This is a genomic window from Arthrobacter phoenicis (assembly GCF_047238215.1).
Classification (GTDB): Bacteria; Actinomycetota; Actinomycetes; order Actinomycetales; family Micrococcaceae; genus Arthrobacter.
Genome location: NZ_JBDFMK010000003.1, coordinates 1 through 57076, shown reverse-complemented (window position 1 = coordinate 57076; position 57076 = coordinate 1). Strand labels below are relative to the sequence as shown.

The 57076-nt window shown below is 65.2% G+C and carries 49 protein-coding genes, 6 pseudogenes and 1 riboswitch (1 of these 56 cut by a window edge); of the genes and pseudogenes, 28 read left to right on the top strand and 27 right to left on the bottom strand.

Annotated elements, in window-relative coordinates:
* Positions 1–719: the 3' portion of an AlbA family DNA-binding domain-containing protein gene (locus ABC337_RS17970; RefSeq protein ID WP_412885032.1), read on the top strand. The gene continues 520 nt to the left of window position 1, outside the view; 719 of the gene's 1239 nt are visible here — the last part of the coding sequence; the start codon falls outside the window, past its left edge; the stop codon is at positions 717–719.
* Between the two features lie 28 nt (positions 720–747).
* A pseudogene (locus ABC337_RS17965) lies at positions 748–1113 on the top strand (DUF4913 domain-containing protein); the annotation flags it as partial.
* 131 nt (positions 1114–1244) lie between these two features.
* Here the strand turns inward: ABC337_RS17965 and ABC337_RS17960 are convergent.
* Positions 1245–1604 carry an ArsR/SmtB family transcription factor gene (locus ABC337_RS17960; protein ID WP_412885033.1) on the bottom strand — a complete coding sequence of 120 codons (360 nt, stop codon included), beginning with the start codon at positions 1602–1604 and terminating at the stop codon, positions 1245–1247.
* A gap of 4 nt (positions 1605–1608) precedes the next feature.
* Positions 1609–2838: an MFS transporter gene (locus ABC337_RS17955; protein ID WP_412885034.1), complete on the bottom strand. Its 1230-nt coding sequence runs from the start codon at positions 2836–2838 to the stop codon at positions 1609–1611.
* Between the two features lie 291 nt (positions 2839–3129).
* Here ABC337_RS17955 and lgt point away from each other — a divergent pair, with 291 nt between their 5' ends.
* Entirely contained in the window at positions 3130–4089 is a 960-nt protein-coding gene (gene lgt, locus ABC337_RS17950) for a prolipoprotein diacylglyceryl transferase (protein ID WP_412885035.1), read from the top strand.
* Positions 4090–4355: 266 nt separating this feature from the next.
* On the opposite strand, the gene ABC337_RS17945 is transcribed toward lgt, so the two are convergent.
* Positions 4356–4832: a DUF3093 domain-containing protein gene (locus ABC337_RS17945; protein WP_412885036.1), complete on the bottom strand. Its 477-nt coding sequence runs from the start codon at positions 4830–4832 to the stop codon at positions 4356–4358.
* Between the two features lie 810 nt (positions 4833–5642).
* Positions 5643–5921, bottom strand: a pseudogene (locus ABC337_RS17940) (thioredoxin-like domain-containing protein); the annotation flags it as partial.
* A 35-nt stretch (positions 5922–5956) separates the two neighbouring features.
* Between ABC337_RS17940 and ABC337_RS17935 the strand changes: the two are divergent.
* On the top strand, positions 5957–6202 hold the full coding sequence (locus tag ABC337_RS17935) for a hypothetical protein (RefSeq protein WP_412885037.1): 246 nt from the start codon (positions 5957–5959) through the stop codon (positions 6200–6202).
* Positions 6203–6594: 392 nt separating this feature from the next.
* On the opposite strand, the gene ABC337_RS17930 is transcribed toward ABC337_RS17935, so the two are convergent.
* The gene (locus tag ABC337_RS17930; RefSeq protein ID WP_412885038.1) at positions 6595–8934 is read right to left on the bottom strand and encodes a bifunctional polysaccharide deacetylase/glycosyltransferase family 2 protein; all 2340 of its coding nucleotides are present in this window, start codon (positions 8932–8934) and stop codon (positions 6595–6597) included.
* Positions 8935–9725: 791 nt separating this feature from the next.
* Positions 9726–9938: riboswitch (cyclic di-AMP (ydaO/yuaA leader) on the top strand.
* Between the two features lies 1 nt (position 9939).
* Here ABC337_RS17930 and ABC337_RS17925 point away from each other — a divergent pair.
* Entirely contained in the window at positions 9940–10764 is an 825-nt protein-coding gene (locus tag ABC337_RS17925) for a M23 family metallopeptidase (protein ID WP_412885039.1), read from the top strand.
* Positions 10765–11018: 254 nt separating this feature from the next.
* Here the strand turns inward: ABC337_RS17925 and ABC337_RS17920 are convergent, their stop codons facing one another.
* Positions 11019–11369 (bottom strand): hypothetical protein, encoded by a 351-nt coding sequence (locus ABC337_RS17920; RefSeq protein ID WP_412885040.1) that lies wholly within the window; start codon positions 11367–11369, stop codon positions 11019–11021.
* A 118-nt stretch (positions 11370–11487) separates the two neighbouring features.
* Here ABC337_RS17920 and ABC337_RS17915 point away from each other — a divergent pair, with 118 nt between their 5' ends.
* Both ABC337_RS17915 and ABC337_RS17910 read left to right on the top strand, forming a co-directional pair.
* Positions 11488–12117: a hypothetical protein gene (locus ABC337_RS17915; protein WP_412885041.1), complete on the top strand. Its 630-nt coding sequence runs from the start codon at positions 11488–11490 to the stop codon at positions 12115–12117.
* Positions 12118–12376: 259 nt separating this feature from the next.
* A pseudogene (locus ABC337_RS17910) lies at positions 12377–13628 on the top strand (IS481 family transposase).
* A 74-nt stretch (positions 13629–13702) separates the two neighbouring features.
* Here the strand turns inward: ABC337_RS17910 and ccsB are convergent.
* Together ccsB and resB are read right to left on the bottom strand one after the other, a co-directional pair.
* Positions 13703–14803 carry a c-type cytochrome biogenesis protein CcsB gene (gene ccsB / locus ABC337_RS17905; protein ID WP_412885042.1) on the bottom strand — a complete coding sequence of 367 codons (1101 nt, stop codon included), beginning with the start codon at positions 14801–14803 and terminating at the stop codon, positions 13703–13705.
* The gene (resB, locus tag ABC337_RS17900; RefSeq protein ID WP_412885043.1) at positions 14803–16512 is read right to left on the bottom strand and encodes a cytochrome c biogenesis protein ResB; all 1710 of its coding nucleotides are present in this window, start codon (positions 16510–16512) and stop codon (positions 14803–14805) included. Before resB ends, ccsB begins: the two co-directional genes overlap by 1 nt.
* A 231-nt stretch (positions 16513–16743) precedes the next feature.
* Between resB and ABC337_RS17895 the strand changes: the two genes are divergently transcribed.
* Positions 16744–17046: a DUF4193 domain-containing protein gene (locus tag ABC337_RS17895; RefSeq protein WP_412885044.1), complete on the top strand. Its 303-nt coding sequence runs from the start codon at positions 16744–16746 to the stop codon at positions 17044–17046.
* 550 nt (positions 17047–17596) lie between these two features.
* Here the strand turns inward: ABC337_RS17895 and ABC337_RS17890 are convergent.
* Positions 17597–18034, bottom strand: coding sequence for a DUF6023 family protein (locus ABC337_RS17890; RefSeq protein ID WP_412885045.1), 438 nt, complete (start codon positions 18032–18034; stop codon positions 17597–17599).
* Between the two features lie 734 nt (positions 18035–18768).
* On the opposite strand from ABC337_RS17890, the gene ABC337_RS17885 reads away from it, so the two are divergent.
* The 3 genes from ABC337_RS17885 (at position 18769) to ABC337_RS17875 (ending at position 20635) form a co-directional block, all read left to right on the top strand.
* Positions 18769–19470, top strand: coding sequence for a DUF305 domain-containing protein (locus ABC337_RS17885; protein ID WP_412885046.1), 702 nt, complete (start codon positions 18769–18771; stop codon positions 19468–19470).
* A 29-nt stretch (positions 19471–19499) separates the two neighbouring features.
* Complete coding sequence (locus ABC337_RS17880; protein WP_412885047.1) at positions 19500–20135, top strand: thioredoxin-like domain-containing protein; 636 nt, start codon at positions 19500–19502, stop codon at positions 20133–20135.
* A 275-nt stretch (positions 20136–20410) separates the two neighbouring features.
* Positions 20411–20635: a DUF3188 domain-containing protein gene (locus ABC337_RS17875; RefSeq protein ID WP_347886008.1), complete on the top strand. Its 225-nt coding sequence runs from the start codon at positions 20411–20413 to the stop codon at positions 20633–20635.
* Between the two features lie 111 nt (positions 20636–20746).
* Here the strand turns inward: ABC337_RS17875 and ABC337_RS17870 are convergent, their stop codons facing one another.
* Positions 20747–23455 (bottom strand): AMP-binding protein, encoded by a 2709-nt coding sequence (locus tag ABC337_RS17870; RefSeq protein ID WP_412885048.1) that lies wholly within the window; start codon positions 23453–23455, stop codon positions 20747–20749.
* A gap of 484 nt (positions 23456–23939) precedes the next feature.
* Between ABC337_RS17870 and ABC337_RS17865 the strand changes: the two genes are divergently transcribed.
* Positions 23940–24224 (top strand): hypothetical protein, encoded by a 285-nt coding sequence (locus tag ABC337_RS17865; protein ID WP_412885049.1) that lies wholly within the window; start codon positions 23940–23942, stop codon positions 24222–24224.
* A 1448-nt stretch (positions 24225–25672) separates the two neighbouring features.
* Here ABC337_RS17865 and ABC337_RS17860 read toward each other — a convergent pair.
* The 3 genes from ABC337_RS17860 to ABC337_RS17850 all read right to left on the bottom strand — a co-directional run bounded on the left by ABC337_RS17860 (position 25673) and on the right by ABC337_RS17850 (position 28942).
* Complete coding sequence (locus ABC337_RS17860; protein WP_412885050.1) at positions 25673–28189, bottom strand: heavy metal translocating P-type ATPase; 2517 nt, start codon at positions 28187–28189, stop codon at positions 25673–25675.
* Between the two features lie 61 nt (positions 28190–28250).
* Positions 28251–28592: a TFIIB-type zinc ribbon-containing protein gene (locus ABC337_RS17855; protein ID WP_412885051.1), complete on the bottom strand. Its 342-nt coding sequence runs from the start codon at positions 28590–28592 to the stop codon at positions 28251–28253.
* Positions 28589–28942 (bottom strand): ArsR/SmtB family transcription factor, encoded by a 354-nt coding sequence (locus ABC337_RS17850; protein WP_412885052.1) that lies wholly within the window; start codon positions 28940–28942, stop codon positions 28589–28591. The genes ABC337_RS17855 and ABC337_RS17850 overlap by 4 nt, the downstream gene beginning before the upstream one ends.
* Positions 28943–29371: 429 nt before the next feature.
* Here ABC337_RS17850 and ABC337_RS17845 point away from each other — a divergent pair, with 429 nt between their 5' ends.
* Positions 29372–30106, top strand: a complete 735-nt coding sequence (locus ABC337_RS17845) for a ZIP family metal transporter (RefSeq protein WP_412885053.1) — start codon at positions 29372–29374, stop codon at positions 30104–30106.
* 138 nt (positions 30107–30244) lie between these two features.
* Here the strand turns inward: ABC337_RS17845 and ABC337_RS17840 are convergent.
* Positions 30245–30910, bottom strand: a pseudogene (locus ABC337_RS17840) (Nramp family divalent metal transporter).
* Positions 30911–31031: 121 nt separating this feature from the next.
* Positions 31032–31193: a hypothetical protein gene (locus ABC337_RS17835; RefSeq protein ID WP_412885054.1), complete on the bottom strand. Its 162-nt coding sequence runs from the start codon at positions 31191–31193 to the stop codon at positions 31032–31034.
* Between the two features lie 491 nt (positions 31194–31684).
* On the opposite strand from ABC337_RS17835, the gene ABC337_RS17830 reads away from it, so the two are divergent.
* Positions 31685–32026 (top strand): TFIIB-type zinc ribbon-containing protein, encoded by a 342-nt coding sequence (locus ABC337_RS17830; protein WP_412885055.1) that lies wholly within the window; start codon positions 31685–31687, stop codon positions 32024–32026.
* Between the two features lie 353 nt (positions 32027–32379).
* Here ABC337_RS17830 and ABC337_RS17825 read toward each other — a convergent pair whose 3' ends face one another.
* Complete coding sequence (locus ABC337_RS17825; protein WP_412885056.1) at positions 32380–33348, bottom strand: cytochrome c oxidase assembly protein; 969 nt, start codon at positions 33346–33348, stop codon at positions 32380–32382.
* Between the two features lie 31 nt (positions 33349–33379).
* Positions 33380–33799, bottom strand: coding sequence for an ArsR/SmtB family transcription factor (locus ABC337_RS17820; protein WP_412885057.1), 420 nt, complete (start codon positions 33797–33799; stop codon positions 33380–33382).
* A gap of 180 nt (positions 33800–33979) precedes the next feature.
* Between ABC337_RS17820 and ABC337_RS17815 the strand changes: the two genes are divergently transcribed.
* The 5 genes from ABC337_RS17815 (at position 33980) to ABC337_RS17795 (ending at position 39478) form a co-directional block, all read left to right on the top strand.
* Entirely contained in the window at positions 33980–36073 is a 2094-nt protein-coding gene (locus ABC337_RS17815; RefSeq protein WP_412885058.1) for a bifunctional copper resistance protein CopD/cytochrome c oxidase assembly protein, read from the top strand.
* 91 nt (positions 36074–36164) lie between these two features.
* Positions 36165–36542 (top strand): ArsR/SmtB family transcription factor, encoded by a 378-nt coding sequence (locus ABC337_RS17810; RefSeq protein WP_011689621.1) that lies wholly within the window; start codon positions 36165–36167, stop codon positions 36540–36542.
* On the top strand, positions 36539–37456 hold the full coding sequence (locus tag ABC337_RS17805; RefSeq protein ID WP_412885059.1) for a cation diffusion facilitator family transporter: 918 nt from the start codon (positions 36539–36541) through the stop codon (positions 37454–37456). Before ABC337_RS17810 ends, ABC337_RS17805 begins: the two co-directional genes overlap by 4 nt.
* On the top strand, positions 37456–38145 hold the full coding sequence (locus tag ABC337_RS17800; protein ID WP_400160606.1) for a DsbA family protein: 690 nt from the start codon (positions 37456–37458) through the stop codon (positions 38143–38145). Before ABC337_RS17805 ends, ABC337_RS17800 begins: the two co-directional genes overlap by 1 nt.
* A gap of 88 nt (positions 38146–38233) precedes the next feature.
* A complete protein-coding gene (locus ABC337_RS17795) occupies positions 38234–39478 on the top strand; it encodes a copper resistance CopC family protein (protein ID WP_412885060.1) in 1245 nt (414 codons plus the stop codon).
* Positions 39479–39532: 54 nt separating this feature from the next.
* On the opposite strand, the gene ABC337_RS17790 is transcribed toward ABC337_RS17795, so the two are convergent.
* Entirely contained in the window at positions 39533–40009 is a 477-nt protein-coding gene (locus tag ABC337_RS17790; protein ID WP_253033717.1) for a hypothetical protein, read from the bottom strand.
* Between the two features lie 834 nt (positions 40010–40843).
* Positions 40844–41068 carry a DUF3188 domain-containing protein gene (locus ABC337_RS17785; RefSeq protein WP_253033716.1) on the bottom strand — a complete coding sequence of 75 codons (225 nt, stop codon included), beginning with the start codon at positions 41066–41068 and terminating at the stop codon, positions 40844–40846.
* 315 nt (positions 41069–41383) lie between these two features.
* On the opposite strand from ABC337_RS17785, the gene ABC337_RS17780 reads away from it, so the two are divergent.
* The 3 genes from ABC337_RS17780 (at position 41384) to ABC337_RS17770 (ending at position 44056) form a co-directional block, all read left to right on the top strand.
* Complete coding sequence (locus ABC337_RS17780) at positions 41384–42232, top strand: SURF1 family cytochrome oxidase biogenesis protein (RefSeq protein WP_253033715.1); 849 nt, start codon at positions 41384–41386, stop codon at positions 42230–42232.
* 282 nt (positions 42233–42514) lie between these two features.
* Complete coding sequence (locus ABC337_RS17775) at positions 42515–43546, top strand: PDDEXK nuclease domain-containing protein (RefSeq protein WP_412885061.1); 1032 nt, start codon at positions 42515–42517, stop codon at positions 43544–43546.
* A gap of 207 nt (positions 43547–43753) precedes the next feature.
* On the top strand, positions 43754–44056 hold the full coding sequence (locus ABC337_RS17770) for a DUF4193 domain-containing protein (RefSeq protein WP_253033713.1): 303 nt from the start codon (positions 43754–43756) through the stop codon (positions 44054–44056).
* Positions 44057–44745: 689 nt separating this feature from the next.
* Here the strand turns inward: ABC337_RS17770 and ABC337_RS17765 are convergent.
* The 4 genes from ABC337_RS17765 to ABC337_RS17750 all read right to left on the bottom strand — a co-directional run bounded on the left by ABC337_RS17765 (position 44746) and on the right by ABC337_RS17750 (position 48090).
* Positions 44746–45561 carry a hypothetical protein gene (locus tag ABC337_RS17765; protein WP_412885062.1) on the bottom strand — a complete coding sequence of 272 codons (816 nt, stop codon included), beginning with the start codon at positions 45559–45561 and terminating at the stop codon, positions 44746–44748.
* Positions 45554–46234: a helix-turn-helix domain-containing protein gene (locus tag ABC337_RS17760; RefSeq protein ID WP_043431406.1), complete on the bottom strand. Its 681-nt coding sequence runs from the start codon at positions 46232–46234 to the stop codon at positions 45554–45556. Before ABC337_RS17760 ends, ABC337_RS17765 begins: the two co-directional genes overlap by 8 nt.
* 462 nt (positions 46235–46696) lie before the next feature.
* Positions 46697–47323 carry a TlpA family protein disulfide reductase gene (locus ABC337_RS17755; RefSeq protein WP_412885063.1) on the bottom strand — a complete coding sequence of 209 codons (627 nt, stop codon included), beginning with the start codon at positions 47321–47323 and terminating at the stop codon, positions 46697–46699.
* 17 nt (positions 47324–47340) lie between these two features.
* Positions 47341–48090 (bottom strand): cytochrome c biogenesis CcdA family protein, encoded by a 750-nt coding sequence (locus tag ABC337_RS17750; protein WP_253033711.1) that lies wholly within the window; start codon positions 48088–48090, stop codon positions 47341–47343.
* A 193-nt stretch (positions 48091–48283) separates the two neighbouring features.
* On the opposite strand from ABC337_RS17750, the gene ABC337_RS17745 reads away from it, so the two are divergent.
* The 6 genes and pseudogenes from ABC337_RS17745 to ABC337_RS17725 all read left to right on the top strand — a co-directional run bounded on the left by ABC337_RS17745 (position 48284) and on the right by ABC337_RS17725 (position 53161).
* Positions 48284–48670, top strand: coding sequence for an ArsR/SmtB family transcription factor (locus ABC337_RS17745; protein WP_412885119.1), 387 nt, complete (start codon positions 48284–48286; stop codon positions 48668–48670).
* Positions 48667–50622 (top strand): heavy metal translocating P-type ATPase, encoded by a 1956-nt coding sequence (locus tag ABC337_RS17740; RefSeq protein ID WP_412885064.1) that lies wholly within the window; start codon positions 48667–48669, stop codon positions 50620–50622. The genes ABC337_RS17745 and ABC337_RS17740 overlap by 4 nt, the downstream gene beginning before the upstream one ends.
* On the top strand, positions 50619–51128 hold the full coding sequence (gene lspA / locus ABC337_RS17735; RefSeq protein ID WP_412885065.1) for a signal peptidase II: 510 nt from the start codon (positions 50619–50621) through the stop codon (positions 51126–51128). The genes ABC337_RS17740 and lspA overlap by 4 nt, the downstream gene beginning before the upstream one ends.
* Before the next feature lie 228 nt (positions 51129–51356).
* Positions 51357–52028 carry a vitamin K epoxide reductase family protein gene (locus ABC337_RS17730; protein ID WP_412885066.1) on the top strand — a complete coding sequence of 224 codons (672 nt, stop codon included), beginning with the start codon at positions 51357–51359 and terminating at the stop codon, positions 52026–52028.
* Between the two features lie 266 nt (positions 52029–52294).
* A pseudogene (locus ABC337_RS18550) lies at positions 52295–52444 on the top strand (zinc finger domain-containing protein); the annotation flags it as partial.
* A 9-nt stretch (positions 52445–52453) separates the two neighbouring features.
* Positions 52454–53161: a recombinase family protein gene (locus ABC337_RS17725; RefSeq protein ID WP_412885067.1), complete on the top strand. Its 708-nt coding sequence runs from the start codon at positions 52454–52456 to the stop codon at positions 53159–53161.
* A gap of 29 nt (positions 53162–53190) precedes the next feature.
* On the opposite strand, the pseudogene ABC337_RS17720 reads toward ABC337_RS17725, so the two are convergent.
* From ABC337_RS17720 to ABC337_RS17705, 4 genes and pseudogenes are all read right to left on the bottom strand, one after another.
* A pseudogene (locus ABC337_RS17720) lies at positions 53191–53511 on the bottom strand (transposase); the annotation flags it as partial.
* Between the two features lie 152 nt (positions 53512–53663).
* The gene (locus tag ABC337_RS17715) at positions 53664–54299 is read right to left on the bottom strand and encodes a thioredoxin-like domain-containing protein (protein ID WP_412885068.1); all 636 of its coding nucleotides are present in this window, start codon (positions 54297–54299) and stop codon (positions 53664–53666) included.
* A 28-nt stretch (positions 54300–54327) separates the two neighbouring features.
* Positions 54328–54687: a DUF305 domain-containing protein gene (locus tag ABC337_RS17710; protein ID WP_412885069.1), complete on the bottom strand. Its 360-nt coding sequence runs from the start codon at positions 54685–54687 to the stop codon at positions 54328–54330.
* A gap of 296 nt (positions 54688–54983) precedes the next feature.
* Entirely contained in the window at positions 54984–56252 is a 1269-nt protein-coding gene (locus ABC337_RS17705; protein ID WP_412893314.1) for a DUF2252 domain-containing protein, read from the bottom strand.
* Positions 56253–57076: the final 824 nt, after the last annotated feature.

Sequence of the window (57076 nt, the reverse complement as noted above, 5' to 3'; positions counted from 1 at the left end):
CGGATCGCCGCAACAATGATCGAAATATGTCGGATCTGTTGGACCAGGCACTTCTCGGTGTTGAGCAGTCCGGGGTCTGGCTGACCGCCGCCGCCAAACCAATCAACCCTCGCCCGGGGTACGCCGGCAGAATCACCGAGATGGAGGCAAAGGAGATCCTTATGGATCTCATGAGCAACAATCCTTTCTTCGAAGAGCGGAAGGGCCTGGAAACGGCTGGACTGAACCCACGGCCCGGCTACAGGAAATGGCGTTCCGCGGAAACCGCCAACGGGCAAACGTGCAGCGTCGTGGATATCCACGACGATGGAAGCGTTGCTCTAGCCCATGAAGCTTCGCGTTCAACAACGCCAGACGACTTTGATCCTTCGTCAGACGTCCATGTCCTGGACGCGCAGGCACTATCGGCCCATATCGTCCACCTGGCCAGGGTCGTTGCAGAAAGGATGGGCATAGCCGGAGACTTCGAAGTATGCCTCACCCTGAGCCCTCCCGAGTCGAAACCGATCTACATCCGAACCTTCAACATGGGCTTCTCAGGCCTGACCAGCAGAGATCGACTGGTACCCATACACAAGTTCCAGCCAGTCATCGCTCGAGTCGCCGCAAACGATCCCACGAATGAAAGCCTGACGGCAGTACGCGGATTGGCCCTGGACGTCGTGAACCAAGGAGGGACCACCGCCCTGGGATGGCTGGTCCTAAAAGACCAGATCTGACACAGGTCACGACCACCCCCGCTCACCGGAGAAAGCACCGGAGCTCGTCTACGGCACGGCCGAAGAGTTCCTTCACGAGCAGCTGCTGCCGACATACGTCCGCAGCGTCACCGGTAAGACCGCGAAGTGGTGCATCGAGTGGTATTTCCACCCCGAAGCCGTCTCCCGCGTAGCGGCCTTATGGCGTTCCTGGGAGCACCTGCGCCTCGACCCGGCCACCGGCATGAGCGTCTGGTGGAGGGACCATGCAGACCACCACATGGGCGTCCTGCTGAACCCGCAAGGGCCGTTCTACAACTGCGACATGAAGGAGCACCGCGACCCCGACCATCTGGAACCAAAGATGGCACCAGCTGGCTGGTTCCCCGATGTCCGGCTGTCCGCTGGCCCATAGGGTGCGCTCAATTCGCCGGCTCGGTCTGGCCTGCCATGATCCAGAAATCGTTCCGGGAGTTCCTTAGACGCCGTGATCGGCGTAAAGGAGCCTGGTTGGCGTAGTAGCAGGCTTGGCCCGCGGGCAGGGGGTCAGTCATGAGCGGGCTCGCCGGTGACTTTGTGGTCGGCGTGGTTCAGGCCTTCCATGACGAGCCGGGTCAGGTGCCCGTCGGTGAGGCGGTAGATGACCCTGCGGCTTTGTTTCTGGGTGGTGACGAGGCCGCTGAAGCGTAGCTTGGCCAGGTGTTGGCTGACCGAGGTCCGTGAGGCTCCGGTCTGCTCGACCAGGGTGCCGACGTCGGAGGGTTCCTGGGCCAGGAGCCAGAGCAGGTGCAGCCGGGTGGGGTCCGAGAGCATCCGGAACGTGGCCGTGGCCGCGTCCAGCCGGCGCGAATCCGGTGCGTCGGGGTGATGGAGGCTGGCGGCCCGAATGGGTTGTAAGTTTTCCACCGGCTCAGCCTTTCACGGTCTCCGGCACGGGACCGGACCTGGATCCCGCAGGCCAGAATCGGAACGCCGCAAGTGTACTGATTGTAGCCACGATGGCCAGCACGGCGGCGGCCGCCGGCTGGCCGGCGGCGGCGCCGATCCAGCCGGCGACAGGGTAAGTGATGATGAAGCAGGCGTGGGAGAGGGAGAACTGGGCAGTGAAGATGTAGGACCGGGTGCTGTCTGTTGCCGCACGGCGCAACAGGCGCGCCGAGGGGGTGTTGATCATCGAGGTCCCGGCACCGAGGACCACCCACAGGCCCAGCAGCACCGGCCAGGTGCCCGGCACGGCCAGCAGGGCGAAAGCCCCGGCCAGTCCGGCGGAGAGCAACACGGCGCCGGCACGCATGAAGGCCCGGTCCGGCATCCGGTCCAGGACCTTGGGCGCTGTCAGCGCGACGAGCATCGACCCGGTACCGAAACAGGCCAGGGCGACCGCGACGTCGGCGTTGGAACCGCCGAACATGTCCCGGGCGTAGACGACGGTGTTTACCAGCACCAGGGCGGTGGCGGCCGCCACGGCAAGATTCAGGGCCATCAGGGCCCGTAGTTCGGGGGTGCGGGCAAAGATCCGCGTGCCCAGGGTGGTCCGGTGCCACAACGTCCCTTCCTGCCGCACCTGCGGTGCCGCAGGAAGACGAGTGGTGACGACCAGTGCCGCGGAGAACAGGAACCCGGCCACGGTTCCGAGGAACAGATCATGGAAGGACAGGATGGTCAGCAGCGCCGCGGCCAACGCGGGGCTGACCAGGGACTCCAGGTCGTAGGCCAGACGCGAGAGGGAAAGCGCCCGGGTGTACTGGCGTTCATCAGGGAGGATCACCGGGATCAGGGACTGGAACGCCGGGGTGAAGGTAGCCGAGGCGCTCTGCAGCAGGAAGACCAAAACATAGATCTGCCATGCCTGGTCCACCATCGGCAGCATCAGTGCGATTCCGGCGCGGATCAGGTCCGCCCCGACCAGCACCGCCTTTTTCGGTAGCCGCTCGACCAGTGCCGCCATCAACGGGGCAACGAACACATAGGCGAGCATCTTGATCGTCAGTGCCGTCCCCAGAACGGCACCGGCCTGGCCGCCGGCAAGATCAAAGGCCAGCAGGCCCAGCGCCACCGTCAACAGGCCTGTGCCCAGGAGTGCCACAACCTGGGCCGAAAACAGCTTCCGGTAGGCCGGAACGGCCAGAACTTCAAACAAAGGGACTCCTTGGATCATCGGGGATATATCAACAAGTGCCTACGTGTGCACCTATAAACTTAGTGGCTTTCGCTGATGTTTTCCAGGAGCCGCCGGCTGGAGGGCGAGTTCCCACGTTATGAAAGGTCCCCGGCGCGAAGCGTGAGGACCGAGGCGGGAAGCGGACAGGCTGGCGGGGGTACTCGCGGTGGACTGACGGATCCATGCCTGGCGACCATTCATCCATTGTCGTAGCGCATACCATCTAGAAGGGCATCATGGCCCGCTTCTCCTATCTAAGGGACGGGTTCTTTGCGAGCTTCAGTACTGCCGGATTTCTTCATACCGTCGCCGACGGTCAGCGCTTTCGAACTCGGGCCGCTGACCATACGCTTCTACGCGCTCTGCATCCTGGGAGGCATCGTTCTGGGGACCTGGCTGAGTGCCCGCCGTCTCCGGGCCCGGGGCGGTACAACTGCGCAGGCCCTGGACATCATCGCGTGGGCCGTTCCGTTCGGCATCATCGGCGGCAGGATCTATCACGTCATTACAGATAACCAGCTGTATTTTGGGCCGGGCAAGGATCCTTGGGGGGCTTTCCGGATCTGGGAAGGCGGGCTCGGAATCTGGGGCGCCGTCGCCTTCGGCCTTGTCGGCGCCGCCATCGGGGCACGACGGACCGGCGTCCGCTTGGCAACATTCGCGGACGCCGCCGCCCCGGGGCTGCTCCTGGCACAGGGACTGGGCCGCTGGGGTAACTGGTTCAACAATGAGCTTTACGGGGAGCCGACGGCTCTGCCGTGGAAACTTCAGATCCACGCCATGAACCCGGCCACCGGCCAGGCGGTGACCGCTGCCGATGGCACCCCGGAGGTCCTTGGATACTTCCAGCCGACGTTTCTCTACGAGTCCTTGTGGTGCGTGGCCGCCGCGTCGCTGCTGATGCTCCTGGATCGCAGGTACAAGCTCGGCGCCGGATCGGTGTTCGCCCTCTACATCGTCTTCTACACAGCCGGCCGCTTTGCCTTCGAGCTGATGCGCTCTGACTACGCCAACACGATCATGGGGCTGCGCGTGAACACCTGGGTTTCCGCTCTGCTCTTTCTTGCCGGCCTCGGTCTCGTCCTGGTCCTGAGATCCCGGCCACGGTCCGAAGCGCCCCCCGGAAACACCGACACTGTCGGCGTCGTTGAAACCCACACTGACGGGCGCCCTCCCGAGCCTCGCAGGAATACACCGGACGGCAAAAACGATCGCCACCGAACGCGATGACACGCACGCTGGTTTCGCCTCAACTAAACACCGCTAGGTGCGACTTCTTTGCTGCCGACGCCCTCTTAATGCTCCCCTTCGTTAGAGGATTTGGCTGGATTCGGGTTTGGAAGGCCCGCTAGCATAAGTCTCCCCACCTATGGTGAACGTTACGCCCCGCGGCTTAAATCCGTTCTGGCACGAGCGGATGCCGTATCCGAAGGGTCGCCCGGGTTCAGATGTGCGCGTTACTCATCGTGTTCTGTCCGTCGAGCCATTGACGGAAATCAACGATTTTCTTCCGGACGTTGACGGCCAGGGCGTTGCTGGTCCAGCCGGGTGGTGAGAAGTTCGGCAAGTTCGTCGGGGTGTCTGGAAGAAACGAGCCAGTACGGTGCCGGGTCTTCCTTGTCCGTAATTTCGATTTTCACGACAGCGTCGATCCATCCCCTGATGCACAGATGTGTCAACCCGTGCAGGCCTGTTCCCCGTTGTGCGGTGGCTTCTTCGTTGATGAAGGCCTCCACTTTACCGATATATATCCGGTCAATCTGGGCGCGGCCCACTTGCAGGGCGGAGCGGGTCACCAGGATCGTGGGAGTGGACGTCATCATCATCGTCACGAGGATGATGAGCGTGAGAACGGATGCCAAGACCCCGGTGGTCATGTCGATAGGAGCGAAAATAACCGCCGGGATGAGGGAGAGGCCGACCACGATTACCCACACGCCGAAGTTTGGGTACAGGCGTTCCTTCCACAGCACCGGTTCGTCGGCTGGTGGCCTCCCATCCACAGTGAGGGTGCTTTCTCGGGTAGGCGCCGGGGGAGAGGTACGTCCAACAGTACAAGTGTCTGCCGGCGGTGGGGCAGCCGGAGGATCGGATGGGGGAATGGTGGCCCCTGGTTCGGGGGGTTGTTGCATGAGGTTGTCCCGTCGGGTGAGTGGGTCGTAGCGGGCGTGTGGGGGCCGTGGTGTCGGCCCGTTGTGGTGAAAGTGTATCGGGGTGTTGTGGCGGGTCCTCGAAGTTCGTGGGGCGTGATCGATTGGGGTCCCGTTTTGCGCATGATGAAGAGGGCGGTTGCGGCGAGGCAATGGATCGCTGAAACCTACGTGTCGGTGTACAGGGCGACGTTCAGTGCCAGGACGGGACCGACGCTGAGGGCGGTTTTCCTGTCCCAAATGAGAATCAGAGCTGCGGCGACTAGACCATTCCTGCCTGCCGGTCCACCGCTGACGGTCCAAGACGTCCTTCTGCAGAAGCGAAGAGAACGATTCCATTGCGGCGCTATTGGCGCATTATCCCGCTAATGGTCCGGGAGGCCGGGGATTGGCCGGTTAGGGATTAGCATATTCGGGCTTGAGGGAGCCGCTGCGACCTTGCGAGGCGCTCTAGGTCCGGGCTTCCCAGAAACTGCAATGGGAGTGTCCTCGAAACATCTGCGTGTTTCTGTAACCGTCCCTGGCAGCCGCCGTTTCCTTCTTGTGGGTGTCTCCGCGCGTGCTAAGGCTTCGTCGACGGATAAGTCCTCGGCCGAGAAGTCCTCGGCGAACTGGCAGCACATCCTCAGTTTCTTACGTCAATACGATGTTCCGCAGCAGCGGTGGTGATACTTCCGACTGCGGACTCTTCCGATTTTTTTGGATGAACGTCGCCAGTCGCTGGTCACTGCGGATGTCCACCGGGAGCTGCTTACCCCAGGCCGTGGCGGTCACCGGCGAGGCCTGGCCGGCGACGGGGCTGAGCAGGAGGTAGTCCTGCTGGCCGGCCAGGGAGGTCAGTTCGGCGATCTGCTCCTTGGGAAGGTCGGGCCGGTAGGAGAGCCACACGGCTCCGTGTTCGAGGGAGTGGACGGCCCGGGTCTGACCGGGCTGTTAGCGTTGCCTGTATGATAGCTCAGCGCTTCCGGCGCGTCCTCTTGATCCTTGCGGCGGCAGTTGCCGCGCTCTCCCTAGCTGCCGTCGGCACCGTCATGGCCACAGCCTTCAACAACACCGTGGCTCCGGTGTGGATCACTTCCACCGCACTCTACGGACTTCCAGTGGCGTTCCTGCTCATGCTCGTCCTGGTGCTTGACGCCGTCGCGGCCCGACGCCGGGCCGCCAGGAAGGACGAGAATTACCACTGGACTTGATGTCCCTCGTCCACGCTCAGCAAGGGACTGCAGGCACGCAGCGAGGACTTGCTGCGTGCCTGCAGTCCCGGCGCCTCTCTAGCCGGGGCGTACCGAACGTCAAGCGAAGCTCGAACCAAGTTCGGATTCTCTAACGCTGAGAGAGCTTGGTGAAAGCTGTCCCGCCAGCGTACACGCCGTTGCGGGCAGGTACAGCGACGGAAAAATGCGTGAAGCGTTACCTACGAAGCTGTGCATTGTGGGCAACCAATTTATGGAGAATCTGAGCTGGCTAGAGCCGATACCTTGGACATTTCGGTCCCGACGCCCGGTCCCGCCATTACATGCGGGCAGACCGGATCGGGCTTCCTGCGCAACCGTCCATCCGTCACCAGTTCTTGGACTTATTCTCGTCAGCCGTGGGCAGCGTCCGTCCGGGCAGCGATGGCGGTGGCGGCCATGGGATTACGCGGCATCAGGACGCTATTGGTCCGTTCGGGCTTGTACCACCCGACTGCGCGGCCTTTCAGGGCCAGCATCAGGGACCCAAAGAGCACGTAAGCGCGGAGTGGTTCGTAGATGATGCGATAAACCGGGACCAGGAGAAAGTGTATTGGATCCTCCCTGACCATGAAGACGGCGACGGCCGAGATAATCATGTGGATTGCAGCGACGAAGGCAGCGAAGACGGCGATGGCCTGCCACTCCCCGCGGGCGAGGCTGCTGACCGCGACAACAAGGGTCACGGGCATAAAGATCAGCGGAACGAGCACCGAAATCAACGCGTAGGGCATGCTGAGCATGCCCAACGCTCCGTAGCGGGGGTTGAAGAGCATACTGCGATGTTTGTACATCGACTGAATGTTGCCGTTCGTCCACCGCAGCCGTTGCCTAAACAGTCCCTTGATAGTCATCGGGGCTTCAGTCCAGGCAACCGCGTCGTTATCCTGAACGATGCTGTAACCAAGCTGCTGTAGTGAGAGAGTGAGGTCTGCGTCTTCAGCGAGGGTGTCGGTGGAGTAACCTCCCAGGCGCAGCAGCGCCTCACGGTGCCAAGCAGCGCAGGCGCCAGGAACGATGGCGATCGCCCCTAGGAGTCCTTCGGCCATCCGTGTCACGCAGATGCCCGATAAGTACTCCAAGCTTTGCCAGGCGGTTAACACGTTGCGTCTGTTACCAACTTTGATGTGGCCGGCGACAGCCCCCAAAGGCTTGCCGTTTCGGGCCCCGCAAAAGTGGCGGGCTAGCATCCGGATGGTCTGCGATTCGAAAAGGGTGTCACCGTCGAGGGTGACGATAACTTCACCTTTCGCGTGGAGAACACCGTTGTTACTTGCCTCGGATTTTCCGCTGTTGGGCTGGTCCAGCACGCGTAACTGTGGCCACTTCTTTGCGTATTCATTGAGAACATTCAGGGTACCGTCCGTGGATCCGTCGTTCACGGCCACAACCTCGAACCGGGGGTAGTCGCTCTCTTGCAGAGCAGCCAGAGTCTTACTGACAACAGGCTCTTCGTTGAAGACGGGCAGGACGACACTCACCAGTGGCCAGTCCTGCTCCGGGATCGCGGCCCAGCGCCGCCGCTTTTGGCGGGAGTTGCCTATCAGGGCCAGCACCACGTACAGCAGAGAAAGAAGAGTCAGGGAACCCACCCCGAACCAGAACAGCCAGCTTATTACAACGTTGGGTGTGACCAGGTAGGCCGTGATGGTCGCCAGAGTCAGATGGTCATTTACGTTGGTCGATACGTTACGTTGCGGGATAAATTCGCTAGGAAGTAGGGGCTGCACGGTGGAGAACGTGTAGCCCTGAGCCTTTGCCTGCGGGATGAAGGTCTTGAGCATTTCAATGGTGGCGCTGCGGTCCCCGCCTCCGTCGTGGACGAGCACAATGTGGCCCTTGCCATCCAGCTCGGGTGTCTTGATGGGCTTTCCGGGCGCATAGTCCCAGTCTCTTAGGTCCATGTCCATGTTGATGTGAAGGTATCCAAGCTGCTGGGCCTGCAGAAGGGCCAGGGTGTTGTTTTCAGGATTGCCCTGCGGTATGCGGAACAGCCTCGAGGCATAGTTTTCTGCGGCGCGCATCACGCGGTCAGCCCCGATGATCTGCTGCCGGTTGTAGGAGTCCCCATTGGCCCAGAAGTCGATGTGCGACATAGTGTGGTTGCCGACCATGTGTCCGTCGTTGATCATCCTCTTGAAGACGTCAGGGTTCTTGACGACGTTGTCGCCAACAGAGAAGAACGTCGCCGGGACGCCTTCGGCGGCCAGAACATCGAGGATGTCGCGCGTATATTGGGGGTCCGGACCGTCATCGAATGTCAGCATCAGCGTCCGGTCGGCGGGCTTACCGTACGTTTCCATCACGTACGGGCTAGCGCCGATCACTTCGGATTCCGCTGCCGTTGCCTCCCGCCACACTGTATTGCTGAAGGGATCCTTGAGCAAAACCTTCCCGTCTTTGCGTTCAACGAGGGCAATCCGGTCAAGAGCGAAGCCGGTTTCCGCCCCGATCTGCGGGATGCTCTCAAGGTCCTGGGTCGACAGTAACTGCCGGGGGTAGCCTGGTTCCTGATTCAGCTGACCCGTCCGAACCGGGGCGGTTACGCCCGGGAGGATCCAGACCAAGGACGGCACGCCTATCAATACGAGCGCCAGGAAGCTGCTAACGATCCGCCGCCAGCGTTTACCACTGGGATCGAAGAAGACAGGCGCTCCTCGAGGTCGCGGTGGACTATACGCCGGATCGATCATGGGAATCCTTGCAGGAACCAAGACACGGGTGAGGAAGGGAACAGGGGCCTCAACTACCGGGACACTTACACCGTCCGAGCCGGGGGTGGCGGCAACGGTGGGTGGGGCTCCTTGATCCCTTGAGCCTAAAAACCATCCGCCCCGGACACATCCGTAGTGTTTACGCGTATTTGCGCCGGGGGCACTACTTGCTTTGCTCTATGGCCGCACGCGCGTTCGAAGCGAGACCGGTGCCCACTCACTTGGATCGGCTGGCCATCGTCGATTCCACGGCGCCGCGAAGCTTCTCCAAGAGACACTGCTCGGGTGTGCCCTGCGGTCAATGGACGCAACAGGGGATGGGCACCATGACGAAAGACCGCTAGACGCCGAATCGGATGATATTTTCCACGCCCACCAGCAGCACTGCCGGCGGTGGGCGCGACGTCCAGGAGGACAACAGGAGGTACCCGCGGATTCCCGGTACACGGAAACCATTACAAAATTTGTCCTGAAATGTCAGCGATCAGAAGAACGCCCGGCCAGCGTCTCGCGAACGAACGTTACCGGACGATCAGGAGATGGTTGTGCGCTACTCTTTCTCAGTCCGGTCCCGCGATGAATGCGGCGAGGGGCCAGTTGGCGAACCTGATGGCGAGACCCGCCCCCAGCGGCGGATCACCGAGCGCGTTGAGGGTAGATTCCGCTAGATAACGGAATTACTACGAGTCCGATTTCGTAGCTATAGTTGACTCACACCATCGATACCAAAGCGTTACCTGATCCGGAGCCGAGCTCTGCCAGCGGATCAGGGTGCACACAAGTCACCAACTGGCAGAGGCGGGGAAACCACGACCGGCAGTCGCAGGACTGCCTTGGGGTGAAGTCCGTCAGCAGCAAGCCCACTTCCAGCTAACGATCCTCCGGGACATCTCTGCGCAAAGTGCTTGTTACGGCGGACCGGGTCTTTGAACTCTCTGACCCGAATCCGACAGCTAACTTCGCAGGCTATCCAGAGAGGAAAACTTGGCCACGCAATACCCCAGGGGCCGTCGCCGCGCGACAGGCCCCGTTCCGGCACCCCGGACGATCGAGGCGTTTACCGCGGCCAGGCCCCGCGATCCGCACAGGGAAGCACGCCGGCGCCGGGGGCCCTTCCGCCAGATCACTGATTTCGCCGGTGCCAGTGGCCTGGGCCAGAAGGCCGGCATCGCGTTGGCGGCCACGGGCCTGGTACTCACCGTGAGCGTTCCGGTGACCGGCCCGGTGATGGCATCGCAACAACCTGGCCAGGGCGCGTCCGCCGTTTTTGCCGGCGCCCAGCCTGAAATTTCCGCCGCCGCCGGCGCCGAGATAAGCTTCAGCCGCTCCGCCGTTGGCACCCAGGCGGACCCGGACGGCAGACTAAAACAGCTGCTCAGTGCCCAGTCGGCCGGTTCCATCACCCGCGCAGCCTCCGCTGGAACTCTTGGCGCCCCGCTCGCCGCGATGACCACGGTTTCGCCCTTCGGGTACCGGGTCAGCCCCATCACGGCCGGTTCAGGGGATTTCCATCGAGGACAGGACCTTGTGGCGCAGTGCGGCACTTCCGTCCTGGCAGCTGCCGCAGGCACCGTCACCTTCGCAGGTTGGCACCCCTATGGCGGAGGGAACCGCGTGGTCGTGGATCACGGCAATGGCCTGAAAACCACATACAACCACCTGTCTTCCTTTAACGTGACCCAGGGTCAGAAAGTGTCCCGGGGGGACGTTGTGGCCTTCAGCGGGACCACGGGCGCTTCCACCGGCTGCCACCTCCACTTCGAGGTGGAAGTCAGCGGTCAAGTTGTCGACCCGAACGGTTGGCTCTAAAGTCAACTGATGGCGAACTCTCAAACCGTCGTGAGTTGCCGTGACCTGAATGTGACATTGCTTACAAATCCCGGTTGGTCTAGCACGATGGAGGACAGAGGCGGACGCCCCATTCCGGGCCGCCAGAGACTGTAGTTTCCAACGACCGTGCACCTTCGGCCGAACACCTCAGAACGGCTTCTGCGGTTGGAGAGCCCCGATCTGAGGTTGCCTTCTGCCTGATTCGTGAAGGTTAGGCAATGTCGTCTGCTCTGTTAGGCACTAGGGGGAAGTGGTGTGCGTCGATCGAAAAGGTTGAAGATCAGGTTCGCCAGAACGGCGGGAATGTACGCGGCGATCAGAAGATCGTGCGGGCGGGCTAAAGAAAGCAACCAAGTGATTGCCGCACCTGCTATCGCGGCGATTGTCAGGACGCGGTATTTCCATTTCAGGCGGGTCAGGACCATAGGTTGGCCGGCGGACCGGCCCCTGATCTTGTCGCCGGCCATGACGATGATCAGCACGGCGATACCGGGAATCAGGGCGGTAGTTTCGAACTGCCTCACCGCGCCGGTGGCTGCCGAAACCCGGGCGATGGCCACGCTCGCACCGGCCAGGACCAGCATGACCAGGGAGCCATCCACCGTGCCCTGCGCTGCCCATCATCACCCATCGCCCCATGCGACGCCCCCGTCATGTGGTTTGTCAACAAGAGCAGAGCACCAGGTACGGGATAATGGAGCCATGGCCAAGACCCCCGCCCAGCGGATCAGGAAGCACGGCGCCAAAGCCGCAGTCCCCGAGCACCAGCTGCCCCCGGTGATTTCCTCACGGACGCCGCAGAGGGCCCAGAGCAACAGCAACCTCATTGTGATCGCCGGCGTCGTGGCCAGCCTCTTCCTGTTCTGGTACGTACATCTGCTGACGCTGAACCAGATGACGCAACTCTCCAACGGACTGGCCATGCCTGACTCGCTGATCGGCGGGTTCCCTGCCGATTATGCCGCCCAGCTGCGCGCCGTCATGGACGACGATGCCCGCGGCCAGCTGAGCTACGTCCACAAGACTGCCGGCACGCTGTTCCCCCTGATCTTTGGCTTGAGCTGGGTGATGCTGATCGGCACCAATGTGGCGAAGAAGGGTCTCCGCTGGGCCTTGTGGGCGTTGCCGCTGCTGTTTGCCGGGGTGCGGTTGTGGGGCAATGCCGCCATCGATGCGGCGCTGGCACCCGCGGTTCCCGACGCCGGCGCCGTGGCCCTCGCATCGGCGCTCACGGTTGCGGGGTGGGTGCTGCTCCTGCTGAGCCTGCTGGTCGGCGGGGCTGCCGTTTTTCTGGGCCGTCGGACTGCCCGTCGGAGTGCTTCATTGCCCTGAGCAGCTACCTTGCCTCCCTGTACGCGCCGACCTGCTATCGGGCCAAGCGAACAAGCCCAGGATGATCGGGTAGGCCTTGCGCGTTCCACGCCGTCGGGCTCGGGGATGCACAGCCCGAAGTGTGTGATCTCGGGACATAGGCGACACATGACTCGGGGCATGCACGACAGCTGACACGCGACACGTGTCTCGGGACATCGGCGACGGAACATGGCGTGTCCCGGGTCATCGGCGACGCGCCTTCCGTCAACGATGGGCCATGTCGAAGAACAAGGTCATCGTCCTGGCCGTACTCGAGGGCGGAATGTCCAAAGCAGAGGCTGCCCGCCGCTACGGCGTCGGCCGCCAATGGGTCCACGAACTCCTCGCCAGGTATTTGGCCGAAGGCGACGCCGGTCTTGAGCCGCGCTCCCGCAAACCCCTTACCAACCCGCAAGCCACTGATCCCGCGGTCCGGGTCCGCATCCTTGCCCTGCGCACCGAGCTGGCCGCCAAAGGCCTCGACGCCGGTGCCGAGACAATCGCCGCGCACCTCGAACGCGAAGGCCGCACCCCGCCGGCCAGATCGACGATCCATAGGATCCTGCGGGATGCAGGCACGGTGGTCCCGGAACCGCACAAGCGGCCCCGGTCCTCGCTGCGTCGCTTCACCGCGGCCCAGCCCAACGAAATGTGGCAGTCCGACTTCACCTACTGGACGCTGGCCGACGGGACCGCCGTGGAGATCCCGGACTTCATCGACGACCACTCCCGCTACCTGCTTCACCTCACGCCCCACCCCCAGAGTCACCGGAACCGTCGTGGTCGATGCCTTCCTGGACACCTCGCAAGAGCACGGCCTGCCCGCCTCCACGCTCACCGACAACGGCCTCGTCTACACCACCCGCCTCGCTGGCGGCCGCGGCCGACGAAACGCCTTCGAAACTCTCATCGCGTCCCTGGGCATCACTCAAAAGAACGGCCGTCCCAGCCACCCCCAAACCCAGGGCAAGATTGAACGCTTCCACCAGACCCTCAAAAAATGGCTCAAGCATCAGCCCGAGGCGCACACAATCGCCGACCTGAACGAGCTCCTGGCCAAGTTCCAGCAGCTCTATAACCACGAACGGCCGCACCGCGCCCTCAAACGCCGCACACCTTCCGAAGCCTACGAGGCAACCCCCAAGGCCGGGCCCGCCATCGCGGCCCAGGGACAGCACTGGCGGATCCGCACCGACCGCGTGGACGCCGACGGCAAGGTCACACTGCGCCATGCCGGACGCCTCCGACACCTCGGCATCGGCCGCGCCCACAAACACAAACCCGTCATCCTGCTCGTCCGAGACGCCGACGTCGCTGCCGTCGAGCACGGCACCGGCGAAATCCTCGCCGAGTTCACCATCAATCCTGCCCGCGGCTATCAGCCGAATAAACAAAACACCCCCGGTCCGAAGACCGGGGTGTCGTCGATGTCGCAGGACATCTGTAGTCGATGTCCCGCGACATCACAATGCACAGACCGAAGGCGATGAACCCCCACTTACTGCGCTCTGACCGTCATGCCCAGGCTGTGGGGATCTGGCTGGCCGCCGTGAGCCGGCCGTGATCACAGCCCTGAGTAGGAGTGCAGGCCGTTGAAGAACTGGTTCACGATGGCGAAGTTGAAGACTACGCACAGGTAGCCCACGATCGAGAGCCAGGCAGCGCGGGTTCCGGTCCAGCCTCGGGTGGCACGGGCGTGCAGGTAGCCGGCGTAGACCACCCAGATCACGAAGGTCCAAACTTCCTTGGTATCCCAGCCCCAGAACCGGCCCCAGGCCTTCTCCGCCCAAATGGCGCCGAACATCAGCGTGAACGTCCAGCCCACGAAAGCAATGGCGTTGATCCGGTAGGACAGGTTCTCCAGGCTCAGCGCATTCGGAACGAGGCGCATGAAGCCCAGCTTGTCGGCCCCTCCGGCGGCAACGGTCTTCTGCCGGTGCGACTGGACCAGCTGCAGCGCGGACATGGCGAAGGTCAGGGTGAACAGGGCCGAGGACAGCACAGCGATGGACACGTGGATGATCAGCCAGTAGCTCTGCAGCGCGGGCACGAGGTGGCCCACGGGCGTCCAGAACGCGACGGAGGCCGCGACCAGCATGATGATGGCCAGTCCAATCACGAAGGTGCCGAGAAAGCGCAGGTCGCGGTGGACCAGCACCAGCAGGAAGACCGCCACGGCCACGAACGCGCCGGTGGTCAAGAACTCGTACATATTGCCCCACGGCACACGGCCCGCGCCGAGCGCCCGGGTGATGACGCCGGCGGCGTGGATGGCGGCCCCGAGTACCGCGAGGGCGACGGCGACCCGGGCCGGAACGCGGCGTTCAGCGCCGTAGCGCATACCGCCGTCGGCGGTCAGGCCTGCCCCGCTGCCTTGGCTGCCGGAGACCGACGACGTCGGGCGCTCGGCCCGGCCGACCGGCCCGGCCACCTCGGAGTCGGCGCGGTCAACAGCCCCGCCGGAGGCCCCGACGCCGGCGCCCACCGGGACGCGGGCCGCCTCGGCGCCGGACAGTGCTGCCGCCTTCAGGTCCACCGCGCGCAGGGTCTTGCTGCTCTTGGCCAGATCCCAGGCGAAGGCGATGAAGGCCACTGTGTACGTGCCGGCCGCGAGCAGCATGAAGAGCTCGCTGTATTGGCCCATGGTCTCGTTCAGGGTAGGCATTAGTTTTCCTTCGTTTGCTCGTGCGGGTCGGCTGTTGACTGGGCCAAGCCTGCTGGGGGCTGTGCCCGGGGGGTGTCTGTCACGTCATTATCCGCCCGACCGCTGGAAGCCGTCCCTGGGGCGAGGCGCCATTGCCCGGCCAGCAAGGACCGCACGGCCGCGGCCTCCGCTGCCAGGCGGTGGTCCTCGCCACGGGCCAGAAGCCCGTACTCCACCATGGTCCTGCCATCCTCATTGTTGCCGGCCCGGACCCAGACGCGACGGCGGTTCACGTAAAGGGAGGTGATCAGCCCGGCGACTGCCAGCAGCGAGAACACCAGGACACCGGCCTGGCCCGGAACCGTCCGGATGTCCACGCCGATATAGCGTTTGAGTCCGTCAAAGCTGATCGAGCCTTTGCCCTCGGGCAGCGTGTAGGTCTGCCCGGCGTTCAGGACAATTCCACCGGCAGGGAGGCCGCGTCCGTTGAGCTGTGTCAGCTTCTGTACGTCCAGGTTGTAGACGTTTTGCGGCTTCCCATCATCCAGGCCGAGGTCGCCGTAGTACGAGTTCAGGTTAAGCTGCGGGTTCAACGGGTCCGGATCGAAGCTGTACGCGACACCCTCGGCGTTCTTCACCGCAGACGGGAGAAAGAAACCGGCAAAGCCCAGCTGGGACGGTCCGGCATCAGGAACTTTGGCCACGATCGTGGAGGTGAAGACGGCATCGGTGGGAATGGACACAACGGGCCCGCTGAACGCGGTCTGCCCGTTTCCGTCCTTCACCGTGATCACGGGGGCGTAGCCGTTGCCAACGAGAAACATCCCTGTCTCCCCGAAGTACACCGGTTCATTGACTTTCAAGATCTGCTGCCGTGGTGGTGCGTTCAGTCCGTCCCGGGTGGTGAGGGCGGCGGTGAAGTCGATCGGCTGGCCGAACTGCTTGGTTGATTCGCGGTCGAAGCGGACGTCGAATTTGTCGAGGGTGACGGTGAAGGGAACCAGTTGGGTGCTCTGGAAATTGGTCCCCGGTGCGAAGTTGTCGTAACCGACCAGGGTGTTCACGAAGGTGTCGCCCTCGACGAGGATCTTCTGCCCCCGGTGGCCGAACATCCCCCCGATGGCGACACAGACCAGGACGCCGATCAGGGAAGTGTGAAAGACAAGGTTGCCTACCTCCTTCAGGAAGCCGCGCTCGGCCCCCACAGACGGCCGCGCGTCGTCGTCCCTTACCTCCACGCGGTACCCGCGTTTTTTCAGGAGCGCCGCCGCCTCCGCAATAGCGCGCGACGCAGGGACACCGGCTCCCACAGGAAGCACGAGCGTACCGTATTCGGGAAGCCGGGACAGCCGTTTGGGTGTTCGCGGCGGCTGCGACCGCATGGCTTTGTAGTGCGCGATGGCTCGGGGAAGAACGCAGCCGATCAGGGAGATGAACAGCAGGATGTAGATGGACGAGAACCAGGCTGAGGAGTACACATCGTAAAGCTGGAGCGCGTCCAGGATCCTGCCGTAGTCAGGGTTGTTCTTGATGTGTTGAGCCACGACGGCAGGGTTCGCGGGCCGCTGCGGAAACAGCGACCCCGGCACCGCGGCAACGGCAAGCAGCAGCAACAGGAACAGTGCCGTGCGCATGCTTGTGAGCTGGGTCCAGGCCCAGCGCAGCATGCCGGGCAGCCCCAGCGGCGGGGGAACCACAGTTCGGTTCCCCGGAGCAGTGTGTACAGGCATCGGCTACTTTCAGGTCTTCGGCGTCGGGGCGTGGCCTCCACCGGATCTTCTACAATACGTAGAAGTAATGATTGTGTATACCTTCATAGGATCACAAGAGGCCGTAAATTCGCCGGGTTGCCGGAGCCTTTGACTTCAGGACGCGAGGTCGGCTTGACCGGCCCGGCCTCGCCGTCAAAATGCCATAAGGTACGGTTCATTCCCACGAAAGCACAACGAAAGAGAATCAAGTTGGCCACCGACTACGACGAAGCACGCCCCGATGTTGCAGAATCGCGTAATGCCACGCTTCAGGCCCTCCGGTCCGCCAACGCCCCGGACGCCCGCAGTGTGGTCAGCGCGCTGGATGAGGCTGACACGACCGATGGTGTGGAACTGCCAGGCGCTGACCTCTCCGATGAGGTGCTGGCCATCGACGTCATCCCGCAAAAGGACGACGAGTTCACCTGCTACTCCTGTTTCCTGGTCCGGCACCGTTCACAGATTGCCGCCGGAAGGGACGGGCACGCTTCCTGCCTTGAATGCGAAGGCTGAATCTTGAGAAAATGCCCGGAGCCAGCAGTACCTTGGTCGCTTGGGGCCGGCACTGCAATCTTTTATGCTGCGCGGGCGCCCGGGCGCCGGTTCCCTTCATCGGCGAAGATCTGATCCTTAGGGCACCAAAGTAGGCTTTGTCCGCGTAGTCGGTTCAGTTCGGACCTGCATTGGCGGTATCGCCTGCTGTTGCGGGGCCACAGCAGGTCGGGGACCCGAGCAGGTTAACTCATGGCTCCCCGTCGTCAGCGCATCTACAGCGGCCAGCTTGGCCACGGCTACTGCGCTACTGGTTTTTGGCGCGGGTGGAAACCAAGTCCTGTGAAGGGGTGGTGCTCCTCGCTGGCAGTGGCCCTGGCCGACCTATCTGCCCGGGGACCCACGCCTCCCACGGTACAGCCACTGCCAATGGCGGATCGTGGGAATCCCGGGCGCGAGCGGCGCCGGCGAGGCCGACCTACGGGGAAATCCAGCGTATCCAGGGTGTGCAACTCATCACTGCGGAGATCAATGCCGGCCTCCCTCCTGGCAGTATTGGCCAGCCACCTACCTACCCGGCAGCCGTCAGCTGGTAGGCGTAGAGCAGGGGTGCATCCACGCTGGACGCACGTATTTCCAGCGGGCCTGTTTCGGGTACGCTGACTTTCGCTGTCTCTTTCGCGCCGTTGCAGGCCGCCCCCAGTTCCATCACCTCGTTGCCGCCGGAGCGCACGCCCAGGAAGGCCTTGCCGCCGCCTTCGCACACCAGCGTCAACTCATAGCTGCCTGCCTGCACGTCCTTTGTGTGAACCACCGGCTGCCCGTTGAGGATTCTGCCGGCGTCCGCCGCTACGGTCCCCGAACCGGCGGGAAGCGCGGCGGCCTGCCATGCCGGTACGTCAGCGTTACCCGCGGAGACCTGCCCGGCGCAGCCTGACACGGCCCCCACGACAGCGGCCGCAGCCACACTGCAAAGGGCGCGCCGAAACAGAGGAGAAAGGTATGCCATCCCTCCAATCTACCCGGCCAATCAGCTGCGGCACCCACGTTCCCGTGCCGCGCGAGCACCGCAGCGGGCAGACGGGACATTCCGACCTTTGCCTGTCCGGGCTGGCATCCGCTACCGGGCAGGAACCCGCCCCGGCCAAGAACCGGCAGGAAGCCGGCTGGGGCCGTAGGGCAGCCGCCTGACCCCTTCACCCGTGGCCGGCCTACTGACACATGCTCGCATCGCCTGGCGCTCTTACCCGCAAAAGCCGCCCCCTGACGCCCTGATGGAACCACCAGCCCGTCAGGGGCCATTGCCCATCACGGGCAGGTCGGTTCCCAGGCGCCGGCACTTAAGGGACCGGCCGGAGGCAGGAAACAAACTGGCATTGGACACGGCAGCGGATACGCCGTTATGGGCGTGACAGCCACGGGTATGGCAGGAGGGACGCCCGTGGGTACGGCGGGCATGACCGCAGACACGTGCGCGGGGGGCCACGAACGAGGGTCCAGGGGCACTGGTTCCGGCGGCATCATCAGGTGGCTGATGTGGCTAGTCAGCGGGCACACCACTGAACAGGTTGAGGCGCCGGGACGCGATGACGGGTCGGCGCCACGCCATCACGAGAGGGCGCTGACGCAGCGGAACGGGGCCTCACCCCGCAGGAGAGGACCCGCTGCCCCTGCACTCAGAGGCGCTGTTCGGTAAAACCATGAACCCGCGGGACCGGCCGGGAGCGTGGATATCATGTAGGCATGGATATCGGCAGCCCCTCATCCGTTCCCGAGGAACCGGACACCCCCCAGCCCGGGGCAGAACGGCCCCGGACGATGCGGCTGTGGATTGTTTTCGTCACGGTCGTGGTCCTCACGGCCGCGGCGTTTTTCGCCATCGGCCGGCTGACCGCAGCCCCGGCGCCCGCGCAGGTATCTGATGCCGGTGCCGACGCCGGATTCGCCCGTGACATGCAGGCCCACCACGCCCAGGCCGTGGAAATGGCCCTGCTGATCCGTGACAAGTCCGCCAACCCGGAGATCCGAGCTATCGCCTACGACATTGCCACCTCCCAGCAGCAGCAGAATGGGCAGCTTTTCGCCTGGCTGCAGGACTGGGGCCTGCCCCAGACAGGCACGGCACCGCCCGGGGCGTGGATGGGGGCAGAGACCGGCGCCGGGCACGCCATGACGCCGGACGCCGGAGGCGGGATGCAGGGCACCGGCGGGATGGGTGGCATGGCCACCGCCGAGCAGATGCAAGCGCTGCGCGAGGCCTCCGGGGCCACGGCCGACCGGCTCTTTACGGACATGATGATCCGCCACCACCAGGCCGGTGTCGAGATGGCCCGGGCCGCCGTCCGCCTCGCCGAGACGTCCAAGGTCCGGGACTTCGCCGCCCGCGTCGTGGACGCCCAGACCGCGGAGATCACCGCCCTGCAGGAACTGCGCGGCAGGATCTGACCCCCTTTCGAAGAAAGCGAGAAACCACAATGTCGGCATCACGGAAGAGCGCCGCGGAACGAAAAGCCATCCTGAAGGCCATCCAGACCAGGCAGCGCGCCGCCGATAGGCGGAGGGCGTGGCTGATCTACGGCACGGGCGCGGTTCTGGTCGCTTCGATCATCGGTGCCGTGACGTTCGTGCTCGTCGGTGATGTGCAGCAGGGTGAGCAGGCCAAGGCGGCCGCGGCCCGGCCCGTGGAAGGCGAGCAGGATTACCCCGGCCAGTCCCGGAACCACACCCGCGAACCCGTCAGTTACCCCCGGACCCCGGCCACCGGCGGAGATCACGCCCCGGTGTGGACGAACTGCGGGACCTACACCGTCCCGGTGGAGCAGATGCAGGCCGTGCACTCCCTCGAACACGGCGCGGTCTGGCTCTCCTACCGGCCGGACCTTCCCAAGGAACAGGTCGCCGAACTGACTTCCCTGGCCGGCAGCCAGGACTACATTCTGCTTAGCCCCGTCGCCGGACAGGCCTCGCCCGTGACCGTGACCGCCTGGGGCAAACAGCTCTCGGTGGACAGCAGCAGCGACGGGCGCCTGGCGACGTTCATCCAGAAATACCGTCAGGGCCCGCAGACCCCAGAACCCGGGGCCGTCTGCAGCGGCGGCGTCCAGGGCTGACCGCCGCCCTCCGCCCCCAGTGCACTCTGCATAGTGTAGACAGGGTCGATCCAGCGGGTAGATGACGCGACGAGGCGGTGAGCAGACAAACCCGGGGTCTGGACGGTGTCGCTCCTTCCGCTGCCGCCCATCAGGGAGATGCATTAGCGGGATAGCGGCGGGCCAGATAGGTGGGCGGCCGGCGCGGGGAGGTTCAGTGATGGCCTTGACCGGCGCCGCGAGAACCGGAGCCACGGGCAAACGCTTAGGGGCAAGCTGGCAGGTATGCTGGGCTGGTGTTGAATGAGTTTTGGGCCACCGCTTCCGCCTCCTACAAAGCCGTTGTTTTCGGCGCCATGGGAGCGATCGCCGTCGGAATCGTACTCACTATTTTGGGGCAAGTTTTCAGGAACGAGACCCTGACCTTCGCCTCGCTGGCCGTCATCGGTGTGGGGCTGGTGCTTCACAGCGCAGGCGTTGTCATCCGCGGGCACAAGGTACAGAAAAGCCTCCGGAAGTAGCCACCCGCCTAGCTGGGTCGTAGTTTCGGCTGGCGGCAGGCCTGCTGACTGCATCCGATCCGTTTGCGGGGAACCGGCCGGACAGGACGCGGCACGGACTGCCTCCCGGGTCTATCCGGGGGTTGTGTGCCGCCGGCGGGTCTTCCAGCGCCTCCACAGCCAGGACTGGCCGCGCTCCGCAGCACCCATGATCCGCACTGCGACGGCCCAGTAGGCGATGCCCGCAGCCACGGACAGCAGCACGGCCAGTACCGGCTGGCCCTCCTTGAAGTCCGGGAAGACCACCCAGTGGGTGACGTAGATGTACAGCGACGCGCTGGCGACCACTCCGACGCCGCGGTGAAGGATCCGGGGCAGCGGGATGGCCGGAATCCACGCGATCATGAGGATGCCCGCCAGGATGGTGGCTTCGCGCCAGGGGTCATCGAAGTAGCCTGGCAGGGTCAGGGCTGCCAGGATGGAAAGCGCCAGGCGCGGCGGGCACGTCCGGGCCCGGGCAAGGGCCCAGCCCAGGGCGAAGAGCCACAGCACCGGGCGCGTGTGCAGGATGTCGACTGGCACCAGGTTGTAGCGGAACATCAGCCCGATGCCCACGAGTGCCAGGGGGAAGACCAGCGGGAAGCGTTTCTCCGCGCGGTGCGCCCAGGGGATGGACAGCAGCGCGATCATGCCTACCAGAACGTAGACCAGCACCTCGATGAACCAGAAGTGCCAGGCGTCCGTCCAGCCGGCGGGCCCGATCATCGTGTTCAGCAGGAACAGGTTGGCGATGGTGTAGTGGAACTTGTCCCCGGCGAGCAGCATCACCGCGCCGATGAACGCCACGGTGGGCAGCATCACCCTGGCCAGACTGCTGAGTTGGCGCCGGAGGCGGGGAAGCCGCTGCCCGTCCAGTTGGAAGCGCGCGAAGTTGTATCCGGCCAGGGCCATCAGGATGTGGGCCGTCCCGGGCCAGCGGATCAGGTCAATGTGGGTGCTGATGATGGTCAGGATCGCCACCGCGCGCAGCACGATACTGGTCTCCAGCGGCGCGATGATCCGCCGGGGCCTGCGCCCGGGCTGGCTTCGCCCGGGCCGCGTAAGGTCCTTGACGGGTGTGACGTGCCAGTTGGCCGGCAGCTGGCCCAAAGCACGCTCCAGCCGGACCGACGCCGCCACGTAGGACAGCGAGTCCCCGCCCAGCGAGACGAACGTATCATCGTCGCCGATGTCCTCACGCTCCAGCGCGTCAGCGAAAATCCGCTTCACGTCCTCGAGCGACCCGCCCGCAGCAGTGTCCGTGCCGTCCTCGTCAGGTCCGCTTCCAAGAACGACGGCTGTGCCGGAAGCACCGGTGCCGCCCGCCCCGGTGCTTGAGCCCGGAACGGCGGCGGCAGGCGGCTTCGTGCTTCCGGGATGCACCGCGGCGAGGGCAAGGACGGCGGGATAGTCGGTCTTGCCGGTCGCCAGGCGGGGCAGCCCGGCGACGGCGTGGACGGCGACGGCGGCGCGCGGCAGGCTGAGCTCCTGGGCGAGCGTTTTGGCGATCATCCGCTCGTCGTGGGTTCCTTCGACGGCGGCCACCAGTCCGGCGTCCGTCCCGGCGCAGGCTGCGTTGAGGCCGAGGCCAGCGAGGATCTTTTCCACCTGGCCGAGGTCGATCCGCAGGCCCGCGATCTTCACGAAGCGGCTGCGCCGTCCCACCACCTCAAACAGCCCGTTGGTGCGCTGCCGTGCGAGGTCTCCGGTGCGGAGCTCCTGCACAGTCCGACCCAGGGCAAGGTCCGCGGGCTTCTGTGCGTAGCCGAGCATCACGTTGGGCCCGCTGTAGACAAGCTCCCCATACCCTTGTTCAGGGTCAATCGGGCTTCCAGGGCCGTCCGGGCCGGGAACGGGGTCGATCCGGAACTCTCCTCCCGGAACCGGGACGCCGATGGTTCCGGCATTCCCCTCCGCCAGGTGTGGCGGCAGGTAGGCCATCCGGGCCGTGGCCTCGGTTTGCCCGTACATGACGAACAGATCCCAACCCTTGCTACGGCCCAACCGCGCATACCGCGTCACCCCCTCCGGTGCCAGCCGTCCTCCGGCCTGCGTGATGTAGCGAAGGGTGGGCAGGTCCCGGTCCGCGAAACCGGCACGGTCCAGCAGCTCGAACGTGTAGGGCACGGCCGCAAAGGACGTGGCCCCGCGGTTCCGGAACAGCTGCCAGAAGCAATCATCCACCACCGACAGGCCGGTCAGCACCAACGCTGCACCGCGGAGCAGGTGGCTGTTGATGACCGAGAGCCCATAGCAGTAGTACATGGGCAGCGTGGTCATGGCGCGGTCGTCGGATGTGATGCCCAGGTACTCGGCGATCGACTCGGCGTTGGACTGCAGGTTGCTGTGTGAAAGCCGCACCAGCTTGGGGGACCCTGTGGAGCCGGAGGTGCTCAGGAGCAGGGCCAGGTCCGGGTGCAGCTCGTGGATGGTCCCGGCCCGGACCTCTTCCAGCCGCAGCGCATCTGCCCCGTGCCCACCAACAGCAGGGCGGATGACGACGTCGGGATCGTAGTCCGCCACGAGCGAGGCAAGGGCGGCCGGGTTGTCCGCGGGGGCCAGCAGCAGCGGGTGGCCGCTGGAGAGCGCGGCGAGGTAAGCCACGAGGGCGTCGATGCTGTGGTCGGCGGCGAGCGCGATGAGCCGCCGGGAGGTGCCCAAACGGTGCGCGAAATCCTGCACGCGTCCGGCCAGTTCACTGTAGGTGACGGCCCGGGCACCGGTGAGGACGGCGGGCCGGTCGCCATGGCGGGCAAGCCCCGCAGCAAAGGCAACCCCCGCGATTTCAAGGGGAAGAGTCACCGCGCCACCATAGAGGGAAGGCTTACCTAACTTCAACTGGAATAATTAGGAAACGCTTTCGTGACTTAAAGCGTTGGGGTCGTCCGGGCTGGCAGGGTATGAAAACGAGTGTTCGACCAACTGTTGTGGCCAATGACCGTTTCGCCCAAACCCTGAATGGTCCCGGACCGCGGGCATCCGCCCGCGCGGCACAGCGCATCCGACGGGGCCTTCCCTGTAGTGCGAACGAAAAGCGTCGGATTGGGCAGCAACCTGATGCTGATCGGCGGCGTCGGGAAGGAAACACTGTCCGGCAGGCTCCCAGGCAAAATCGATTGTCCTGAAGGTGTTCCCCGGAGCATCACCGCCCGTGGGCCCGCGGCGCCGACCGTTCGTGCATCTCGGGTGCCGCGACTACGATAAGGGCATGAATCGTCGTCTTGCCGCTGTCATCGGGGCCCCGTTCATTCTGCTTGTGGCTGGCTGTGGCCAGGTACAGGACGCAGTGAAAGGCGCCGCCAGCGACGCCGCTTCACAGGCAGCCACGGCGGCCGCCGACGCGGTACGCGGCCAGATCTGCTCGCCTCTGCAGGACGGGCAGCTCAGCGCACGGGACCAGCAGGTCCTCTCACGCCTGCTCCCGGCAGCGAAGGCCGCAGGCGTCCCGGCCGAGTTCGCCGCCCCGCTGGAGCAGATCGCGAAGGCCGGTGACCAGGTGCCAGGCGCCTCGGTCACGGCATTGCTCCAAGCGTGCGGCATCACCCCACCGCGGACGCCCACCAGCAAGTAGCGCCACGCAGTGAACCGTTACGACGCAACATCGCTGACCCGTCGCGTCCGAAAAGTCCTCGTACCCTTCTGTGCACCCAGCGAACTACAAGCTTAGTGTGAGCATAATTCGATCGGAGCTTCGGTCAACCGCTGTTTGACCGGGGCTCCGCCAGTTTAAGGCCCGAGCTGTGCACTTGTTGCAGACATCCCTTTAGCGGAGGGTCCCGTCCTGTTGGGTTCGCGGACAGCGGGTGCGGCCGGCGGAGTGTATGGACCAGCCAGACAGCTCGACATTTATGCCGATAAACGCCCGTAGGCGACGGGCGGGTTTTGCTTCAGCGCTACCTGCGTCCTGCAAATGGGCGCCAGACACCTCGACCCCTACCCGTCCGCGCTGGCGTTTGCCAGCCAGCAGGAATCTGCCTCCGCCAAGGAACGGCAGAAGACCATCGACGCCTCCTTTGCCGCGGACATGGCTGCCTTGGGGCGCGGATCACCTTATGGGTCAGGAAGCATGACAGCTTCGCGGGGAAGGCCGTCTATATCGGCAGGAGCCAGGGTCCCGAGTTCCTTGGCTACAGGGAGTCCGTTGTCAACGGCAGCGCGGGAGCGGGATTCACGGCCGAGAGCGGGCAGATCGCCAACACGGGGCACTCATGGGAGAAGCATTCACACTGCTGCCCGAAGACCTCTACTTTCTCGCACAGCGCTGGGATTCCGCCCGTAAACGGCGGATATTCCCGGGGCATAACACGCGGACCGGGCCTGCGGTACACCAACGTACGGGATGGTGTCAGTCGGCTGAAAATCTATCCGCTGGCGGTTCCGCTTCAGCCCCGGGCTGCTCGGCAACGGTGTACACCGTTCCACCGGGCGCTTCCCCGCTGTCCTGTCCTGAGGCGGAGAACTGCGCCTGGTAGCGCACCCGGCGAATCCGCCGCGTCATGGACACCATGAGCATCACAACAGCTATGACCATAAACGCTGTCATCACGAATCCGAGTAATCCCGGCGTCACCCGGTCCGCAGTCAAACCAGGCCTCAACCCGTCAGTCCCAGGACCGGGAGCAGGCGCCGTGCTCAGGGCTTGAAGGCCCGACGCAACGAAAATGTTCTGCACTGACTCATCCTTTTAAAATCTTTCCGAACGTGCTTATGGACACTGTGTCCACGAATGACAAACCGCGGGTGAAGCACCGCCCCCTACAGCCATGAAAGCCACGACCTGAAATGTCTGGGTGTCATGCCTGGCTTGACGACCAACGACACTGATCAGGATCTGGGCGGGATCATTCCCCTGGCACCAAACACGCACTTTATTCGAACGCCGGTGCAGTGGCCCAAAACCATTCAACACCACCACAGCATAGGCGGGCCCGGTCACGAGCTCCGTTCCGGCCGCGGGGGTACGGGTGTTGTGGTCTCAGACGCCCGCGCCCCTGGACGCGTCCCGAGCGCGGAGGGACGCTATTTGGTTTTGGGTTCGCGGTAGGCCAGGAGACGCAGGGCGTTGGCGACGACGAGCAGGGTTGATCCTTCGTGGATCACGACGGCGAGGCCAATGCCGATGACCCCGGTGATCGTGGCCGGGATGAGGATCGCGACGACGCCGAGGCTGGCCCAGAGGTTCTGGCGGATGATCCGGCTGGATTGCCGGCTGAGGTTCACGGCGAACGGGAGCCGTTCGAGATTGTCGCCCATGAGGGCCACGTCGGCGGTTTCCATGGCGACGTCGGAGCCGGCGGCGCCCATGGCGATTCCGACGGTGGCGTTGGCCATCGCGGGGGCGTCGTTGACGCCGTCGCCGACCATGGCGACCTTGTGTTCCCTTGTGCGCAGGTCGATCACGGCCGCGACCTTGTCTTCGGGCAGGAGGTCGCCGCGAGCCTCGTCGAGTCCGAGCTTCCCGGCGACGGCGTCGGCGACGGTCTGGTTGTCGCCGGAGAGCATGATCATGTGCCGGATGCCGGCGGCGCGCAGTTGCGTGACGACCGGTGCCGCGGAGTCCCGGGGGGTGTCCATCAGGCCGAGGACGCCCAGGTACCGTGATCCCCGGCGGACGACCATGGTGGTCCGGCCCGCGGCTTCGAGGCGGGCGGTGGCGTCGGTGATGTCCTGGGTTAGTGTTGCCCCGTCGATTTCGGTGAAAAGCCGCTGCTTGCCGATGTGGATCTGTTCGCCGTCGATCAGGGCGCTGACCCCCCGCCCGGTGATGCTGGTGACCGCCCCGGCGGTCAGGAGGGGTGAGCCGTCCAGCCGGGCGCGGGCGGCCGTCACGATGGCCGAAGCCAGCGGGTGGTCGCTTCGGGACTCCACGGCGAGGGCGACGTTGAGCAGTTCGGATTCCGTGACGCCGTCTGCGGGTTCGACGTCGGTCATTTCCGGTTTGCCCTCCGTGAGGGTGCCGGTCTTGTCGAAAGCGATTGCACGCAGGGTGCCGAGGTTTTCCAGCGGGCCGCCGCCTTTGATGAGCAGGCCGCCGCGGGCCGCGCGGGCCAGCCCGGACAGGACGGCGCTCGGGGTGGAGATGGCCAGGGCGCAGGGGCTGGCGGCGACCAGCACGGCCATGGCCCGGTAGAGCGTGGCGGAGAACGGTTCGTCGATGACGAGGCCGGCGAAGAGCAGGACGGCGACGAGGATCAGCACGGCGGGGACGAACACGCGCTGGAACCGGTCGGTGAAGCGCTGCGTGGGGGAGGTCTGGGCCTGGGCTTCGCTGACCATCCGCACGACCCGGGCGAGCGTGGAATCCTTGGACAGCCGGGTCACCGCGATCTCCAGCACGCCGGGCCCGTTGACCGTGCCGGCGTAGATGCGGCTTTCGGCGGGGATGTCCGCCTCGACGCGGGAGGCCTGTGGCCCGATCGGGGTCTTGTCGACGGGGATGCTTTCCCCGGTCACGGCCGACTGGTCCACGCTGCCCTGGCCGACGGTGACGTAACCGTCGGAGGGGATGCGGCTGTTGGGTTTGATGACGACGGTGTCGCCGATCCGAAGCTCACCGACCGGGATCTCCTGCTCGGTTCCGTCGCGTGTGACGATCGCGGTGTCCGGGGCGAGCTCCGCCAGGGCCGTGATGGCGCGCCGGGCCCGTCCCATGGCGTAGCTTTCCAGGGCGTGGCCGATGCTGAACAGCGCCAGCAGCAGGGCGCCCTCGGCCAGGTCCCCGAGCACCGCGGCGCCGGCGGCCGCGACCAGCATCAGGAAGTCGATTTCAAACCGCTTGGCCATCACCGTCTGGATGGCTTCCTTGAGCGTGTAGTAGCCGCCGAAGAAATACGCGGCGATATACAGACCCGTGGAAACCGCGTCCGGCACCGCGGGGCTCAGCCCGAGAAGGAAACCCGTCGCCAGGGTCAGGGCACACAGGATCGCGAAGATCAGCTCACTGCGCTCCCCGAAGATCCCGCCATGTTTGTGATCATGCTCTTCGCGCTTTTCGTGTTTGTGGTCGTGCGCTTCTGCCCCGCGTGCGGCGGCTTCGGGTGCGGCTGCCTCGCCTGGACCTGCCCCGGGGGCTTGGGGGCCGCGCCGGCCTGTGTGCGGTGGCGTTCCGAAGCGTGTCAGGACGTCCGTGATCGCCTTCTCCGAGGTCCGGTCCGTGAGGTATTCAACCGTCACAGAACCGGTGGCGGAGACGTGGGCCTCGGCCACGCCGTCCAGGCCGCGCAGCCGCTGTTCGAGCAGCTGCGCCCGGGCGGGCCTGGAGATGCCGTCCACGTCGAGGCTGAGATGCCCGAAGCCGCTGTCCACCCGTGCCCCCAGAGACAGGGCCAGCTCACGGATCCTGCCCAGGCTAATGACACCGGGTTCGAAATGCACGCACAGCTGCGCCGCTTCGGCGCCGTCCGGGCGTTTGACGTGGGCGTTGATGACGCCTTCCCGGGCCTGCAGGCCGTCGGTCAGGATGCGGACGCAGGCGTCCTGTTCATCCAGCGCCTCCGGCAGCACGGTCCTCAGGTCAAGTTGTGTGTCGGTTGCCATGCGTGCTCAATTCTCAATTCACGGGATCAGGATCAATTGGCGGGAGTAAGGTCTGCGGGGACTACCCGAACAGGTCACCGAGGAACCCGCCGCGCTTGCGGCTGTCGTGCCGGTCCCCGTGCCCGGAGCCGTGGTGTCCGTCCCTGCGGTCCGGGTAAGCCGGCTGACCGTACGGGGCCTGCGGGGACGGAGGCTGGATATACGGGGCCTGCGGGCTCGCGGGGGCGGGGTTCCGGGCCGCGTAGAACGAGGCTTCGGCGTCCATCAGGGACTCGAGCTCGCCCCGGTCCAGGAAGATTCCGCGGCACCCGGTGCATTGGTCGATGATGACGCCGTTACGCTCGTAGGGACGCATCTCCGCAGCGCATTTGGGGCAGGTGAGAGGGGTTGGTGAAGTGTTCACGATGGCTCCTGATGGTTGGGGTAAGGTTCAGTGAGGGCAGGGGCTGCAGTGACCACCGGAGAGTGGCCGGCGTGGGTGATCGCGAGGTCCAGCAGCATCCGGACATGGCTGTCCCCGAGCCGGTAAAAAACGACACGGCCCGCCCGGCGGGTTTCCACCACACGGTGCGCACGCATCAGCCGAAGGGCCTGACTCACCGAGGACTCACTCAGCCCGGCCACCGAGGCAAGATCCTGCACACACACCTCCCCGGCTTCCAGCAGCGTAGCGAGGATCCGGACCCGCCCGGGGTCGCCCATCAACCGGAACACCGCTGCGACGCGTTCAACATCCTCCGCCGAGGGCAGCACCGCCCGGAGGACATCAACACGTGCCCGATAACCGCTGACGTCCCGGCTCCCCGCGAGCCAACAGGGGCGGGGATGGATCGAAGTCGCCGAGTCATATGAACACATTATCATTTGATCATATAAAGGCAAGTTGATAGGCTGCGCCTGCAACAAAAGTGACTACGGCGGCACAGGATCCACCCGGGGCGACGCCCCTGCCTGGCGTTAGGCCGAGAATCCTGCAGCACCGGTCGTCGCAGGCGGTTGCTCGAGAGAGCCCCGGGTCGAAACGCACGCCGGTGGCGGGTGAAGCGGCCTTCCCATGGTGTACTGATCGCACTGGCGCCGACTCCGCTATGCTCGCCGCGGCATGATCGGAGACCTCTCGGGTCGGCCGTTCCACCATCAACCCACGCCCCGGTGACCGGGACACGTTCCGGAGACGAGATCATGACAGGACCATCAGCGGATGTCACCGACGCCGCTATTTTTGTGGCCTTCCCCGTCGCGGCGGCCGTCATCGGATCGGTCATCGCTGTTCTGCGGCCCCCGGGGCTGAAGACCACCAGCGCTGTCCAGCATTTCGCGGCGGGTGTCGTCATGGCCGCATTGGCCGGCGAGGTGCTCCCGGATCTGCGGAACGAAGGAAGCCTGCCCTGGGCTATTGCCGGCTTCGTCGCCGGCACGGCTGTGATGCTTGCACTTGGCGCGCTTGGCCGGCGACTTGAGCAGAAGCAGGAATCGTCCGGACCGGGGCTGCCGTTGGGCTTGCTCGTTGCCGTGGGAATCGACCTGCTCCTAGACGGCATCCTGGTCGGGCTGGGGGCGTCACTCGGTGCCCGCCAGGGCTTGATCCTGACGATTGCTCTGACGATAGAGATACTCTTCATAGGCCTCTCCGTAACGATTAACCTGACCAGCAACGGCCTGTCGCGAACCCGGGCGGTAGCCACGACCAGCGGCCTGGGCCTGCTTACGGGCGTTGGCGCCGTCGGTGGTGCAGCTGCCCTCGGCGGCGCCAGCAACCAGACACTGGCCTTGGTCCTTGCTTTCGGTGCCGCCGCCCTCCTTTACCTGGTGGTGGAGGAACTGCTGACGGAGGCACATGAACATGCCGAGACCGCATTCCTGGGCGCTATGTTCTTCCTGGGCTTCCTTACCATCTACATCCTCGCCGCCCTCTAGCCCGCGCGGATCATGCTGATTGCGGCCGCGGTGATTTATGCACCGGGGGACAGTAAGCTACCGCCCCCGGTTTGTCGGATTCATTTTCTCTGGGCGGCCCCCGACCAGCCCTCGGCACGACTGATGCGGTCACGTTCATTACGACTGGCCGGTGATAGTCAGGAGAATGAGCACGCAGTTGAGGCCAACGATGAGGAAAGCGCTTGCCCAGCCGGCGATTTTTAGCGGGCGTGAATCGGTGTGGATGCCCATAATGTCCCGTCTTCCGGTGAGCCGGATCAGCGGTATGAGGTCGAATGGAATGCCGAAACTCAGCAGGACCTGGCTCAGGACCAGGGCGAGTGTGGGTTCGATCCCGGCCCCGAGAACGGCCAGGGCCGGCACCAGGGTGATGACGCGGCGGGTGAGAAGCGGAACCCGGATTTTGAGAAGTCCCCCCGCCCGCCAACAGGGGCAGGCCGAAGAGCAGATTCAGTGCCACCGCACCGGCAACAACCTCGGCCTGACCCAGTACAGCCGCCTGCGCCGGGTACCCAGGCGCTGGCCGAGAATTTCCGGAAGGCTGTGGCCGGTGGCAAGGCCAAGCTTGGCCGACTGGTACTGGACGAGGACGGCCATGGCATTCACGACCACGAGCACCTAGACGAGCAAGTATCCGAAGTTTGTACCCGCCGTCAGGTTCGCCGCAACATTTCCGGGATCCACGTAGGCGATAGAGGCGACGAATGCCGGCCCCATCAGCAGCAGCCGCGCCCGCCACCGGTGATTGATCGCCCGGCTTTCCGGGAGGGTGGAAGTGGCCATCGGGTCCTCGCCATCGGGGTTTCTGATATGACCGCAATAGCGATAATTCAGCCTTACTGAAACATTTTTTTCGGCGTTCCTAACTCGGTGCGGATCAGCCGTGGTGTCCTCCTTGGTCGGGCTACCTGCCCTTCCACGCGACGGCAGCCCCTGAGGCACCAATAAACCCGGCAAGTGAAAACAGAATGCCGACCACCCTGTCCGTGCTGTCAGCGGCCCCTGCGATGAACAGCACCCCCAGCACTCCCACGATGGCCATGGCGATGACGCAGAGAAGTCTCATTGATTCCTTCGGTGGCAAGGGAACCTCTACGGTTGTATCCCAGATGCTGTGGCACCATCCAAGGTACTGTCTCCGCCGCGTAACGGCCGCACCATGGTCCGTCGCCAGCGCCTTACCAAGGAGCGGGACGTAGCCACAACCGGCAGTCCGGCCGGCTTACAGGCGTCAGCACCGTTGGTTTGGTAGGGCGGCTGTCCCCTCCATATTCTTTCCTCCTTCTCACTCTCTACATATTGGCCCCGCCTCTGGCCCGCACGTGCGCCTCCGGCGGTGCGGGCCCGGCGGGATCCGCGGGTCGTCGGCCCCCTTCGGTGGCGAACCATACTGTCCCGCGCATGGAGGGTCGCACACGGCCGCCCCCTCCGGAAACCGAACCGGCGCGGCGGCGGACATGCCCGTGGCGATCACCACATTGGCCACTCACCGCCCACCGGCATAGCCGCCCCGGTCGGCCGAGAATCCCACGAAAAATCAATCCATGAGGAGTCGTCATGAACGCTTCACCTGCCACGCTGACCTGCCCCAAATGCGCTGCGGAGATGCGTCCCTACGAGCGTAACGGCGTCATCATCGACCAATGCACCGGGTGCCGCGGAATCTTCCTGGACCGGGGCGAGCTCGAGTCCCTGATGGACGCCGAAGCCTCGTTCTACGCGGCCCGGAACCCCGCCCCCGCGAGCCCGCAGGCCCCGTATATCCAGCCTCCGTCCCCGCAGGCCCCGTACGGTCAGCCGGCTTACCCGGACCGCAGGGACGGACACCACGGCTCCGGGCACGGGGACCGGCACGACAGCCGCAAGCGCGGCGGGTTCCTCGGTGACCTGTTCGGGTAGTCCCCGCAGACCTTACTCCCGCCAATTGATCCTGATCCCGTGAATTGAGAATTGAGCACGCATGGCAACCGACACACAACTTGACCTGAGGACCGTGCTGCCGGAGGCGCTGGATGAACAGGACGCCTGCGTCCGCATCCTGACCGACGGCCTGCAGGCCCGGGAAGGCGTCATCAACGCCCACGTCAAACGCCCGGACGGCGCCGAAGCGGCGCAGCTGTGCGTGCATTTCGAACCCGGTGTCATTAGCCTGGGCAGGATCCGTGAGCTGGCCCTGTCTCTCGCATGGGAAGCCCAAAGACCCCTCATCTCGTCCGGCGCAACGGGGAAGACCGGGGCAGCGGCGTTGAGGATCACCGGCGGCGTTCCGGCCGGCGGGCCAGCTGCTGAAGGTATTCGTTATACGCGTCCAGCTCCGGAGTGCCTTCTGTCGCGGCGGACCGGTCGGAACGGGCCCAGCCTTTGGCCTCATCCCGCTGCCAGCGGACCAGGATGAACATGAGCATCAGGACCCCGGGCAGTTCCCCATAGGACCAGGCCAGGCCGCCGGCGACTCCCTGGTCCGTCATGGGGTTGACGTTCCATTGCGGGGGAGGTGTGGAGAAGAAGTCGATCATCGGCGCGGTGGCCATCATGAGGACGACGCCGAAGAACGCGTGCAGGGGCATTTCGGCGAACATATCGATCATCCGGCCGAAATGGCTTTGGCGCGTCGGCAGCGGGTCCGCTGAGATCAGCGGAACCGTGAACAATATACCGGCGGCCAGGAACAGCAACTCGAGTCCGACGTGCCCGTACCAGCTGGGCAGGAGGAGATCCGCACTACCGGAGAAGTACACGCCGTAGAAGCTGAGCAGAAACAGCGGCACCATGAAGGCCGGGTGGATCGCCAGCCGGCCCCAGCGGGAGCGGAGACCCCAAATGGCGGCGCGCAGGACCACCCGGCCCGGCCCGAAGTGAGGTGTAGCCCGCAACAGCAGCGTCCCGGGGGAGCCGATTACCAGCAGCGGCGGCACGGCCATCATCAGCGTCAACTGCTGGAACATGAAGATTGAGAACATCCGCAGCCCGTAGCCTTCGATCCCGGCGCCCATGACCACGATGATGGCCAGGGAGCCGGTTAGGAAGGATGCGGTGCGGACCGGCGACCAGCGCCGACCCTGCCGCCAGAGACTTATGGCACCGGCGAGATACAGCAGCGCGCCGAGAGCGGCCAGAGCCGGTATCAGGGGTATGGGCTGCAGGTTGGGAGCCAAGTATTCGGCCAGCGAAGGGGGCAGCGTCGGGATCCAGACGGGCCCGTCGATTTCCGGTTCCGCCATCACGGCACCCGGATCCGGCGTGCCGGGTGCGTTAGCGTCCGGCGACCATTTTCAGTCTGTCCTGCCCGGTGTGCCCGACATGTGTCAGGCCCAGGTCCAGGAGCATGCGGACGTGGGCGTCCGCCAGCGAGTAATAGGCCATCCTGCCGGCGCGCCGGACGGTCACCACGCGTGGTCCGCGCAGCAGCCTCAGGGCATGTGAGACGCCGGATTCGCTCAGGCCCGTGGTGGCGGCCAGATCGCAGACGCACATTTCGCCTTCGAGCAGGGCGATGAGGATCCGGACCCGTCCCGGATCCGAGAGCAGGCCGAAGATGACGGCAAGGTCCGCGACCTCGGCCTCCGCGGGCATCCGGGAGCGGACCTGTTCGACTTTGTCGGCATCCACCAGGCGGAGGGAGCATTCGCTGACCTGGCCGGCAGGTGTCGGGGGCCGTGAGCTTGTGGTCATTTGTCAAGATTACCTCTAATGCTAATGCTTCGCATTTACTCCGCGGCGGGGGACCACCCCGGGCGTCCGTTTAACGTGTGAACAACTCTACAGATAATCTGGTTGAGACCGGCAGTGCGCCGGCACCGCCTGCGGCTGTACACGGCAGCGGGTCCGGACCCACGACTTTGAGGATGCATAGTGGCGTTGAAAGCCCCCGCCTCTGCCAACACGCCGACGGTTTCGCCGCGGTTGGTCTGGCTCGCCGTTGCCGGTGTCATTGCGGTGGTGGCGGTCCTGGCGGCCAGTGCATACGGCAGCGCCGCCCTGCCTCCGGAAACCCGGGACCCTGGAGCTCTGGTGCGCTGGGGCTACGGGATCGCCCAGACTCTCCAGAACACCGCCGCCGCGGCCACGATCGGCGCCCTCGTTTTCGCTGCCTGCATCATCCCGCCGGCGCTGCGGGGTCCGGGGCGCGGGAACCCCGGCCGAAGGGGACCGGTCTCTGCGGCGGTGGAGCACCCCGCGTTCACCCGCATCATGGTGCTGGCGTCCACGGCCAGCGTGCTCTGGACGCTGTCCGCCATGGCCGTCCTGGTCTTCAGTTTCTCCGACATCACCGGCATCCCCATCTCCGGCAGCAGCGAATACGCCTCCCAGCTGGCCTCCTACATCACCGAGTTGCCGACAGGGACAGCGTGGCTGTGGGTGGTCATCATTTCCGCGTCGGTATCGACGCTCACGTTCGGTCTCCGGTCCCGCGGCGGACTCGCCGCTGCGGCGCTGCTGTCCCTGGCCGGGCTCCTTCCCATGATCCTCATCGGGCACGCTGCCGGCGGCAGCGACCACGAGCAGGCCATCAACTCCCTGGGCCTTCATCTGGTGGGGGTGTGCTTGTGGCTGGGTGGGCTGATTGCGCTGACGGTCGGAGGGACCGCCTTTGGCAAGGACACCGCGGCGGTCCTGGAACGGTTTTCTACCCTGGCCGGTTTCGCTTTCATCCTCGTGGTCGCCTCCGGCATCATCAACGCCGCCATCCGCATCGACCTCCCCGCGGGGCTGGCCTCGCCTTACGGCGTCCTCCTTCTGGGCAAGACAGCTGCCGCCCTCGTTTTGGGCGCCATCGGCTTACTGCACCGCCGACGAATCCTCCCGCAGCTGTCCCTGAAGCCCGGACCCGGGACGCACACCCGGTTGCTGTGGCGCTTCATCGTCGTGGAGCTTTTGATCATGGGCGCGGCCAGCGGCCTGGCCGCGGCCCTGAGCCGGACGCCTCCGCCCGGGGGAGAGGACATCCGGCCGGCCCTGACGCCGGCAGAGATCCTCACCGGCTACCTGCTGCCCCCGGAGCTGACTGCAGAGCGGTGGTTCACCGTCTGGCGGCCGGACTGGCTCTGGATCGCCGTGGCCCTGACCGGCGCTTATCTGTATCTGCGGGCCGCGCAGCGCCTCCGGGTCCGCGGTGACACCTGGCCCTGGGCCCGGTCGCTGCTGTGGCTGACCGGCCTGGCCGCACTGGTGTTCTTCACCTCAGGCGGTCCGTCTGTCTACGGCAGGGTCCTGTTCAGCGCCCACATGCTGGACCACATGGCTCTAACCATGGTCGTCCCGGTGTTCCTCGTCCTCGGGTCCCCGGTCACCCTCGCGCTTCGAACACTGGCCCCACGGCATGACGGTTCCCGCGGCCCCAGGGAATGGATCATGGTTCTGGTCCATTCACGGGTGGCCGCCATCGTGACCCACCCTTTGTTCGTTGCCGCCAACTTCGCCGGATCCATCGTTCTCTTTTACTACTCCGACGCGTTCGGCTTCGCCCTCCGTGAACACGTCGGGCATGAACTAATGACGGTCCATTTCGTTATCACCGGCTACCTCTTTGTTCTATCCATGATCGGCACCGACCCTGTTCCGCGCCGTGCGCCCTACCCGCTGCGGCTGCTGCTGCTACTGGCCACCATGGCTTTCCACGCCTTCTTCGGCGTGACCCTGATGGGCTCAACCACCCTGATCCAGTCGGACTGGTTCACCGGTCTGGGGCGGGACTGGGGGCTGCCGGCGCTGGAGGATCAGCAGATGGCCGGTGCGATCACTTGGGGTATCGGCGAGATCCCCACCGTGCTGATTGCCCTCGGCGTGGCGGTCATGTGGTCACGGTCCGATGCCCGCGAAACCCGGCGCACCGACCGTGCCGCAGCCCGGAACAACGACGCCGACCTCACCGCCTACAACGCCATGCTCGCCCGCCTCGAGGAACGCAGCACCGCAACGGACCGGACCCATGACCGGGCCAACTAGCGCACTGCGACCCCTCCGCCCCGGCACCCAACTGCCAGCCGGACAGAACACGAAATGCTCCGAATCCAGAAATCACTGTATTATCCGGGAAATGCGCATACTGTCCACGCCCGATGTTCTGGCACGCTTCGGCAAGGCACTGGCCGACCCGACCCGGGCAGCCATCCTGCTCGAACTCAAATCCGGCCCGGCGTGCCCCTCGGAACTTGCCGACCGGATCGGAGTCAGCCGCCAGATCCTCTCCAACCACCTGGCCTGTCTGCGCGACTGCGGGTTGGTGGCCGGGGACCCCGCAGGACGACGGGTCCAATACCGACTCTCGGACCCGCGACTGGTGCACGCCCTGGATGACCTGCTCGGCACGATCCTGACCGTCGACCCGATCTGCAGCTGTGCCGAGCCCGATTGTCCCCAGGACAAGCCGTCCCCGCTGACCGGCCAGGAACGCATGACGAAGGTAGGCCCATGAGCGGGCACGATCACGACCATGGCGCGGCCGCCGCGGGTAACCGCAGCAAACTGATTCTCGTCTTCGCCATCACGTTCACCGTGATGATCGCGGAGATCATCGGCTCGGTCCTCACCGGCAGCCTGGCGCTCCTGGCCGACGCGGGCCACATGTTCACCGACTCGACCGGGCTGCTCATCGCCCTGATCGCCGCCTCGCTGGCCCTGAAACCTGCCGCGGCCAAACGGACCTGGGGGTACAAGCGCGCAGAAATCATCGCCGCGGCCGGGCAGGCTGCCTTGCTGCTGGGCGTCGGCGGGTTTGTCATCGTTGAGGGCATCCGCCGCCTCATCGAGCCGCCCGAAATCGGAGGCGGAACGATGTTGTGGTTCGGCGTCATCGGCCTCGCCGGCAACGCCGTGGGGCTCATTGTTCTGGCCTCGGGCCGGAACCACAACTTCAACATGAAGGCCGCGTTCCTGGAAGTGCTCAACGATGCGCTGGGGTCGGTGGCCGTGACTGTCGCGGCGATCATCATTGCCGTCACCGGCTGGGTCCAGGCCGACGCCGTCGTGTCCCTGCTGATCGGTGTCCTGATCATTCCCCGTACGCTGAAGCTGCTCCGGGACACCGTCAACGTGCTGATGGAAAACGCCCCGCAGGGCCTGGACATGAACGAGGTCCGCGAACACATCCTAGCCCTGCCCCACGTCATTGACGTCCACGACCTGCACGCCTCCCTCGTCGCCTCCGGGACACCCGTCCTCTCGGCGCACGTCACCGTCGAGGACGGCTGCATGACGGACGGCCACGCTGCGACCATCCTGGCGGACCTGCAGAGCTGCGTGGCCGAACACTTCGACGTCAGCGTCGAACACTCCACCTTCCAGATCGAACCCGCCGCCCACCGCGACCAGGAAAGCATCCACCACTGATGACACAGACCACGACAGCCCCCGCCCCACCGGACCCCGCGAAAAAGGTCCGTCTGGTCCTCTGGATCCTCCTGGGCGTCATCGTCACCGCCGGCGTGATCTGGTACGCGGTCTTCACCGCCGCTAAGCCGGCGCCGCCGGCACCGCAGCCGGTGGCCGACGCGCAGCTGGTCCGCGACGACAGCCACCGCGTCACTTCACCGGCCACAGAGAAGGCCCAGCTGGTCGAGTTCCTGGACTTCGAATGTGAATCCTGCCGGGCAGCGCAGCCGCTCGTGGAGGAACTGAAGAAGGAATTCGGCGACAGGATCACCTTCGTCAACCGCTACTTCCCGCTTCCCGGACACAGGAACTCCGGAACCGCGGCCCTGGCCGTGGAGGCCGCCGCGCAGCAGGGCAAGTACGAGCAGATGTACACCAAAATGTTCGACACCCAGCCGCAATGGGGCGAAAAGCAGGACTCCCAGGCGCCCCTGTTCAGAACGTACGCGCAGGAACTGAACCTGGACCTGACCAAGTACGACGCCGCCGTAGCGGACGAAAAAACCATTGACCGGATCCGCAAAGACGTCGCCGACGGCAAGGCGCTGGGAGTGACCGGCACCCCGACCTTCTTCCTCAACGGCCAAAAGCTGACACTCAGCACCGAGGCGGACTTCCGGCAGAAACTTACCGACGCCGCCAAATAAGGCAGTCGCCGTGCACGGCCGCCTGCTTTTGCCCGGCCAACACTTTCTACGTAGTGTAAAACTTTCTGCCTGAGGAAGGAGCCCGACGGTGAAACGACGCGCGCCGTTTCGGGTCACCAGGGCCCTCGCCGCGGCCGGGACGGCCCTCTTCCTTGCCGCAGCTGCGCATCTTGGCGCCGGGGGGGCACTGCCGACGCCGCCGGTCATGGCAGCGCTGGCCGCTCTGGCCGCCCTCACCGCAGCGCCCCTTACCGCGCGGACCATGACAGCCCCCATCCTTGTCGGCTATCTCCTCGCCGGGCAGTTCGCCCTCCACCATGCCTTCGCCGCACTGTCTGTCCCCGCAGCACCCGGGGGTGTGCCGGTTGCACACGTACACGGCAGGACGGACGTTTCCTTCCAGGGATCCGTCGGCCGGCCGGGAGTCCCGGACGCCTATCCGGCCGATGCCATGCTCGGGCTGCATCTTCTGGCCACGCTCGCCACCGCCCTGGTCCTCGCACGGGCCGAGGCCACGCTGTGGATGCTGGCCTCATGGCTGAAGGCCCTGATAGCCCCGCCGGCTCCAGCGGCCCTGCCACCCGTGTCCCGCACCGCAGCCACCGGCGAGGGGCGGCGCATCCACCTGGGAACTTCGCCCGGACGGGTCCCGGCGAGGGGGCCGCCGCGGACAGCGGCCTGCTCGGCCGGCCCCGCCACCCTCCCAACCACCCAGAATTGCGAACACACCATGAACCTGACCCACAAAAAGCGCACCCTCCTTTCCCTGGCCCTCGCAACCGGGCTGTTAATCCCTGCGATGGCCGCCGGGCCAGCGCAGGCCCATGATGCCCTTCAGTCCACATCCCCGGCAGCGGACACAACCGTGACCTCCCCGCCAGAGACAGTCTCGCTAACTCTCTCGGAGCCCCCGACCGATTCGGCCAGTCTGAACCTGAGCGTCATCACGGTCACCGACGGGGAGGGGAAAACAATCAGTGACGGAAAAGTGACCGTTACGGGCGCCACGATCTCCACGAAAGTCACCCCGGGGGCCAATGGAGCCCACAAGGTGCTGTGGCGGGCCGTCTCCTCCGACGGACACCCGATCGACGGAAACTACGCGTTCACCGTCCAGAACCCGTCCCGAACTGCGTCGGCCGCACCCGCGACGCCGTCGCCGGCGCAGACCTCCGCCCCCGCCGCAGCAGGCAGCACAGAAGTTGAACCGGCCAAAGGACCCAGCAACGACAACGCGCTCCTCACGCTCGGCGTCGCGGCCGCGGTCATCGCTGCACTGGCCGGCATCCTCTTCCTGGCCCGCCGCAAGCGGGCGAGAAACGAGAACTCCTAAAGCCCGGGACGCACTCCCCGCCCGACCCAGGGACCGGACCACCCGGTACCAGAGTCAGCCCCGGGCGGCGGCCACCGCGGCCGCCGCCCGGCGGAACCGGTACCGTGTCAGGACCCCGCCGGCGGTGGCGGCGGCCATGATGACCAGACCTCCTACGCCAATGTTAAATAGCACCGGTGACCAGCCCGACAGCGGCGCGGACGCATCTGCCGCGGCGACGATGGTCCCCCAGTACGCGATGGTGGCTGCCATCCAGACGGCGCCAGCGGCAACCGTCAGCCAGGACCACCGCGAGAACCATGTTCGGCCAGGGCCGTATGACAATGCCACGGCAACGGCGACGACGCCGCCGACAGCCAGGATCTGAAGACCAAGCAGGTAGGGCCCGGCGACCAGTCCGACCGGTACACAAAGCCCGCCGATGAGCACCAGGCGCCGGGCACCCAGTGGCATACCTGCGTCCGGACCCTTGCCGGAGCTGGGCGGCAGGGGGTTCTGGCGGTCGTCGTCGGCTGGAGACATCGTTTTCATGGATCCTTGAGAGAGTCGAGGTTGGGGGATGCACCTGCGGCGGCGCCACAGTGCGCACGCCCGGAGGCACAGGCTGCGTTAACCTCCCCCAGAGACGTTACAGCAACGCCTGAACAGATGTAGAGCGGGCAGAAGGAACTTGACTGCGATCTGGCCGACGGCCCCGGCGCCCAGTCCCAGCAGGAACGCGCCCAGGGTCGGCTGGTACACGGTGGGCCGGCCACGACCCCGAGGACGGCCGGCGCAGGCAGCGATCCGGACCCGGAAGGCGCATGCCCTGGCCCCCTCAATTGACGAAGCTCCGGTCAAATAGCGGTTGACCGAAGCTTCGCTCCATTATGCACAGCTGCGCCTTACCGTTCGCTGGGAAGGCCGCCCCGTCCATGAGGGTCCCTTGACCCTGACCTTCGCCTCGTGTTCTTCACGGCTTTCCGTGCAGCCTGGGCGAAATCATCCTGCAGTGCGGCAGCGGAGGAGTCCGCCTGCTCGGGACCCGATGACGACCGGTCCGAGCGGCCACATCGGAAAATCTGCCGGAGGCCGTGCCGCTCGGGGTGGAGCAACCGGCACGCATTTGCTGTTTGATGCAGGGTTCGGGCTAGGCGGGAGACGGCGGGAACCTGATGCTTTTTGATGCGTTGGGCGGCACTACTGGCCACGGCCCGAATTGTCCAGTTGCGGATTGCCCGCCACCGACGATGGGCCGGGAAGGATGTTCGATGAAAAAACCACGACGGTAAGCCTGGGGGAAAATGCCGAATCCGGGCCATGCACCGGATGGGATGGAAACAACGGTGGCCAGGAATTCGCCCCCGGCATCCGCCCGTCTCTGGGCTACTTTTGGAGGCGTCTCCGGACCCCCTGACCGCGGACGACGACGCCTGTGCTGTGAAGCACAAGGCCCACTCCGATGACCGGAAGGGACGCGACCGTCAGGCCATCGATCCGGGACAGGTTTCCCGCGATGTTCAGGAGTATCCCGGCCGCGATCAGGCCCATGGCACCAAACACGAGCGCCTTGTACGAGCCGGTCGAGGTGTTCCAAAATTCATTTAGCACCCTGGCAGTTTAGCGGCTGGCTCTCCGGAACGGCCGGCGGATACCTGGTCGCGGCCGGTTCCTCGCGCTGGTGTGCGGGCGATGACCCTGCTCTTTCCCAACGCGCATCGGAGCACGCACAGCTCCGACTCTCAAAAATGGCTTGCGGAATGGGGACGGTCCGGCCCGCGGCTAGGGTGGTGATGTGCATTGCGACATTACTGAAGAAAAATCCCGGTCCGGAACATCCTCCCGGGCGCGAGGTGCGGGCAGGCCTTGCCTTGCCGGAACCAGGCGCGGCGCGCTGGGGCCGGGGACGCTACTTCGGTCCGGCCAGTGACGTACTCGTTCCTTCTGACCCGGCAGTGGCTGGGGATACTGGGGCTCGCCGCACTCTTCGCCGCGGCCTGCGTCGGATTGGGAAACTGGCAATTGGAGCGCCGGAATCAGGCCGTGGCAGAGATCCAACGTGTCCAACAAAACTATGACAAAGAACCCATCCCGTTCGAATCTGCCCGTAGGCACTTCGAAGTAGCCGGACCCGGAGCCAAGTGGACGCCCGTATCGGTGCGCGGCCATTACCTGGCGTCTGATCAGCGGATCGTCAGAAACCGGCCAAACAATTCCGCTCCCGGGTATGAGGTCCTGGTTCCCTTTCGACTGGTTTCCGGGGAGACAATCGTGATCAACCGGGGGTGGCTGCCCATCGGCAATCTCAAGCCCGGTTACCCCGATGCCGTACCTGCTCCTCCGGAAGGAACCATCGACGCCGTCGTGCGGCTGAAGCCCGCGGAGCCCGGATTGGGCCGTGCCGCGCCCGAGGGCCAGCTGGCCAGCATCGAACTGGTGGCATACACGCGCCAGCTCGCGTATCCACTAATGACGGGCAGCTATGGTCTGATGGCTTCGGAGTCTCCCGGACCGGATGAAACGCCGCTGCAATTGACCCCACCATCCGTGCAGGAGGGGTCCAACCTTTCCTACGCCCTGCAGTGGATCACCTTCGGCGTGCTCGCCTTCGTGGGCTTCGGATACACAGCCCGGCAACACGCCCGGATGCGGCGCGAGGAACTTGAAGAGGCTGCCCCGGTCACGGCCAACAGTCCGCTTCACCCGTCCCGCGCGCGGCGGCGCGCCGGCTCGGACGACGAAGAGGATGCCATGCTTGACGCTCTCGGCCTTTAAAGCACGGCATCCCGTTTCTTGCCATTTCGCGCGTCGACCTGCGTGACCTACATGTGGCCCACGGGGCTGGCTCTGGTCATACCGGTGCCCGTCCCCGCGGTGACAAGCCATTCACGTGCTGAATGCCTAACCCTGGCGCTGCCTCGGGATCCGTTCGCAGTCAATGGCAAGCAGCGACGGGAAATCAAAGCGCTAACAGCGGAAAAACGGTCCAGCCGCTAAGGATCGAAGCTCCAGCTGGAGATGCCCTTCCAACCTGGCCGGCTCGATAGGCTCGAACCTATGACTGATGCCCGTGACCTCACCCTCCCCACGGGCTACATCGACCTGCTCGGAGAGCTCAAGAACCGGGTCCGGGCCGCACGCACGAGAGCGCTGCGAACGGTCAACACGCAGTTGATCGAGTTGTACTGGTCCATCGGGCAAGATGTCAGTGCCCAGCAGGAGCAACAGGGGTGGGGGAGTGGCGTCATCAAACGGCTGGCTGACGACCTTCGGGCGGAGTTCCCGGAGATGAAGGGATTCTCCGCCCGGAACGTTCAGTACATGACGACGTTTGCCCGGGCTTGGAATGGGGGTGCAATTGCGCAACAGCCTGTTGCGCAATTGCCGTGGGGCCACGTCACCGTGCTGCTGGACAAGCTTGTCGACCAAGAAAAGCGCGACTGGTACGCCTCAGAAGCCGTCGAATACGGCTGGTCGCGCAACGTCCTGATGAACATGATCATGAACAAAACTCTCGAGCGCACGGGGTCAGCGCCGTCGAACTTTGCGCAACAGCTTGTTGCGCAAGACTCGGAGCTAGCCCAGCAGGTGGCCAAGGACCCCTACTCTTTTGAGTTCCTTGGTCTGTCCGGAGAGGTCGCAGAACGGGACCTCGAGCAGGCTCTCATGGACCGCATCACCGAAACTCTTAGGGAATTGGGCCCCGGGTTCGCGTTCGTCGGGCGGCAAGTCCACTTCGACGTCGGCGGCGACGACTTCTACATCGACCTCCTCTTCTTTCACGTCGAGCAGCTCCGGTACTACGTAGTAGAACTGAAAACCGGCAAATTCCAGCCCGAATATGCGGGAAAACTCAACTTCTACATTGCCCTCGTCGACGACAGGCTCCGCCGCGAAACCCAGGCAGACACAGTGGGGATCCTGATCTGCGGCAGCAAGAACGACCACACCGTCCGCTACAGCCTCGGCCGCGCGACCTCACCCATGGCCGTGGCCTCCTACACCTACGACGCCCTGCCCGCAGACGTTCGCGATCAGCTGCCCGACGCCGACCGGCTCACCGCGGCGCTGGACTGGACCGAGGACTAGGTGACCTGGCGGTTTGCCCGGCGCGCAGCCCAGCAGGGCCTCCCGAACAGCGCTCTGACGCACGGTCCTCGGGCATCCCGGCCAGGACCCGGGTCGAGGTGTCGGGCTCTCGGACGGCGCCCGCCGGTCCTCGCGAGGGGAATCCCGGTCCAATGGTGTAGGTTGCATTTCCGTCCGGTAAGAACGTTAGAGAAGAGAATCACCGCAGTGGCAACCGATTACGACGAAGTACGTTCCGACGTCAAGGAATCACAGGAGCGCTCCCTCGAGGCGCTGCAATCCGCCAACGCCCCGGATGCCAGAAGCGTCGTCCGCGATCTCGACGAGGCCGACGCGCTGGATGACGCCATAACTCCCGGCGGAGAGTTCGTCGCCGAGGAACTGATCGTTCAGGTGATTCCCCAGGCCGAGGACGAGTTCACCTGCTACTCATGCTTCCTGGTCCGGCACCGTTCCCAGCTCACACGCGAAAAGAACGGCCACCCGTACTGCATCGAGTGTGAAAGCTAGCCCAGCCCCTCCCGGTACCCGCTCCAGCGGCAACCTCCTCAGGGGAAATAGCCGGTTAAGCCAGGCCTTCCGACCGGGGGAGTGGATCAGCGGGCGTACGGGGACACGTGCCTTTCTTCGTTGGGTTCCCTTGGTTAGGTCCGGCATATGAGGGGCAATTCTCACTTAGAGCTGCACCAGGCATACGGTGAAATCGTCCAGAACTTTTCTGCAGGGCGGTTACTGTCCTCGTGGCGCGGTCACCGGCTGCCTGCTGGCTGTAGGCCTTGATCTGCAGGAAAGAGCCGAGGCCGTGGAGGCCGGCGTGGGCGCTCGTCTTGGCTCGGGCAGAGGGGGCAGCTGTCGAAGCTGCCGACGGGGTGGGGGACGTCGTGGATGCTGAGGCGGCACTGAAGGCCGCGGCGGCCATGGCGCCGGCGGCCAGAACCGCTGCTGCTCCCACGCCGAGACGGGTCTTCAATGTGGGGGTTGTCGGCATCTGATTCCTTCCGCTCTCGAATCGTTGCGGGCCAAGGTACTTGTCCGACCTCCTGCCACTGCACGAGTCGATGCTGGGGGATAACTGAAGGCGATCTCCTGGTTCCTTTGAACAGGACCTACCACACAACGGCCGCCGGCCGCCGCCGCCGTGGTCGTCGTCGTCGGGATGGCCCCGGCCGCCGTGGCCGCCTCCGCCGCGACGGCGTGTCTCAGCCGAGCTTGAGCCGGTTGGCCGGCGGGAGGCTGTGGTTGGCGGCCAGAATCCGGAGCGCATCCATCGCGGTAGTCCGGTCCGCTGAATCCAGCAGTGGCCAGGACCGGTGCCCGGGATCGGCGAGCTCCTTGTGCAGCGTCAGGATGCGTGACTTGTCGCTGCCCTTCATCAGGGCCGCCGCGGCCAGAGGGGACTTGATGGTGGCACACAGGACGACGGCGTCATCGAGGTGCCGGTCCTTGTCGCGGGAGTCTTCGCGGTAGGCGGCCCCTTTGAGGACCAGCGCGCCGAGGGCATTCGGGATGCTGATGAGCACCGGCCCGTCATCGTCGGCTGTCATCCGGCAGTTCACGGTCCGCTGCAGGGCCTGAGTGCCGCCGGCGACCTGGAACGGCTTGCGTCCCCCGATCCTGGGAACCTTGGCCGGGGTAAGGTGGTCGGCGATCATAACGTCGATCTGCTGCTTGCCGCGGACGAACCGGTGGGCCGGGGCGTCATCCGAGATGGACTTTTCAAGCGTGTAGCCCAGCCCGGACAGGACTGCCATCACGGCCGCCGTCGTGGCAGCCCCTGTTTCGATGTGCAGCACGATGTCGACGTCAGCCGTTGGCCGGGAAACGGCCATGCCGGCCGCGGCCGCATGCAGCTGCACCATAAGGCCGCCGACCAGTGTCCACTGGGTTGAGGGCAGCGCCCTGGCCAGTTCGACGCACTGCGGCCACGGGGTTCCCCAGCCGCCCGGGGGCACCGGGACGTCCCAGATTTCGCGGCCGTCGGCGGTGGCCACCTCGGCCATGGCCGGCTCAGACATGGAGGAGCTCATCGATGACGCGTCGGCCGGCGCTGCGTTCGCGGGTGGCCAGGGATCCCATCAGATCCACCGCGACCGCGGCGACCGGCGCCCGGCCTTCGGTGAAAGGCTCGGCCAGCTCGACCTCGTGGATGATGGCGTTGCCGTCGGGGTCTTCGACCAGGCCGAAGGCATTGGCCAGCGCGGCCGCGTCACCGGCCATGACGTAACCTTCGGCGATCCCGCCGCCGCCGGACATGCCGAAGGTGTCAGCGGTGGTTTCGTCCCGCATGGCGGAGGCGCCGCTGGCGATCAGGTGGCTGTTCAGCGCGGCCAGTCCGTCCTGGGTAGCGCGGAAGCGGATGGTCTTATCCTTGTTCCGGGCCAGGACACAGACGGCGTCGGCGTCAAGCTCGCGGAGCCGGCTCTTCAGGCGGGACTTTTCGGAGGAGGAGATCCAGGTGGGGTTCTGGCCGGAGAGCAGGGCCATGGCGGCCCACGCTGTCTTCGCCGTCCACGCCCGGCCGGGCCGCGTGCCGGTGGCGGCCAGACGCTCAACGGATGACCGGTCTATCAACAGGGCTTTACCCACCCTCCCGGTGGTTGTCAGCTGGCCTGAGTGGATCAGACGGTGGATCGACATCGTGCTGCGGCCGAGCCGGTCGGCAGCCTCGGCCACCGTTATATCTCGCATTACATCCATACGCTAATGGTTCCGTGCTTAACGGGTAGTGTCAATACGCTAACAGTTATGAATCTATTGGTAAGTGTCAACCTGGGGCGGGATGAGGGGGTCGCAGCTCCGACCCCCCTCATTTTTAGACTGACGTGGCAGGCGGATCCGAGGCGGACACGCTCTTGGTCGCCGCAGTCGAGAGGTCGCTGGTCTTGGAGGATTCCGGATTGTCCTTCATTTCTTCTTGCAGGTATGAATGGGAACATCGACTGGACTCGGACAAAACCCCTGCACGTTGCGGCACAAGGGGCCTCGAACGCCTGGCGCGGAACTCCTCGGGAGAGGGGCCTGAATGATTCATCCGATGAGATACGCAGAGTACAGGGCGACATAATATCCGATATCGGTAGTTAACTATCGCTTATTTGGCGGAACAGCGCGCTCCGGCTGGACTGGGAGCCGCGCACCTTTGCTCGCCTGTCAGGACTCCTTCAGCACGCTGCTGATGAGGGCCTTCAGGGTGCTTTTCTCGGCGATGCCGAGCACGCGTGCTGCGACTCGGCCTTCTTTGTCCAGAACCAGGGTTGTAGGGACTGCACGCGGGGGAACGTAGTCGGACAAGGCCAGCAAGATAGCCCCGTCGGCGCCGTTAAAGCTCGGATAGGTTGTTCCAAAGGTCCGTTCGAAAGCGGCAGCTGTCGCGGCAGTATCGCGCAGGTTGATCCCATAGAACAGCACTCCGTCGCTTTTGTTTTCCTGATACAGGGTCTCCAGTGTGGGGGCTTCTGTGCGGCAGGGCGCGCACGCGGCGTACCAGGCGTTCAGAACCGTCACCGAGCCCCGCCATGCAGAGGAGTTGACGATGGTGCCGTCATAGAGCCGGCCCTCCATCTCCACCGGAGCGCTCCTGTCGTTGGGGGCGTACTCGGAGACGGAGCCGTCGCCGGCAATGTAGTTCTTGTTGTCCCCGGCCCGGGCTTGGGCGGCCAGGGAATCCGGGGCGGCGCAGCCGGTCAGCAGCAGCGCCCCGGATACCATGCCCAGCAGGAGGCTGCGCCGGCGGGGCAACGATGCACCGGCGGCAGGGGCGGGTCGGTAGGAGTTCATGATCCAGTCCTTTGCGTCTATACCGGGGTGGTGATGGTCCCGGCGAGGTTCTGCAGCTGGTAAATCCAGAGCATCCAGACCCCGGAGACCATCAGGAGCCCGACGAGGATAAGCAGCGAACCACCAATGATGTTGAACGTGCGGATGTGCCGGCGGATGAACCCCAGGGTCCTGGTGACCCAGTTCAGGCCCAGTGCCACCAGCACAAAGGGAATTCCCAGTCCCAGGCAATAGATGAAACCCAGCAGGGCACCGCGCCAAGGGTCCCCGGTGGTCGTGCTCAGCGCCAGGACGGCACTGAGCGTCGGACCCATGCACGGAGTCCATCCAAGGCCAAAGATCACACCGAGCAGCGGAGCCCCGGCGACGCCCGTCCTGGGCCGGAAGGAGAGCTTCTTCGTGGTCTGCAGGAAGGAGAAACTGCCGACCAGCACCAGGCCCATGAATACGACGAACACACCCAGGGCACGGATCAGCGCGTCCTGCCACTGCACCATCCAGCCGCCGATCACACCGAACGCCGCTCCATACAGGGTGAACACCGCGGCGAAACCGAGAATGAAAAGACCGACGCCGGTCAGGACCCGACGCCGGTTATCCGGCCGTGACGGGTCGGTCAGCCCGGAGACATAGCCCAGATACCCCGGCACCAGCGGAAGGATGCACGGAGAGATAAAAGAAACGACGCCGGCAGTCATAGCCAGCGGCATCGCCACCAACAAGGCACCGGACTGCACCATCTCGGCGAAATATCCGCCAATGCTCATCGGTGTCTCCTCGGTCAATATCTCGATGGTCCGCCAACCCGGCTGCAGCATCGCCCCGCCCGACCGGGGCGAAGGAGCACTCATGTCCAGGCTTTACGTGTGGAAGCGCGGGACGCAGGGAACGCCGCGGGACGCCTTGTCGATGTTACAGCATGAGGGCGATGGCATCCTAAAAATACGCTATCATCGTCACATGACGATTGAACCTGTGGTGTCCGCTGATCCGTGCAGCCGGCTCGATCCCGCAGCGGCGCTGTTTCATTCACTTAGTGACCCGACCCGGTTGAGCATCGTGAAGCGGATGGCCGGTGGTGAGGTCCGCGTCGGTGACCTCACCACCGAGCTGGGCCTGGCCCAGTCGACGGTATCTGCCCATGTCGCGTGCCTGCGCGATTGCGGCCTGGTCGAAGGCCGGGTACAGGGCCGCAGCGTGTACTACTCGCTGTCCCGTCCGGAACTGATGGACGTGCTTGCCCAGGCTGAGATCCTGCTTGCCGCGACCGGCAATGCGGTCAGCCTGTGCCCGAACTACGGCGCCGGCAGCACGGGTGTGCCCCTGATGAAAGAGTACGAACGATGAGTGACGCCTGCGGCTGCAGTGACGAGAAGACCGGGACCGGCGAGTCCGAAGAAGCGGCGGAAGCCGCAGGGTTCTGGCAGGTCCGAGAGGTCCGGGCAGCCGCCGTTTCCGGCTTCTTACTCCTCGCGGCGTGGATCGCTTCGCTCATCGGGGGACCCCAGTGGCTGACGCTTCCCCTGGAGGTCATTGCGCTGCTGGTTGCCGCGTGGACGTTCGTTCCTTCCACCCTCCGGCGCCTGGCGAAGGGCAAAATCGGGGTCGGCACGCTGATGACGATCGCCGCCGCCGGCGCGGTAGCCCTCGGGCAGTTCGAGGAAGCGGCTATGTTGGCCTTCCTTTACGCGATCTCCGAAGGCCTCGAGGAGTACTCGATGGCGAAGACCCGCCGTGGCCTGCGAGCCCTGCTGGACCTTGTCCCGGCGGAGGCGACCGTCCTGCGCGGCGGCATAGAAATCACCGTCCCCCCGGCAGAACTCATCCCCGGGGACCGGATGGTTATCCGGCCCGGCGAACGTCTGGCAACTGACGGCAGGATCATCACCGGCCGCACGTCCCTGGATACCTCGGCGCTTACCGGTGAATCCGTTCCGGTCGAGGCCGGGCCGGGAAGCGAGGTCTTTGCCGGGTCGATTAACGGCACCGGTCCGCTCGAGGTTGAAGTGACCAGCACCGCGGAGAACAACTCGCTGGCCAGGATCGTGCACATCGTGGAGGCCGAGCAGTCCCGTAAGGGACCGGGCCAGCGCCTGGCCGACTCCATCGCCAGCAAGCTCGTCCCGGGCATCCTGATCGCCGCGGTCCTGATCATTGTCTTCGGCTTCATCGTCGGGGAACCGCTGCTGTGGTTTGAACGCGCTCTCGTCGTCCTGGTCGCCGCCTCGCCCTGCGCACTGGCCATCTCCGTTCCCGTCACGGTGGTCGCTTCCGTGGGCGCGGCCAGCCGCATCGGCGTGCTCATCAAGGGCGGCGGCGCCCTGGAGACCCTCGGCAAAATCCGCACCATCGCACTGGACAAGACCGGAACACTCACCCGCAACAAGCCCGCTGTAATCGAGGTAGCCGCGACCGGCACAGCCACCCGGGAACACGTCCTGGCCCTGGCTGCCGGCCTGGAGGCCCGCAGCGAACACCCGCTGGCCCGCGCCATCCTTGCCGCCGCCGAAGACCGGGCGCCCGTCACCGACGTGGACACCGTCCCCGGCGCCGGTTTGGAAGGCCGGTTCGACGGCAGGACCGTCCGTCTCGGCCGCCCGGGCTGGATTGATGCCGGGCCCCTGACCGCCGAAGTCGAGAGGATGCAGCACGCAGGCGCCACCGCCGTCCTCATCGAGGACGACGACCAGGTCATCGGAGCGATCGCCGTCCGTGATGAGCTGCGGCCCGAAGCCCGCGAGGTCATCGCCAGGCTCGGCGCATCGGGTTACACCACGGCCATGCTCACCGGCGACAACCTCATCACAGCCACCGCGCTGGGTAAGGCCGCGGGCATCACCGAGGTTCACGCCGACCTTCGCCCCGAGGACAAAGCGGAAATCATCCGGACGCTCCAGAACCGCCAGCCCACCGCAATGGTCGGGGACGGCGTCAACGACGCCCCTGCCCTGGCGACCGCCGACACCGGCATCGCCATGGGTGCCATGGGCACCGACGTCGCGATCGAAACCGCCGACATCGCCCTGATGGGCGAGGACCTGAACCACCTGCCCCAGGTGCTGGACCATGCACGCAGGACCCGGCGCATCATGCTTCAAAACGTGGGGCTGTCCCTGCTGCTGATCGCTGTGCTGATCCCTCTGGCGCTGTTCGGAATCCTCGGCCTGGCCGCCGTGGTCCTGATCCACGAACTGGCCGAAATCGTGGTCATCGCCAATGGCGTCCGGGCCGGCCGGATCAGCCGCAAGACCGAGTTCACGTCCGCCCAGCCCTCCCCTGCACTGGAACCGTCAGTATGAGCACCGACGCGACCACCCGGCCCGGCGTTCCGGTTCGGTCGGCCCGACGGTTCAGGACGGTATTGCTGCTTTGGGCAGCCCTCCTGGCCGGGGCCGACCTCACCGTTAAGGCTCTGGCCGAAGCCGTGCTTTCCAACGGCACGACGACCGACCTGGGCCCAATCAGCATCCGGCTGCTTTACAACCGCGGTGTCGCGTTCAGCCTTGGCGAGGACCTGGCACCCTGGATAGTCATCGCCGCCACCGGGCTGATCATCGCAGCCCTGACCTGGTACACCCTCTCCTCCGCTCCTGCCATGACCAGACTCTCCCGGGCAGGAGCTGCCCTGCTGCTCGGAGGAGCCGCCGGGAACTTCATTGACCGGCTCGACGGGGACGGTGTCGTGGACTACCTTCACAGCGGCTGGTTCCCCACCTTCAACCTCGCCGACGTCTTCGTCACCACTGGAGTAGCCCTGTTGATCCTTGGCACCCTACGGTCCCCGCAAACACGGACCGGCGATTAACCGCCTGCTGCCGTTCACCGTTCGCCCGGATGATCCGTTCCGGGGTAAATGGGGGAAGAGGAGACGGCTGGGGCGATCCAGTGCAGGCAGGGCGGTCAGCACCGCCGGTATCCCCAGCGCCAGCGCGGACCACAAGGCGACGTACTCCCCCGGTCCTCCAACGGCGGCGGCTTCAACCCCGTCCACACCACGCGCCGGGACGACCGATCTGGAAGGAAACCACCTCCTATGACCAGCACCACCGATTCCGCCGGGAATGTGAAGTTAGACGACGACGTCAATACGCACAACAGCACCCAACCGGATCAACCCCGAATGACCAGCGACAAGCCGTTCGGATGGCTCCTGGTCATCGCCGGGGCCATCGGTTGGCTGGCCTCCGGCGCCCTGGTGCTGGAAAAACTCGAAGCACTGAAAAACCCCGCCTACAAGGCCGCCTGCGACATCAACCCCTGGATTTCCTGCGGCCAGGTCATGCAGACCTGGCAAAGTTCCGTTTTTGGCTTCCCCAACATGTTTATTGGAATCGTCGCCTTCGCCGTCATCGTCACCATTGGCGCGGCACTGCTCTCCGGGGCGAGCTTCGCCCGCTGGTACTGGGCGGGGCTCCAGACCGGCGTCACACTCGGCTTTGCCTTTGTGGTGTGGCTGTGGTCCCAGGCTCTGTACTCGATCCACATCCTCTGCCCCCTCTGCATGACAGTCTGGGCCGTCATGATCCCGCTGGTCGTGTGGGTAACGGCCCGAAACATCACACACGGAATCATCAAGGTACCTGCAGGCGCCGGCAGGATCCTCAGCGATTCCGGCTGGATCATCACGGCGCTGCTCTACACGGCCGTGATGGCCAGCATCTTCTTCGCCTTCATCCAGGTTTTCATCGGCACGTCAGGCTTCTAAAGAGGCCCAGTGCTCCTGAGATTGTCGTGAGGGGCAATCTAGAGGGCCTCGTCTTCCTGAAGGTGTCGTGAGCCGCCAAGTTTGGTTTTAGGGGCGTGAGCGGCAACGGACCAGTCAGTGGCGGTAGGTGGCCGCGTTGCGTGTTTCATAGGTGACCGCCTGTGAAACAGGGTTTGAGGTGTGGCTGGGTCGGGACCGATCGTGTTTCATGGGTGGGTTCATTTGGATCGATATTTGAAACGTATCTATGAAACAATTGCGGGGTGATGAGTGATGACTTCGAGCTTGTCGAGAGCAATGAGTGCCCTATGTCTTCCTGTGCCGCGCCGGCTGGGTCGCCGTGCCGGACGGGTCGGGGGAGAGTTGCGGTCCAGTACCACACGGCCCGGTTCCGGCTCGTTCCTTCATTGGCGAAGGCGTTGAGTGTGCCGACATTGCCGGTGCGCCGGCCGGGGTCGGTCTGGGTCCAGTTGCCGCGCCCGGCCGCGGCCGGTGCCGCGCCGGCGGGGCATGTGCGCATCGGGTATGCCCGTGCCTCGACCGTGCGGCAGTCACTGGATGCCCAGCTTGATTCGCTCAAGCGGGCCGGTGTTGCCCGGGTGTTTTCGGAGAAGATCTCGACCAGGGCGACGACGCGGCCCGAGCTTGAGCGGGCGGTGGCTCTGGCTGGGGAGATGCGGGTTTCCGGCGTGGAAGCCACCATCGTGGTGCACGAGCACAAGCGGCTCGGCCGCGGCCTGGAACTGGCGGCACTTGCTGAGCGGTTGAAGGCCTCCGGTATCGGCTTGGAGTTCCTCTCCGGGGAGTTGCAAGGCTTGCACGACCCATCGGGGATCGTGTTCACGGTGCTCGCGGCGTTGTCGGGGATGGAACGTGAGTACATTCGTACCCGCACCTTGGAGGGGCATGAGTCTGCCCGGGCGCGGGGCAAGACGATCGGCGGGGCATCGGTGACAGACGAGGCGATGCTCGCGTTGGCTTTGTACTTGCGTGAGCAGCAGCATAGTCTGCGCGACATCGCGGGCCGGCTGGTCATTGCCAAGGGCAGGAAGAAGGGTGGGCACCCGTCGCCGGCGACGGTGCTGCGGATGCTCCGTGAGCACGACGAGAAGGCAGAGGCGGCGCAGGTGTGAACGCCGGCGCGGGTCTTTCGTCGTCTTCGTCAGTGGCGTCCGGGTCCCGCAGTTCGAGGACGGTTCCTGGTGCCAGGTCGGGCAGAACAAAGCTGTAGGTGGGGGCCGCGGCCTGAGCATTCGATGGGTTCGGGGACCGCCCCGGCGGGGTGAACACTGGTTGTGGCTTTGACCGCGAGTACGTACGGGGTGTCCCGCTGCTGCAGTCCGAGGCGGAGGGCATTGATTTCGCCGTATACGGCGTCGGCAACAACCAGGGGCGGGACCAGCCCCCAGACGGAGAGCTCGTCGAGCATTTCCAGGGCCAGTTCCCAGGGCACGACGGGCGATCCTACCCGGGGCAAAGAGGTCTTCCGCCGGGCACCGGTGACCGGTCGTACGCTCTCCTGCTCCCTGCGGGATCAGGGTGTTGCCATCCGGTGGCCAGGAACGGAAGCGCTCCGGATCGAAGCATTCCGGTGTCCGGATGTGGTGCGCAGCGCTTCAAGGATCCCTACTGCGCTCAGCCTTGGACGCCGCCCGTGCAGACGGCCCCGGGTTCGGGGGTTTGCGGGCCCTGCCGGTATTTTTGGATGAACGTCGCCAGGCGCCCGTCGCTGCTGCTGTCCACTGAGAGTTGCTTGCCCCAGGCGGTCACGGTCACGGGCGACGCCTGTCCGGAGACGGGGCTGAGCAGAAGGTAGTCCTGATTGCCCGCCAGGGAGGTCAGTTCGGCGATCTGTTCCTTGGGCAGGTCCGGCCGGTAGGAGAGCCACACAGCGCCGTGTTCGAGGGAATGCACGGCCTGCATCTGCTCCACCGGGATGGTGTAGGTCCCGCAGTTCGTCCACACCGGCGCGTGGTCTCCGCCGGTGGCCGGGGTCCGGGGATAGCTGACGGGTTGGCGGGTGTGGTTCCGGGACTGGCCGGGGAAGTCCTGCTCACCTTCGACAGGCCGGGCCGCGGCTGCTTTGGCCTGCTCGCGCTGCTGCACCTCACCGACGAGCACGAACGTCACGGCACCGATGATCGAAGCGACCAGGACCGCGCCGGTGCCGTAGATCAGCCACGCCCTGCGCCTGTCTTTGGCGCGTTGCTTTGCCTGGCTGGCCTTCAGGATGGCTTTTCGTTCCGCGGCGCTCTTCCGTGATGGCGGCATTGTGGTGTCTCGCTTTCGTCGAAAGGGGTCAGAGTCTGCCGCGAAGTTCCTGCAGGGCGGTGATTTCCGCTGTTTGGGCTTCCATGATGCGGGCGGCGAAGTCCCGGACCTTGGACGTCTCGGCGAGACGGACGGCGGCCCTGGCCATCTCGACGCCGGCCTGGTGGTGGCGGATCATCATGTCGGTGAAGAGCCGGTCGGCCTCGGCGCCGGAATCGGATACCTGTGCCGGCGCCGCGGTCAGCCGGCCGATGGCGAAGAACGCCGCGGCCGTGAGGACCACGATCATGGCGAAAACGATCCACAGCCGCATAAACCGGGGCCGCCCCGCGCCCGGCTCCAGAGCCTCTGGTTCGTCGGGAGCGGGTGGGGGGCTGCCGATATCCATGCCCACATGATATCCACGCCCAAGGCCGGTCCTGCGGATGCACGGTTTGACTGGACAGCACCTCTACGTGCAGGGGCCCGCCGGTGGTGTCGGCCGGCGCCCGTCCATGGCTGGCCGGCCCAGGTCACCGGGGCCTCCGACAGAGGTTTTGATGGGCAGCGACGGCTGTGGGTGGACACCGGACCCGACCTGCCGCGTGGTGCTCGGTCGCCTCGCCGACACGCAGGGCACGAGGGCAGCCGTGACACGATGGACGCAGAATTGCCCGGCGCTGTGCGGTGTTTCGCGGCCAGAGATCAGTTCTCGATCTCGGCTGCCAGCTTGCCTTCGCTCACCGCTTTCACCAGCCCGCGATGATCGGATTCGGTCTGGTCGGCGTAGCCGGCCGCGTACTTGGCGAACGTGGCATCCATCTGCTCCCCGTCGCCGCAGTATCCGGCCAGCAGCCGGGGGTCGATCGAGCGGGAATGGGCGCGCGCGAGCAGGGCACCGGCCAGGCGCCCGTAGTCATCCAGGTGGTCCCGGTTGAGCGTTGTCGCGTCGATCTCGCCTTTCCGGTTGCGGAATTGACGGACGATGAACGGACGGCCCTGGATCGTTGTCCAGCCAAGGAAAAGATCGGTTTCGGCCTGCACCAGCCGCGCGCCGTGCACGATCCGCTCGCCCTCGTGTTCGGGCCGTGCGTGGCCCAGATAACCGTGCAGGACACTGGGTTGTGCCTGCTTGGCCTGCAGAACGAGTGTTTCCTCGCCGTTGCCGCGGAGCAGGATCAGGTAGTTGCGCAGTCCGACACTGCCGGTCCCCACCACACGGAAGGCCACGTCGGACACGGCGTAGCGGGCGAGCAGATGCCCGCGGGATTCGTGCAGGCTGTCCGCGTAGAGCGGCAGCCCGCCGATCACGGCGTCGGCCGTGGTTGCAGTCACGGCGCTGAGCACCGGCGGGTCGGGGACAAAACGCCAATGCTGGCCGTCCTGACGGGTCCACTTCGCTGCGATCCGTGCGCTGGTGTTTTTCCTGGCCTTGCGGGCGGCCAGGGCGAAGTCGTCCATCAGATCGTCGGCTTTCACCCGGTCCAGCACGGACTCGTCTCCCAGCGCGGTCCATGAGTCCAGGAACGGCAACCGGGCCAGATGCCCGATGGTGCCACGGTAGCTGCGCACCGCGTCCTCCGCGGCGTCGCGGCAGCCCGCCTCGGAGACGCCGCCGAGGCGGCCGGCGAGGATGAGGCTGGCGGTCAGGCGTTTGAGGTCCCATTCCCAGGGGCCCGGTGCCGTCTCGTCGAAGTCGTTGATGTCCATGACGATCCGGTCATCGCGGGTGCCGTACAGGCCGAAGTTCCCCGCGTGCGCGTCACCGCACAATTGTGCGTCCAGACCGCTGCGCGGCCCCGCGGCGAGGTCACCGGCCATCAGCCCGGCGCTTCCGCGGAAGAAAGCGAACGGAGAGGAAAGCATCCGGCCAATGCGCAGCGGGATCAGCTCCGGCAGCCGGCCCCGGTTGCTTGCCTCCACAAATTCCCGCACCGTGGGCCTGTCGGCGGCCAGGACAACAGTCCGATGCATCCGATGACCGGCAACGGCACACAACGCACGCCCGCGAGCGTAAACCTCCTCCGGGTCCACCCACTCACCCAACCCGGCCCCCACCCAGGCACCAGGATCATCCACCACAACCATTCCCCTCCCGGACGCGGAGTCCTTCTCGCTGCATGCCGGATTTCCGCCGCCCCGGTTGCCCTGTGTCTCGGCAGCGGGCGCTGGCCCTGCGACGAGCGGCCGCGTGCCGCTGCCTCAACGCCGCACGACAGGGCATGGCGAAGACCGGCCCTCATTTCCTCAACCTGCTCAGTGGTGCCGCCCTCGAAGCAGCCGCATCAGCCACCTGATGAACCCGCCCCCACGATTGCCCCCATGCCCTCGTCCGTGGCCGTCGTCGTGCCGGTCGTACCCGTGGCCGCCGCCATGCTCGTCGTGCCTATGGGCGTCACCCCTCCCGTACCCACGCTCGTCGCGCCCGTAACTTCCATGTCCGCCTTTGAATCTGCCGTGGTGTCCCATGACATCCCTTCGTTCATCGTTGTCCCGCGCGTCGGTGATCGGGCGCGAATACCCCGCTTTGAATGTATCGCTCTCCGCTTGGGAAGTCCTACGGCACGGCCAACGGAATGTTCCAATGCCGGTGAAGCTCTAGGGTTCCGGCGGGTAAACGAATTCCCGCGGCCGCGCGGTCGCCGGGGGTGCTGGTGCTTGCAGTCTGGATCGTCTCCCGTATCGGCGGTCCCGGATCGCGGCTCCTGCCCTCCCTTGTTGGCGACGTCTTCCTGGCCAGGTTCCCGATTCTGGCCGGTAAAATATTTCACAGTCTGTCTTCTCCAGAAGGTCGTTTT

Bases quoted from the DNA above. Each gene is read 5' to 3' on its own strand.
- ABC337_RS17800 (WP_400160606.1), top strand. From the start codon at position 37,456: ATGACACAGACCACGACAGCCCCCGCCCCACCGGACCCCGCGAAAAAG.
- ABC337_RS17715 (WP_412885068.1), bottom strand. From the start codon at position 54,299: ATGCCGCCATCACGGAAGAGCGCCGCGGAACGAAAAGCCATCCTGAAG.
- ABC337_RS17705 (WP_412893314.1), bottom strand. From the start codon at position 56,252: ATGCATCGGACTGTTGTCCTGGCCGCCGACAGGCCCACGGTGCGGGAA.
- ABC337_RS17755 (WP_412885063.1), bottom strand. From the start codon at position 47,323: ATGAACTCCTACCGACCCGCCCCTGCCGCCGGTGCATCGTTGCCCCGC.
- ABC337_RS17915 (WP_412885041.1), top strand. From the start codon at position 11,488: ATGGCCAAGACCCCCGCCCAGCGGATCAGGAAGCACGGCGCCAAAGCC.
- ABC337_RS17830 (WP_412885055.1), top strand. From the start codon at position 31,685: ATGAACGCTTCACCTGCCACGCTGACCTGCCCCAAATGCGCTGCGGAG.
- ABC337_RS17760 (WP_043431406.1), bottom strand. From the start codon at position 46,234: ATGCGAGATATAACGGTGGCCGAGGCTGCCGACCGGCTCGGCCGCAGC.
- lspA (WP_412885065.1), top strand. From the start codon at position 50,619: ATGAGCACCGACGCGACCACCCGGCCCGGCGTTCCGGTTCGGTCGGCC.
- ABC337_RS17765 (WP_412885062.1), bottom strand. From the start codon at position 45,561: ATGTCTGAGCCGGCCATGGCCGAGGTGGCCACCGCCGACGGCCGCGAA.
- ABC337_RS17745 (WP_412885119.1), top strand. From the start codon at position 48,284: ATGACGATTGAACCTGTGGTGTCCGCTGATCCGTGCAGCCGGCTCGAT.
- ABC337_RS17790 (WP_253033717.1), bottom strand. From the start codon at position 40,009: ATGAAAACGATGTCTCCAGCCGACGACGACCGCCAGAACCCCCTGCCG.
- ABC337_RS17860 (WP_412885050.1), bottom strand. From the start codon at position 28,189: ATGGCAACCGACACACAACTTGACCTGAGGACCGTGCTGCCGGAGGCG.
- ABC337_RS17930 (WP_412885038.1), bottom strand. From the start codon at position 8,934: ATGATCGATCCGGCGTATAGTCCACCGCGACCTCGAGGAGCGCCTGTC.
- ABC337_RS17820 (WP_412885057.1), bottom strand. From the start codon at position 33,799: ATGACCACAAGCTCACGGCCCCCGACACCTGCCGGCCAGGTCAGCGAA.
- ABC337_RS17740 (WP_412885064.1), top strand. From the start codon at position 48,667: ATGAGTGACGCCTGCGGCTGCAGTGACGAGAAGACCGGGACCGGCGAG.
- ABC337_RS17710 (WP_412885069.1), bottom strand. From the start codon at position 54,687: ATGGATATCGGCAGCCCCCCACCCGCTCCCGACGAACCAGAGGCTCTG.
- ABC337_RS17880 (WP_412885047.1), top strand. From the start codon at position 19,500: ATGTCGGCATCACGGAAGAGCGCCGCGGAACGAAAAGCCATCCTGAAG.
- ABC337_RS17935 (WP_412885037.1), top strand. From the start codon at position 5,957: ATGATAGCTCAGCGCTTCCGGCGCGTCCTCTTGATCCTTGCGGCGGCA.
- ABC337_RS17750 (WP_253033711.1), bottom strand. From the start codon at position 48,090: ATGAGCATTGGCGGATATTTCGCCGAGATGGTGCAGTCCGGTGCCTTG.
- ABC337_RS17825 (WP_412885056.1), bottom strand. From the start codon at position 33,348: ATGGCGGAACCGGAAATCGACGGGCCCGTCTGGATCCCGACGCTGCCC.
- ABC337_RS17890 (WP_412885045.1), bottom strand. From the start codon at position 18,034: ATGGCATACCTTTCTCCTCTGTTTCGGCGCGCCCTTTGCAGTGTGGCT.
- ABC337_RS17805 (WP_412885059.1), top strand. From the start codon at position 36,539: ATGAGCGGGCACGATCACGACCATGGCGCGGCCGCCGCGGGTAACCGC.
- ABC337_RS17885 (WP_412885046.1), top strand. From the start codon at position 18,769: ATGGATATCGGCAGCCCCTCATCCGTTCCCGAGGAACCGGACACCCCC.
- ABC337_RS17920 (WP_412885040.1), bottom strand. From the start codon at position 11,369: ATGCTGGTCCTGGCCGGTGCGAGCGTGGCCATCGCCCGGGTTTCGGCA.
- ABC337_RS17845 (WP_412885053.1), top strand. From the start codon at position 29,372: ATGACAGGACCATCAGCGGATGTCACCGACGCCGCTATTTTTGTGGCC.
- ABC337_RS17810 (WP_011689621.1), top strand. From the start codon at position 36,165: ATGCGCATACTGTCCACGCCCGATGTTCTGGCACGCTTCGGCAAGGCA.
- resB (WP_412885043.1), bottom strand. From the start codon at position 16,512: ATGCCTGTACACACTGCTCCGGGGAACCGAACTGTGGTTCCCCCGCCG.
- ABC337_RS17835 (WP_412885054.1), bottom strand. From the start codon at position 31,193: ATGAGACTTCTCTGCGTCATCGCCATGGCCATCGTGGGAGTGCTGGGG.
- ABC337_RS17730 (WP_412885066.1), top strand. From the start codon at position 51,357: ATGACCAGCACCACCGATTCCGCCGGGAATGTGAAGTTAGACGACGAC.
- ccsB (WP_412885042.1), bottom strand. From the start codon at position 14,803: ATGCCTACCCTGAACGAGACCATGGGCCAATACAGCGAGCTCTTCATG.
- ABC337_RS17775 (WP_412885061.1), top strand. From the start codon at position 42,515: ATGACTGATGCCCGTGACCTCACCCTCCCCACGGGCTACATCGACCTG.